Origin of the sequence: Sulfitobacter sp. AS59 (assembly GCF_038899995.1) — a bacterium.
In the GTDB taxonomy this organism is placed as follows: Bacteria; Pseudomonadota; Alphaproteobacteria; order Rhodobacterales; family Rhodobacteraceae; genus Sulfitobacter.
Map to the genome: position 1 here is coordinate 57,672 of NZ_JBBMQK010000005.1, position 57,671 is coordinate 115,342.

At 55.6% G+C, this 57,671-nt stretch carries 46 protein-coding genes, 2 tRNA genes and 1 pseudogene (2 of these 49 cut by a window edge); 38 read left to right on the forward strand and 11 right to left on the reverse strand.

The annotated features are described in order from the left end of the window. The 6 genes in view from WNY39_RS12750 to iolB are tightly spaced (at most 45 nt apart) and all read left to right on the forward strand, a layout consistent with a single transcriptional unit that may run on beyond the window. On the forward strand, positions 1 to 387 hold the end of the coding sequence (locus WNY39_RS12750) for an ABC transporter permease (RefSeq protein ID WP_342845960.1). Its footprint begins 720 nt before the window's first position; the window shows 387 of its 1,107 coding nt (coding positions 721-1,107); its start codon lies beyond the left edge, outside the window; its stop codon occupies positions 385 to 387. Position 388: 1 nt separating this feature from the next. Then, the gene (locus tag WNY39_RS12755) at positions 389 to 1,168 is read left to right on the forward strand and encodes an ATP-binding cassette domain-containing protein (RefSeq protein ID WP_342845962.1); all 780 of its coding nucleotides are present in this window, start codon (positions 389 to 391) and stop codon (positions 1,166 to 1,168) included. After that, entirely contained in the window at positions 1,168 to 3,081 is a 1,914-nt protein-coding gene (gene iolC, locus WNY39_RS12760; protein WP_342845964.1) for a 5-dehydro-2-deoxygluconokinase, read from the forward strand. Before WNY39_RS12755 ends, iolC begins: the two co-directional genes overlap by 1 nt. Further along, positions 3,078 to 4,910 carry a 3D-(3,5/4)-trihydroxycyclohexane-1,2-dione acylhydrolase (decyclizing) gene (iolD, locus tag WNY39_RS12765; RefSeq protein ID WP_342845966.1) on the forward strand — a complete coding sequence of 611 codons (1,833 nt, stop codon included), beginning with the start codon at positions 3,078 to 3,080 and terminating at the stop codon, positions 4,908 to 4,910. Before iolC ends, iolD begins: the two co-directional genes overlap by 4 nt. A 45-nt stretch (positions 4,911 to 4,955) precedes the next feature. Next, positions 4,956 to 5,858, forward strand: coding sequence for a myo-inosose-2 dehydratase (iolE, locus tag WNY39_RS12770; RefSeq protein ID WP_342845968.1), 903 nt, complete (start codon positions 4,956 to 4,958; stop codon positions 5,856 to 5,858). Positions 5,859 to 5,889: 31 nt separating this feature from the next. After that, positions 5,890 to 6,714 (forward strand): 5-deoxy-glucuronate isomerase, encoded by an 825-nt coding sequence (gene iolB, locus WNY39_RS12775; RefSeq protein WP_342845970.1) that lies wholly within the window; start codon positions 5,890 to 5,892, stop codon positions 6,712 to 6,714. Positions 6,715 to 7,581: 867 nt separating this feature from the next. Here iolB and WNY39_RS12780 read toward each other — a convergent pair. Continuing rightward, positions 7,582 to 7,833, reverse strand: a complete 252-nt coding sequence (locus WNY39_RS12780; RefSeq protein ID WP_342845972.1) for a helix-turn-helix transcriptional regulator — start codon at positions 7,831 to 7,833, stop codon at positions 7,582 to 7,584. Between the two features lie 616 nt (positions 7,834 to 8,449). Here WNY39_RS12780 and WNY39_RS12785 point away from each other — a divergent pair. Then, positions 8,450 to 8,815: a hypothetical protein gene (locus tag WNY39_RS12785; RefSeq protein WP_342845974.1), complete on the forward strand. Its 366-nt coding sequence runs from the start codon at positions 8,450 to 8,452 to the stop codon at positions 8,813 to 8,815. 543 nt (positions 8,816 to 9,358) lie between these two features. Here WNY39_RS12785 and WNY39_RS12790 read toward each other — a convergent pair. Beyond that, positions 9,359 to 10,189 (reverse strand): annotated as a pseudogene (locus WNY39_RS12790) (transposase). 682 nt (positions 10,190 to 10,871) lie between these two features. Between WNY39_RS12790 and WNY39_RS12795 the strand changes: the two are divergent. The 18 genes from WNY39_RS12795 (at position 10,872) to WNY39_RS12880 (ending at position 30,292) form a co-directional block, all read left to right on the forward strand. Further along, on the forward strand, positions 10,872 to 11,054 hold the full coding sequence (locus WNY39_RS12795; protein ID WP_342846221.1) for a helix-turn-helix transcriptional regulator: 183 nt from the start codon (positions 10,872 to 10,874) through the stop codon (positions 11,052 to 11,054). 772 nt (positions 11,055 to 11,826) lie between these two features. Continuing rightward, a complete protein-coding gene (locus WNY39_RS12800; protein WP_342845976.1) occupies positions 11,827 to 12,198 on the forward strand; it encodes a helix-turn-helix domain-containing protein in 372 nt (123 codons plus the stop codon). 259 nt (positions 12,199 to 12,457) lie between these two features. Beyond that, complete coding sequence (locus WNY39_RS12805; protein ID WP_342845978.1) at positions 12,458 to 14,380, forward strand: site-specific integrase; 1,923 nt, start codon at positions 12,458 to 12,460, stop codon at positions 14,378 to 14,380. Then, positions 14,380 to 15,720 carry a hypothetical protein gene (locus tag WNY39_RS12810; protein WP_342845980.1) on the forward strand — a complete coding sequence of 447 codons (1,341 nt, stop codon included), beginning with the start codon at positions 14,380 to 14,382 and terminating at the stop codon, positions 15,718 to 15,720. The genes WNY39_RS12805 and WNY39_RS12810 overlap by 1 nt, the downstream gene beginning before the upstream one ends. A 109-nt stretch (positions 15,721 to 15,829) precedes the next feature. After that, positions 15,830 to 16,090 (forward strand): hypothetical protein, encoded by a 261-nt coding sequence (locus tag WNY39_RS12815; protein ID WP_245764272.1) that lies wholly within the window; start codon positions 15,830 to 15,832, stop codon positions 16,088 to 16,090. A gap of 9 nt (positions 16,091 to 16,099) precedes the next feature. Continuing rightward, positions 16,100 to 17,149 carry a tyrosine-type recombinase/integrase gene (locus WNY39_RS12820; protein ID WP_342845982.1) on the forward strand — a complete coding sequence of 350 codons (1,050 nt, stop codon included), beginning with the start codon at positions 16,100 to 16,102 and terminating at the stop codon, positions 17,147 to 17,149. Positions 17,150 to 17,396: 247 nt separating this feature from the next. Further along, complete coding sequence (locus WNY39_RS12825; protein ID WP_342845984.1) at positions 17,397 to 18,593, forward strand: integrase arm-type DNA-binding domain-containing protein; 1,197 nt, start codon at positions 17,397 to 17,399, stop codon at positions 18,591 to 18,593. Then, entirely contained in the window at positions 18,590 to 19,450 is an 861-nt protein-coding gene (locus tag WNY39_RS12830) for a hypothetical protein (protein WP_342845986.1), read from the forward strand. The genes WNY39_RS12825 and WNY39_RS12830 overlap by 4 nt, the downstream gene beginning before the upstream one ends. Before the next feature lie 76 nt (positions 19,451 to 19,526). After that, positions 19,527 to 19,709: an AlpA family phage regulatory protein gene (locus tag WNY39_RS12835; protein ID WP_342845988.1), complete on the forward strand. Its 183-nt coding sequence runs from the start codon at positions 19,527 to 19,529 to the stop codon at positions 19,707 to 19,709. Then, entirely contained in the window at positions 19,710 to 20,024 is a 315-nt protein-coding gene (locus tag WNY39_RS12840; RefSeq protein WP_342845990.1) for a hypothetical protein, read from the forward strand. It abuts the gene before it with no gap. Continuing rightward, complete coding sequence (locus tag WNY39_RS12845) at positions 20,017 to 20,406, forward strand: hypothetical protein (RefSeq protein ID WP_342845992.1); 390 nt, start codon at positions 20,017 to 20,019, stop codon at positions 20,404 to 20,406. The genes WNY39_RS12840 and WNY39_RS12845 overlap by 8 nt, the downstream gene beginning before the upstream one ends. Beyond that, a complete protein-coding gene (locus WNY39_RS12850) occupies positions 20,399 to 21,286 on the forward strand; it encodes a toprim domain-containing protein (RefSeq protein WP_342845994.1) in 888 nt (295 codons plus the stop codon). The genes WNY39_RS12845 and WNY39_RS12850 overlap by 8 nt, the downstream gene beginning before the upstream one ends. Continuing rightward, entirely contained in the window at positions 21,283 to 22,785 is a 1,503-nt protein-coding gene (locus tag WNY39_RS12855; RefSeq protein ID WP_342845996.1) for a DUF3987 domain-containing protein, read from the forward strand. The genes WNY39_RS12850 and WNY39_RS12855 overlap by 4 nt, the downstream gene beginning before the upstream one ends. 323 nt (positions 22,786 to 23,108) lie before the next feature. Further along, the gene (locus WNY39_RS12860) at positions 23,109 to 23,303 is read left to right on the forward strand and encodes a helix-turn-helix domain-containing protein (protein WP_342845998.1); all 195 of its coding nucleotides are present in this window, start codon (positions 23,109 to 23,111) and stop codon (positions 23,301 to 23,303) included. A gap of 23 nt (positions 23,304 to 23,326) precedes the next feature. Beyond that, on the forward strand, positions 23,327 to 24,844 hold the full coding sequence (locus WNY39_RS12865) for a type I restriction-modification system subunit M (RefSeq protein ID WP_342846000.1): 1,518 nt from the start codon (positions 23,327 to 23,329) through the stop codon (positions 24,842 to 24,844). Beyond that, entirely contained in the window at positions 24,841 to 25,992 is a 1,152-nt protein-coding gene (locus WNY39_RS12870; RefSeq protein WP_342846001.1) for a restriction endonuclease subunit S, read from the forward strand. Before WNY39_RS12865 ends, WNY39_RS12870 begins: the two co-directional genes overlap by 4 nt. Next, positions 25,993 to 27,198: an AAA family ATPase gene (locus WNY39_RS12875; protein ID WP_342846003.1), complete on the forward strand. Its 1,206-nt coding sequence runs from the start codon at positions 25,993 to 25,995 to the stop codon at positions 27,196 to 27,198. Next, entirely contained in the window at positions 27,191 to 30,292 is a 3,102-nt protein-coding gene (locus tag WNY39_RS12880; protein ID WP_342846005.1) for a type I restriction endonuclease subunit R, read from the forward strand. The genes WNY39_RS12875 and WNY39_RS12880 overlap by 8 nt, the downstream gene beginning before the upstream one ends. 383 nt (positions 30,293 to 30,675) lie before the next feature. On the opposite strand, the gene WNY39_RS12885 is transcribed toward WNY39_RS12880, so the two are convergent. Further along, entirely contained in the window at positions 30,676 to 36,174 is a 5,499-nt protein-coding gene (locus WNY39_RS12885; RefSeq protein ID WP_342846007.1) for a DUF3883 domain-containing protein, read from the reverse strand. A gap of 1,502 nt (positions 36,175 to 37,676) precedes the next feature. Next, a tRNA-Phe gene (locus WNY39_RS12890) sits at positions 37,677 to 37,751 on the reverse strand. A 451-nt stretch (positions 37,752 to 38,202) separates the two neighbouring features. Between WNY39_RS12890 and WNY39_RS12895 the strand changes: the two genes are divergently transcribed. From WNY39_RS12895 to urtE, 6 genes are all read left to right on the forward strand, one after another. Next, positions 38,203 to 39,009: a crotonase/enoyl-CoA hydratase family protein gene (locus tag WNY39_RS12895; protein ID WP_342846223.1), complete on the forward strand. Its 807-nt coding sequence runs from the start codon at positions 38,203 to 38,205 to the stop codon at positions 39,007 to 39,009. Positions 39,010 to 39,481: 472 nt separating this feature from the next. Next, positions 39,482 to 40,768: an urea ABC transporter substrate-binding protein gene (gene urtA / locus WNY39_RS12900; RefSeq protein ID WP_342846009.1), complete on the forward strand. Its 1,287-nt coding sequence runs from the start codon at positions 39,482 to 39,484 to the stop codon at positions 40,766 to 40,768. A 62-nt stretch (positions 40,769 to 40,830) separates the two neighbouring features. Continuing rightward, a complete protein-coding gene (urtB, locus tag WNY39_RS12905; RefSeq protein ID WP_342846012.1) occupies positions 40,831 to 42,765 on the forward strand; it encodes an urea ABC transporter permease subunit UrtB in 1,935 nt (644 codons plus the stop codon). A 3-nt stretch (positions 42,766 to 42,768) separates the two neighbouring features. Beyond that, positions 42,769 to 43,935 carry an urea ABC transporter permease subunit UrtC gene (urtC, locus tag WNY39_RS12910; protein WP_342846013.1) on the forward strand — a complete coding sequence of 389 codons (1,167 nt, stop codon included), beginning with the start codon at positions 42,769 to 42,771 and terminating at the stop codon, positions 43,933 to 43,935. Next, entirely contained in the window at positions 43,932 to 44,684 is a 753-nt protein-coding gene (gene urtD / locus WNY39_RS12915; RefSeq protein ID WP_342846015.1) for an urea ABC transporter ATP-binding protein UrtD, read from the forward strand. Before urtC ends, urtD begins: the two co-directional genes overlap by 4 nt. Next, a complete protein-coding gene (urtE, locus tag WNY39_RS12920; RefSeq protein WP_342846017.1) occupies positions 44,677 to 45,372 on the forward strand; it encodes an urea ABC transporter ATP-binding subunit UrtE in 696 nt (231 codons plus the stop codon). The genes urtD and urtE overlap by 8 nt, the downstream gene beginning before the upstream one ends. A 10-nt stretch (positions 45,373 to 45,382) precedes the next feature. Here urtE and WNY39_RS12925 read toward each other — a convergent pair whose 3' ends face one another. From WNY39_RS12925 to WNY39_RS12945, 5 genes are all read right to left on the reverse strand, one after another. Next, positions 45,383 to 45,997, reverse strand: coding sequence for a DUF3726 domain-containing protein (locus WNY39_RS12925; protein WP_342846019.1), 615 nt, complete (start codon positions 45,995 to 45,997; stop codon positions 45,383 to 45,385). 26 nt (positions 45,998 to 46,023) lie between these two features. Beyond that, entirely contained in the window at positions 46,024 to 47,703 is a 1,680-nt protein-coding gene (locus WNY39_RS12930; RefSeq protein WP_342846021.1) for a hypothetical protein, read from the reverse strand. Continuing rightward, the gene (locus WNY39_RS12935; protein WP_342846023.1) at positions 47,700 to 48,680 is read right to left on the reverse strand and encodes a membrane dipeptidase; all 981 of its coding nucleotides are present in this window, start codon (positions 48,678 to 48,680) and stop codon (positions 47,700 to 47,702) included. The genes WNY39_RS12930 and WNY39_RS12935 overlap by 4 nt, the downstream gene beginning before the upstream one ends. Further along, entirely contained in the window at positions 48,677 to 49,690 is a 1,014-nt protein-coding gene (locus tag WNY39_RS12940) for an Ldh family oxidoreductase (RefSeq protein ID WP_342846025.1), read from the reverse strand. The genes WNY39_RS12935 and WNY39_RS12940 overlap by 4 nt, the downstream gene beginning before the upstream one ends. Positions 49,691 to 49,959: 269 nt before the next feature. Further along, positions 49,960 to 50,034 (reverse strand) — tRNA-Thr (locus WNY39_RS12945). A gap of 84 nt (positions 50,035 to 50,118) precedes the next feature. On the opposite strand from WNY39_RS12945, the gene WNY39_RS12950 reads away from it, so the two are divergent. From WNY39_RS12950 to WNY39_RS12975, 6 genes are all read left to right on the forward strand, one after another. Then, positions 50,119 to 50,289 carry a hypothetical protein gene (locus WNY39_RS12950; protein ID WP_341233537.1) on the forward strand — a complete coding sequence of 57 codons (171 nt, stop codon included), beginning with the start codon at positions 50,119 to 50,121 and terminating at the stop codon, positions 50,287 to 50,289. Positions 50,290 to 50,292: 3 nt separating this feature from the next. Continuing rightward, positions 50,293 to 51,561 (forward strand): UDP-N-acetylglucosamine 1-carboxyvinyltransferase, encoded by a 1,269-nt coding sequence (gene murA / locus WNY39_RS12955; RefSeq protein ID WP_342846028.1) that lies wholly within the window; start codon positions 50,293 to 50,295, stop codon positions 51,559 to 51,561. Next, positions 51,561 to 52,031: a DUF2948 family protein gene (locus tag WNY39_RS12960; protein ID WP_341233539.1), complete on the forward strand. Its 471-nt coding sequence runs from the start codon at positions 51,561 to 51,563 to the stop codon at positions 52,029 to 52,031. Before murA ends, WNY39_RS12960 begins: the two co-directional genes overlap by 1 nt. Positions 52,032 to 52,120: 89 nt before the next feature. Next, positions 52,121 to 53,422, forward strand: coding sequence for a histidinol dehydrogenase (gene hisD, locus WNY39_RS12965; protein WP_342846030.1), 1,302 nt, complete (start codon positions 52,121 to 52,123; stop codon positions 53,420 to 53,422). A gap of 74 nt (positions 53,423 to 53,496) precedes the next feature. Continuing rightward, on the forward strand, positions 53,497 to 53,976 hold the full coding sequence (locus WNY39_RS12970; RefSeq protein ID WP_342846032.1) for a UPF0262 family protein: 480 nt from the start codon (positions 53,497 to 53,499) through the stop codon (positions 53,974 to 53,976). Further along, on the forward strand, positions 53,977 to 54,441 hold the full coding sequence (locus WNY39_RS12975) for a low molecular weight phosphatase family protein (protein ID WP_341233542.1): 465 nt from the start codon (positions 53,977 to 53,979) through the stop codon (positions 54,439 to 54,441). A gap of 17 nt (positions 54,442 to 54,458) precedes the next feature. Here the strand turns inward: WNY39_RS12975 and WNY39_RS12980 are convergent, their stop codons facing one another. Both WNY39_RS12980 and WNY39_RS12985 read right to left on the reverse strand, forming a co-directional pair. Further along, on the reverse strand, positions 54,459 to 54,818 hold the full coding sequence (locus tag WNY39_RS12980; protein ID WP_342846034.1) for a hypothetical protein: 360 nt from the start codon (positions 54,816 to 54,818) through the stop codon (positions 54,459 to 54,461). A gap of 158 nt (positions 54,819 to 54,976) precedes the next feature. Then, positions 54,977 to 56,074 carry a porin gene (locus WNY39_RS12985; protein WP_342846037.1) on the reverse strand — a complete coding sequence of 366 codons (1,098 nt, stop codon included), beginning with the start codon at positions 56,072 to 56,074 and terminating at the stop codon, positions 54,977 to 54,979. 356 nt (positions 56,075 to 56,430) lie between these two features. On the opposite strand from WNY39_RS12985, the gene lepA reads away from it, so the two are divergent. Beyond that, a protein-coding gene (lepA, locus tag WNY39_RS12990) for a translation elongation factor 4 (RefSeq protein ID WP_341233545.1) crosses the window boundary here: on the forward strand, positions 56,431 to 57,671 show its 5' portion. It continues 559 nt past the right edge of the window; only the first 1,241 of its 1,800 coding nucleotides appear in the window; its start codon is at positions 56,431 to 56,433; its stop codon lies off the right edge, out of view.

Genomic DNA, 57,671 nt, shown 5'->3' on the forward strand with positions numbered 1-57,671 from the left:
GCTGCTGGTGGAGATCGCGATGCTGCGTCGAATTCGGGTGTGCCTGTGCGCCGCGTTAAAATCTCGCTCTTCATGCTTACCGCATGCTGTGCCGCCCTTGTAGCCATTATCACCGTGATGGACTCGGGGTCCACTGACGCCCGCCGCGGCTTCATGAAGGAATTCGAGGCGATCATCGCAGCTGTCATCGGCGGATGCCTTCTGACCGGCGGATACGGATCGGCCATCGGTGCCTTCTTCGGGGCTATCATCTTTGGCATGGTTGTCATCGGCCTCAGCTACACCAACTTCGACCAGGACTGGTTCCAGGTCTTCCTGGGCGGCATGCTTCTGATCGCGGTACTGTTCAACAACTACATCCGCAAGCGCGTGACGGGGGAGCGTTGATATGACCAAACCTATCATCCACATGGAAAACATCGAAAAGCATTTCGGCAATATCATCGCACTGGCCGGCGTAAGCTTTGACGTGGTACCCGGCGAATGCCACTGCCTTCTGGGCGACAACGGCGCAGGCAAGTCGACCTTCATCAAGACGATGTCGGGCGTGCACAAGCCCACCAAGGGCTCAATCACGCTGGACGGCGAACCGATGAACTTCGACAGCCCGCGAGATGCCATGGAAGCCGGGATTGCCACGGTGTTTCAGGATCTTGCCATGATCCCGCTGATGTCGGTCACACGCAACTTCTTCATGGGGCGCGAACCGACGACCGGACGCGGACTGTTCAAGCGAATGGACATCAAGACCGCCAACGAAATCTGCGTAGAATCGATGCGCGAGATGGGCATCAACCTGCGCGGTCCCGATCAGGCTGTCGGTACCCTTTCGGGTGGTGAACGTCAAACCGTCGCCATCGCCCGCGCTGTGCATTTCGGTGCCAAAGTGCTGATCCTTGACGAGCCGACCTCGGCGCTTGGAGTGCGGCAGACCTCGAACGTGCTGGCGACGATCGACCGGGTGCGTAAGCAGGGCGTCGGGGTGGTGTTCATCACCCACAACGTGCGCCACTCGATGGCAGTGGGGGATCGTTTCACGGTGCTGAACCGGGGCAAGACCCTTGGCACAGCGGCGCGTGGAGAGATTACGGCAGAAGAGTTACAGGATCTGATGGCCGGTGGTCAGGAACTGGCGTCTCTGGAAGGCTCGCTCGGGGGGACCATCTGATGGCCAAGTCGCTTGATCTGATTACAATCGGCCGCTCTTCCGTCGACCTCTACGGTGCGCAGATCGGCGGCCGACTTGAGGATATGGGTTGCTTTCAGAAATATATTGGCGGTTCGCCCACCAATATCGCCGCCGGAACTGCTCGTCTGGGTCTTAAATCGGCTCTTATCACCCGCGTTGGGGACGAGCATATGGGCCGCTTTATCCGTGAGGAACTGGTGCGCGAAGGTGTCGATCCCGGCGGGATCGTCACTGACCCCGAACGCCTGACCGCGCTGGTCCTGCTGGGTATCCGTGATCAGGAACAGTTTCCGTTGATATTCTACCGCGAAAACTGTGCCGACATGGCACTATGCGAAGACGATATCGTCGAGGATTTCATCGCTGGTGCGCGGTCCATCGTGGTGACCGGCACCCATCTGAGCAACCCGCGAACCGAAGCCGCCGTCCTGAAGGCGCTGGATCTGGCGCGCAAACATGGCGCGCGCACGGCGCTGGACATCGACTACCGGCCCAACCTGTGGGGCCTTTCGGGACACGGTGACGGCGAAAACCGTTTCATCGCTTCCGAAGCGGTCACGGATAAGTTGCAAGCCACCCTGCACCATTTCGACCTCATCGTCGGCACCGAGGAAGAATTTCATATCGCAGGCGGCACCACCGACACCATCGCGGCCCTGCGCGCAGTGCGGGCCGTTTCGGATGCCACATTGGTCTGCAAACGCGGCGCTGCCGGGGCCGTGGCCTTCGAAAATGCGATCCCCGACAGTCTGGACGACGGCATCGCCGGTCAAGGTTTCCCGATCGAGGTGTTTAACGTGCTCGGTGCGGGCGACGGGTTCATGTCTGGTCTTCTCAAGGGCTGGCTGGACGATGAAGATTGGCCGACCGCCCTGAAATACGCCAACGCCTGCGGGGCCTTCGCCGTGTCACGCCACGGCTGCACACCAGCCTATCCGTCCTGGACCGAACTTCAGTTCTTTCTGGACCGTGGGGTAAAGGACAAGGCCCTGCGAAAGGACGGCGAATTGGAGCAGATCCACTGGGCGACCAACCGCAAGGGTGACTGGTCGACGATGCGGGTCTTTGCCTTCGACCACCGGATGCAGCTTGAGGGTCTGGAGGGCGCAACGCCCGCCAAGATCGGAGCGTTCAAGGAACTGTGCCTTGAGGCCTGCAATCAGGTGGCAGACGGCCGCCCCGGTTATGGCCTGCTGTGTGACAGCCGATTGGGGCGCGATGCGCTTTATAAGGCGGCGGGGCAAGGACTGTGGATCGGCCGCCCGGTCGAGTGGCCTGGCTCGCGCCCGCTGACGCTTGAGCCCGAAATCGGGCCCGATTTCGGCGGACTGTCGGAATGGCCGCTCGATCACGTGGTCAAATGCCTGTGCTTCTATCACCCCGATGATACGTCCGAGATGAAGTCAGACCAGGAAGCCGTTGTGATACGTTTGTTCCACGCGGCGCGGCGCAACCGGCTGGAATTCCTGCTTGAAGTGATCCCGTCCAAAGTCAAGGCGATTGATGATGACACCACCGCGACGATCATCCAGCGGTTCTACGATCTTGGTGTCTATCCCGACTGGTGGAAGCTGGAACCGATGACGACCGATGCCGCCTGGGCCAACGCTTGCGATGCCATCACCAGAAATGACCCCCACACTCGGGGCATCGTCGTTCTGGGGCTGGCGGCCGATGAGGAAACGTTGGCGGCCAGCTTCAAAGTCGCGGCGCGCCATCCGCTGGCCAAAGGCTTTGCCGTCGGGCGCACGATCTTTGGCGCAGCGGCAGAGCGGTATATGGCCGGTACCACGCCGGACGCCGAGATTGTGCGCGACATGGCCGACAAATACACGCGGCTGTGCAGGCTTTGGGACGACGCTCGCGCAGATGTAAAAAGGAACGCCGCATGACCAAAACCATCAGGCTAACCGCCGCCCAGGCGCTGGTCAAATATCTCTGCGTGCAGATGAACGAGGATGGTGTGCCCTTCCTCGGCGGTGTCTGGGCAATCTTCGGTCACGGCAACGTGGCTGGTATTGGCGAGGCGCTTTACGCCGAGAGGGACGCGATCCAGACCTATCGGGGACACAACGAGCAGACGATGTGTCACGCTGCCATCGCCTATTCCAAACAACAGGGGCGCCGCCGTGCCATGGCGGTGACCTCTTCGATCGGGCCGGGTGCCACGAACATGGTGACAGCCGCTGCGCTGGCACATGTGAACCGTTTGCCGCTTCTCCTTCTTCCGGGAGATGTGTTTGCAAATCGTGGGCCCGACCCGGTCCTTCAGCAGATTGAGGATTTCAACGACGGCACGATCAGCGCGAATGACTGCTTCAAGCCCGTCGTGCGCTATTTCGACCGGATTACCCGGCCAGAACAGATCCTGACAGCGCTGCCGCGTGCCTTTGCGACCATGACAGACCCGGCCGACTGCGGCCCGGTGTGCCTGTCGTTCTGTCAGGATGTGCAGGCAGAGGCTTACGATTATCCGGCAGCCTTCTTCGAGCCGCGCATCTGGCACCAGCGCCGGATCGGTGCGGACGAGGGCGAACTTGGGCGGGTGACCGCGGCGATCGGGGCGGCAAAGGCTCCTGTGATCGTTGCAGGAGGTGGCGTGCATTACGCAGGGGCCACAGACGCTCTGCGAACCTTTGCCGAGACACACGGGATCCCGGTTGTTGAAAGCCAGGCAGGCAAGTCGGCGCTGGCCTGGGATCATCCGCTGAACTTTGGCCCGGTCGGCGTCACCGGATCGTCAAGCGCCAATGCGATCTGCGAGGCGGCGGATCTGGTTCTCGGTGTCGGCACCCGGTTTCAGGATTTCACGACCGGTTCGTGGAACTTGTTCCGGAACCCTGCGCGCAAACTGGTGAGCCTGAACGTCGCGGCCTATGACGCCATGAAGCACGGAGCGATGCCTCTGCAATGCGATGCCTTGCGTGGCCTGAAAGAGTTGTCCCAGGCACTGGGCGACTTCACCGCGACGGCCCCGGACGGCACGTTCAAGACTGCCTGGTTCGCGGCGGTCGATCCACTGACTGATGCGCCCACGGACGGCAATGCGCTGCCGACTGATCAGCAGGTCATCGGCGCGGTCCAGCGCGGCTCTGGTCCTGATACGGTGGTGATGTGCGCTGCCGGAACCATGCCAGGAGAGTTGCACAAGCTATGGAAAGCGCCGCGTGCCGGCGGCTATCATATGGAATACGGGTTCAGCTGCATGGGCTACGAGGTCGCCGGTGCCATGGGCATCAAGATGGCCCAGCCGGACCGCGATGTCGTCTGCATGGTTGGCGACGGCAGCTATATGATGGCGAATTCCGAATTGGCCACTGCTGCCATGCTGGGCATCAACTTCACCATCGTGCTGACCGACAACCAGGGCTACGGCTGCATCAACCGGTTGCAAATGGGCACCGGTGGGGCCGAGTTCAACAACATGCTCGCGCATTCGCACCATGTCACCGCGTCGTCCATCGACTTTGCCGCCCATGCGGCGTCGCTGGGGGCCCAAAGCGTGCATGTGCAAAGCATCGCCGAACTTGAAGAGGCGCTGGTCACCGCGAAGAGCGCTAATGGCCCCTTTGTCGTGGTGATCGATACGGATCCCTATCCCAGCACGCCGGATGGCGGATACTGGTGGGACGTGGCCGTGCCTGAAGTCTCCGAGCGCGACGAGGTGCGACAGAAACGCAAAGCCTATGAGGCGCAGCTTCGCGCCCGCGTGATGGGCTGAGGCCCGTCACATTCCCATATACACCCCTATCACAGGACATGTTCCATGATCCGCTTCGGAACCAACCCCATCGCCTGGTCCAATGACGACGACCAGACCCTCGGCGCCCATATCACTCTGGAGCAGTGCCTGTCAGAGGCAGGCAAGATCGGCTTTGACGGCATCGAGAACGGCCACAAGATGCCGTGGAAAGCAGATGATCTGAAAGCCGTGCTTGCGCCCCACGGGCTGCAATTCATCTCGGCGTGGTATTCGCTCAACCTGCTGGCCCGGTCGGTCGACGAGGAGATCGCGATGATTCAGCCGCATCTCGACAGGCTCAAGGCGATGGGCTGTACCGTCTGCATCGCCTGCGAAACCTCGAACGCCATCCACGGCAACGACTCTGCCCCGCTACACGACAGCCCCTCGCTGTCGCCCGAGCAGTGGGAGGAGTTCGGCACCAAGGTCGAGGCGGTCGCGGCCCATTGCGCGGCAGAGGGACTGCTAATGGTCTACCACCACCACATGGGCACCGTGGTCGAAACACCGGCCGAGATCGACCGCTTCATGGAGGTGACGGGGCCGGACACGAAGTTGCTGTTCGACGCGGGCCACTTCTACTTCGGCTCCAATGGTGCTGATCCTGCACCCTACCTACGCAAATACATCGACCGCGTCGGACATTTCCACGCCAAGAATGTCCGTCGCCCGATCAAGGCCGAGGTCCGTTCGCAGCATCTGAGCTTTCTCGAAGGAGTGCGGCGCGGTGTCTTTACCGTGCCTGGCGATCCGGAGGGGGCTGTGGACTTTGCCGATTGCCTCAAGGTGCTGGCCGAGAATGGCTATAACGGCTGGATTGTGATCGAGGCAGAGCAGGATCCGGACGTGCGTAGCCCATTTGAGTATCAGTCACTTGGCCTGAAGACTCTGAAAGCCCTCGCCAAGGATGCCGGCCTGATCGGCTGACATTTTGACCGCCAAAGCAAGGAACGAACCCATGCCAGACCTACTCAGACACCCCAACGGCACCAGTGGCAAAGTCCACGACATCACCGTCGACAGCGCCAGGGGGCCGAAAAGTCCGGATTGGGGGTATGTCGGATTCGGCCTTTACCGTCTCGCTTCTGGTGAGACGGCGGCAGAGGCGACGGGTGACCGAGAGGTTATTCTGGTGCTGGTTGAAGGCAGGGCTGAACTGTCAGCCGGAGGTCGCGACTTCGGCGAAATGGGCGACCGGATGAGCGTGTTTGAGAAGACGCCACCGCATTGCCTCTATATTCCGAACGGCAGCGACTGGCGGGCGGTCGCCACCACCGATTGCACGCTGGCCGTCTGTACGGCACCGGGGCATTCGGGCCACGAGGCGAAAAAGCTTGGCCCGGATGGCATCACCCTGACCGAACGCGGAAAAGGCACGAACACGCGCTACATCAACAACATCGCAATGGAAGACCGCGATGTGGCCGACAGCCTTCTGGTCACCGAAGTCTTCACGCCTTCAGGGCATTGGTCGTCCTATCCGCCCCACCGGCATGACGAGGACGACTACCCCAACATGACCTACCTGGAAGAGACCTATTACCACCGGCTGAACCCTGATCAGGGCTATGGCCATCAGCGGGTCTGGACAGAAGACGGTGCGTTGGACGAAACCATGTCGGTCTCAAGTCACGATGTGACTCTGGTCCCCAAGGGGCACCATCCCTGCGGCGCGCCCTACGGCTACGAGATGTACTATCTCAACGTCATGGCCGGCCCGCGGAGGAACTGGCGCTTCAGGAACCACCCGGACCATGACTGGATCGCGAGGCGCGACGCATAGCGGTTGTCAGAAAGTTCAGTGGTGTTGTTTACGAAGTGATTTACAAAATTCAGGGCGTGGCAACGGTCGTGAACGAGAGGTCTGGTGTCAGGGCTTCGCAAGAACATACAGAGCAATTGATGTAGGCATATGCCGACAGCACCGCGCTTTCGCATGCTTGCAAGGACGCTGCTCATTTTCAGATATGTGTGCGGGGCAGCGATGGGCTCCAGCCTCCGGTAATGCGCTCTTCTCAGTCAAGGCATTTTGCTGAAGCTGATTGATCCGCCAGAGCGATGCCTTGGGTTCTGCTCCTGCCAGTCATGTCTCTTTGCGCAGCCTTTGGCGTGGGTTCTTGGGGTAAGCTTTGGTCCGTGGACAGCACGATCTCTGAAAAAAAGGCTGGTTCGCGGCAATTCTGTTGTGCCCATGGCATCGGCGCGTTTGCCCGATGTCAGCGACGCTCCTGGGCACGATATCACCGGCGCTTCGTCCCTGCAGAATCGGAGAGCCAGCGCTCCGGCAGGCAATGGTTTGCGGGTCGGGTCGTCGGCTCAGCCTCTATTTGGAATGTTGCACACAATGGCAGCTAAGCGAAAGCTGCAGCGCGGCATCGAAGAGGGGCGGGGAAGTCCGCAAAGGGCCGATAGAGTTCCAGACTATCGCGGCGCTCGAGATGGTGGGCAGATCCCAAGAGCCCTTACTCCGAACCGCACTCCCCAAAAGTAGTGAGTTGAGAAGCGTTCAAACCAATTGCACCAGAAGCGGCGCAAACAAGCTGGTCAGCAGAACGACTAGTGGCATGGCAATACCAGCGTAGGCGGAAGAGGCCCTAAAAGATGCCTGATCGGTAGTTGGGCTTTGAAAGTAACCTAAACTGGTGCAATTTTATAATTTATCTGGCGAGGCTTCGAATAGCTTCTCAAAGAACAGTTCAGGATCCGCCCTGACTTCTTTTAGAATAACGCAAAGTTCGACTGCATCGAGACGCCGCTCGCCCAGCTCGTACTTCGCAACAAAAGATGCTGGTTTGCCAAGTACTTCCGCAAGTTTGGCTTGCGACATTCCTGCCGCCAGCCGCAACCCGGCCAGTTCTTGCCGTAGCAACCTGTATGCATCTGTGTGAACTGCGCCTGCCAACGTGCTTGCCCCAAAAACTTCTCGACAAGGACCCTTAGCTCAGTCACTAAATACTCCCAAAATGGGAGTGATTCGTGTACAATTCAACTATTTTTCTGACGCGGAAAAGCTTGCGCCCGAGCGTCGTTCTGCCATTTCACCTTGTTTGGTTCGGCAGATTGTCAAAAAAACAGGGCACCATTGCGTTGGAGAAGGGGTTGATCGTCGCCCTTCGCTCGTCAAGCAAGTCCGAACGCTCCGGTCGGACGGTTCAGATGACGAAAAGAGGACGACGCGGCATAGAAGACATTTTGGGTTCAGAAGAGTCCAATATTCCACGCGTCTTTGCACATCTTCTGAGCAAATCAGGTCACGTCACTGAAGATCCATTCTACATCTACGCGAATGCTCCATTGCTAGAGTCTTGGAGGCACAAGAAGAACCAAGAGTGATCGTGCGGCGGGCAAAGTGGTATCATGAGCAAGTCAATGCCAAGACCTTTAACGACCGGTATCGGGTTGGTTATAAGTGCAGGCTTTTCGCAGTCAGAGGCTACTAATACAGTTCTCAAAATCACGCTTTGTTCCTAATGCAACAGAGCGTGATTTTGAGAACCTGAGGTGAGACGGTGGCGAATATGATGACTTCGGATGAAAAACAGGCAATTTTGTGCGCCATTCCCAAACTCTTTACCCGCTGGGAGCTCACCGAGCAGCAGTCGTTTGAGCTCCTCGGCGTCTCTCGCGAAAAGTGGAGTAGAATCCAAGCGGGACACTGTGAGGAGCCGCTAACTGAAGACCAAAGTATGCGAGCAGGTACGCTAATAGGGATCCACGTCGCACTCGGCACGATCTTCACCAAGCCACGTTGCTATAATTGGCTCCGGCTACCGAACCGCGCTGCGTTTTTTGCGGGTCAACCGGCAATAACGGTGATGATTGCAGGCGGACTACCTACGATCATCCGTGTCCGTCAATATCTCGAAGCTGAACTAGCAATGTGACATGGAGGGTCTCACACTGTCCCAGAACGTTTAGTTTACTGAACGGGTAGGGCGGGGCCATGAAAGGCGGACTGTCCGTCGCCAGGGCTTCTACATGCTCCAGCTGTCTGTTCATCTTCCACTACTCAGTGGTTAAGATATTCCAAGAACACTCTCTTATCATATATCGCTATTTGGACCCATAGAAGCTGACGTCAGACAATTTACAATAATGCTTTTTCGTTATTCAGTGCCAGCCCGATACCGACGAAAGGGTGCCCATAGAAGAAGTCGATGAAAACCAAGAGATGGTAGGAAGGGAGGGACTCGAACCCTCGCAGATACGCTAATCTGGCGCAAAAAAAGGTTTATAAGTCCCATCGCCACACCTGTGCCCTCCCACGCGATTTAACGAGGGAAATCCCGAATTCAGGATATTCGGTACGAGGTATGTGGGGTCAAAGTCATAGGCTAAAGATGGGACATTCTGAAGTAGCGGTCAAGAGTGAAGTGGTCCGGCAAATTCGGACAGCGTGCGAAGTGACCTGCTCCCCATTGAGTCCGCTAATTTGGGTTAGCTCTGTTCAGGTTTTGGTCTTTCTTTGACCGGTTAGCATATTCTGCCGGTGTCAAGCCAGGGAGGCTTGTGTGTGGGCGGTGGTCGTTGAAGTCGGTATGCCATGCGGCGATGAAGTCTACGGGCATGACGCAGGCTGTCAGACACAAAGTCTAAGCCCCGCCGTTGGTTCGGTCCCTGCGGGATCGCCATCGGCGTTCTGGTACCCACGGCACGCTTGCGCCCGCCGCGTTTACATACTGTTAACCCTTCTTCGCGGTAGATCCGATACAGTTTTTTTCACCCTCTCGTGCATTGCTGCGCGATACCCTGCCGGGCAATGGTTCATCTGCCGGCCTTCCCGCTTCAGCAATATGTGCAAACGACGATAGCCAAACCGCCGCGTTCAGACGACAGTTTCTTCAGCAGCCCTCGCAACTCGGTATCGGCTGGGCGGTTTGATACACGTCGGTAAACACGTGGATCGATGCCAGCCAAGGCGCAGGCTCGCTTTTGATTGTATCGTTTCTCAGTCATGGCCCAATCCACAGCGCGTCGCCTTGAACCGTGCCCCAAAAAAAATTTTCCAGCATTTCATTGAGGGTTGAGACATCCGTCATCTGTTCAGCCAATAGCTTCTTAGGTTTGGCATTCTCAGCCTCAAGCGCCTTCAACCTTTTCGCATCAGATACTTCCATGCCGCCATACTTGGACCGCTACTTATAAAACGTCGCATCACTGACCCCATGTTTGCGGCACAGCTCTTTCGTACCAAGCCCCGCCTGATGCTCTTTCAATATCCCAATGATCGGCTCTTCGCTAAAACGGCTTCTTTTCATCGTCTGTCTCCTCAGTTGGAGAACAGGCTAACCCCAAACGACGGTCAATTCAGGGTAGCAGGTCAAAGCCGCAAAACTGTCCTAAAAAGCAGGACCACTTCACAAACGTCCTAGACAAGCACGCTTAGCTCAGCCATCAAATACTCCCAAAATGGGAGTGATTCGTGCCCGTGCCTTAAATTTTACTAACTCGTAAGAGTACCCGTCCGAGCGTCTTGCTGCCGTTCCACCTTATGTGGTTCGGTAGGGTGTCGACGAGGCAGGGATTGATGGCGCTCTGCAAAAGGGATTGATAATTTCAAACTCGGAGAATGTTTCGACGCAATCAAATATCATAATGCGACCGTTCACTAGCAAAAGTTTCGGTCCGCTCGATAGATATAAAATGAGTGGAAGACTAAAAACAATTAATAAATATTTCGACCAGTTAATTTTTTTCCATAATGACATTTGCCATGCAGGGTGCAGTTCGAGCTTAACAACGAAATTCCATACTAATTTTAGTCTTATTAGCTACTCAAGATTCCTAAACAGAAAAGCTTAGTAACATGAGAACCACATCGGAGACAATATTATGCCCCGCCAAAAGACGGTACCAAAGGACATCATTCGCGAACGTCGAACGAAGTTGCACATAAGAGCTTGCGAAGGGGATCTATTCCTGCCGGATGCAGTCAAAGAGATGCGTAATGCAATTGCTATGACCCAGGTAGACTTCGCTTACCATTTTGGATTAACACGAAAACAAGTTATCGAGCTCGAGAACGGTAGGGCAAACCCAACATTAGAAACACTTGTAAAGGTCTGTCGACCATTTGGCTTTAAGGTAGGTTTTGTGTTCCCAGGAAAACCTCCTAGGTGGTAGATTGCGTAATGTTCATACACTATTCTGTCATTAAGGCATGAGATGGCCGTTGTTGATGACGTTTGTTGGAAAAGTGGCTACCCTCACAGGGACAAAGTAAATTCGTCAATACGGATCAAAGAATCCCGATGCGAAATAATAATATAGATGGCATAATATTCGAAATGGCGGCCAAAGTACTATCTCTTAGCCCGGTCAGACTTCGGAAGCGGCCTATTTAGGTGCTTATTCAGGGTGTGTGACGTCAGCGCTTATGGGTCCAAATAGGGTCATTTGCTAAGAGAGGGTTTGTTGCTCATCGTAGCCACCAAGGAGTGGACGATGAGAAAGATAACGAAGAGCCCTGGCGAGAAGATCGTCAAAGATATCAAACGCGCCACGTCCCAAGGCGCGCTAACAATTGGCCGACTTTTGCTCCGCCCCAGTGGTAGGACATCACGCTGCTGTTGAAAGGATATCCACGTACCGCGATCGCATACACAGCATCACGCTTGAAGCCTTTACTGAAATTTGGCTTCCCCATAATCGCCTTCTTGCCTTAATTTTATGGAAGAAAGCGTCTATAATACTAGGGGCACTTCACCTCATTTTTTCGAAAGGGTGTAAACTTTAAATTTATTGAAAACTTTATCTATTATTGGAGAGATCGCAGAACGCGGTTATTTCCAACCTGCCTTCTGCACAAGAAACAAATGCAGAGGGTATAAATGTTCTTCAAATACATATTAGGCATATCGCCGAAATTAACTACGGTCGATGGCACTGGAAGCCAATGCTGACGGTCGAACAGGTTTCAAAGCACTTTAATTTGAGTTGCGCGACAATTCGCAGGAAAGCCGCTGGGAAAGATATCAACGCCATTCGGATTGGAAGGGAATACCGATTTGAATGGGTCGACCTATGGTCTTGCGAAAGCGCCAAAATGCCGCGCGCCTCCAATAGCACACGCTACAAAGAAAATCTTCTTACAAAGTCTGAAATCGCCACTAACTTTCAGGTCAGTGTTCGAACTGTAGAGCGCTGGATCGTAAACGGCATGCCTACGCGTAACGTTTTCAGCAACGTGCGCTGCAACCCGCACGACGTTACTGAATGGCACCTCGGGCGCGGTGTGGCTGTTAGAGACAGTTGGTGGCTGCAATGATCGCCAAGCTTCGCACAACCAAAAAAGCCAAACCTCGACACGGGCCACCATCTTCCGACAGTCGCACAAACGGGACCAAATATCTATCGGCGTTATGTTTTGGACCGCTTGTGCGAAATTCGGAAGAATCCCGTCAGAATGTGCGAAACGCCGACAGCTTTCCGCCTCTCTCCAAACTTTTTTAATGCCACTTAATAGTGCTTCTCAGCCGTCGCCGCACAGCGCGGCGACGCCTAAGCAGCACCAAAAAGGAGAACAAATGCTTAACAAGACCTCTGAACTTAATACCAACAGCGCGACCATCGCAGATGTAGTCGTTTGGGCCACTGATGCTAACTTGCATCGCGACACCATCTACGAACTGCGAAAGATCGCAGCTCGTCTTGGGATTACCGAAGAAGACCTTTCAGCGATACCAGCGGATTTATTTTACTTTGAAACGAGCATCGCCCCTACTCCCTATGGAAGTGTGCCGAATGCGTCGAACATTGAAGCTGCGCGGAAACGCGGTAATTCTCGACTGCGGAGCTGCCTCAAAAAGTTCGGCGGATCGAAGCCGAATCTTTGCATCGACGTCTCAGAATCATTCCTGAAACTAATTGAAGCGGTCAAAGATCGCGAGGGTTTTTCAGCATGTGGTGCCGATCTGCCAACGTGCCAACATCTGCCCATCTATACATTGCGTCGCCTGTCCCGAGTGCCACTTGCTAACCTTGATCAGGCCGAGGTCAACCAGATGGTCGAGGGGAGCACTCCTGAAACCCGCAGATCATTGGTGAAGGGGATCAAGGCTCTGAACATGCTCCGTGATGGGCAAAGCAAGTGGCCGGAGATCGGGTGTCTTCTACCGCCTACCGAGTTGCAAGTCCCTTCTGGTCGCGAACGCGCATATCGCTTGAAGTGGAGCGAATTCACGCCCGAATTCCGCGAGAAAGTGGATGCGTTATTTGCAGAAACCCTGGTGACCCCAGAAAGTCTTGCACAAAGGGCGAAGCAGATGATGACCGACGGAGTATCATCTGAGGCAATCAACAAGTTCGTCACCGACCGCACTATGGGTCGCAAGCATATTTCGAAGAACCACGAAGCGGCGAAAGCAACCTATCGCGCAGCGATCACTTGGGTTGCCCGAGCCTATGCAACTCTCCACCCACTCACAGAACTTGTAGATCCACAGCAGCTATTTGATCGAGATATCATCCGGCGCGCGATTGACGACCAAATTACCCGGTCAAACACGTCGTTAAAACTTAAAGATGCTAACAAGAGCTGCACGTTGGCCAATCGCCTAGTCAGCCTTAAAACACTAGCTCTGTATGGCCTCCGCTCCGAAGCGGTGGTGCTTGACATCGAAGTCCTTTCTGCAGCCTACAAAGATTATATTATAAAACAACGCGAAATGACCGACAATGCCGATGCCATTTGCACAGCGCTTCAGCACAATCCACATTTGGCTGCGCGATTTGTTAACGCACCTACCGCACTTACTCACCTAGCCGGCGAAGTCTTAAGAGCGGCGCAAGAGACAAATAATAAGCTCCACGAACTTTACGCTCTGCGTCTTTATGCTGTCGCCGCGCTCTATGCGATCCAACTATCCCGCCCGTTGCGTACGCGCAATCTGATTACCTTGCGCCATCGTTTATCCCCGCACCTGGGCAAGAACCTCCGCTGGCTCAAGGACGGCGAACATGCCGAAATTCGTTTCAACTCTCTCGAAACGAAAAATGAACGGACGATTAGGGTCGCTGTAGTCGGAAAAGATGCCCAGATCTTGTGGAATTGGCAGAATATCTACCGCCCGCGACTTATCGAGCTGTCAGGCTGTAATGACAGCCCCTATCTGTTTCCCGGCGCGGCCACGCCGCGGCTTGTTAAGAACGGCCTCACTCTACCCGACGGAACTATGTCGCCGGCTTCTTTCGCCGAATTGTGGGCGAAGGGCGATCAGGTAATTGGGCTTGGACTTACACCTCATTCCTGCCGACATGCGATAGCCACTCTGGTGCTCGCCAAAGAGCCCGGAAACTTCGCCAAAGCTGCTGCGGTCCTTGCAGACTCCGAAGCAACTGTACGCAAACATTATGGCAAGGATAGCGGCGAGAGCGCTTCAAGTGCGGTCCGTAGTGTGCTGCTGGCGCAATACCCCAGTTTGTTCAAAAATACCGGAGGCCAGTATTGATGAAGAAATCTATCCTAGAAGCTCGCCTCTCATCGACGCCAGCTCCAATCCGCAAATCGCTTTTGGAAGCCCATGACAGCTTACCAGCTGGGGCCGCTACGGTTATCAACCGTTTCTTCGTTATTGCAGCATCTAGAGGGGAACCACTGGACGCACCATCTGCGAGCAGCTTCCGCTACGCATGCGCGTCAGAATCGACATTCAGGCTCCTGCTGCGCACTCTCGCAGCACATGCGCCACAGGTTTCGACAGCGGCGGCGCTTAGCGTGAAGGCCGACTGGGTATCCAAACGCCCTAAGGGCAGTGCAGCGCGCAATAACACTGCCAACAGACGGCCTCACGTAGAGTTCGACATCACGCACTGGCCAGCCTCCTGGCAAGTTTTTTTAATCGGTTTACGTAGTGCGGATATTACACCCAAAACGTTAAAGCGCTATGTCGCTTCGATTAGCCGATGCGCAGATGTCGTTTCTGAAAATGGGCTGTCGGATGATCTGTCGTTCCTTACCGGCTACGAAATCGCGAAAGTCCTGACTGCGCAGAAAAAGCGTCTTTCACCGATAACTATTGCAAATTACCTGAATGCTCTTGGTATGCTAGGACGGCATGGAGGCGCTGATCCCGCTGGTCTGACTGGCCTCGCGTTCGTCAGTCAGAACCAGCTCTGCCTTTCCAAAGGTCAAGAAAAGAAGAAGTTTTCCCGCATAGACGGTCTCATGGCGCGCGGCGCTTACACTCACATCGGTCGTGTGATCGCCCAACTGCGCGAAGTAGCAGTTCACGCGCCCGGTCATTCATTTGAGCGCACAAAAGCACTCCAATCCGCTGCCATTTGCGTTGTGGCATTGAATATGCCTGCACGTACAGGTGACATGTCACGGTGGGTCATCGGCAAAGAACTCACCAGATCAATTACTGGCGAATGGTCCCTGAATTGGTTTCAAGAAAAAACCAAGAAATCGACGGGAGCCGGAAAGCTTTGGCAAGAGGTCGCGGAATCCCTTGATGAGCACATTCTGGGTGGTCGACCGCAGCGCCTCACATCCCTGCGATACAATGAGTGCATTGGAACGAACTGGCTATCGCTAACCAACAAAGCATACCAGTCCAAGTGGCCTTCGCTGAGGTTCAAAGAGGCGGTTGGCATTCCACTACACGACCTTCGCACGCTGCTTGCTGACCACATGCGCCGGCATACCCCCGAGACCGCAGCAAACGTCATTCAAACAATGCTTGGTCACTCTTCAACAGGATCTGGAGAAGCTTACCGTAGCGATTGCGAGCAGGACTATGCATCTCATGCTTGGGCCAAAATCCGAAAGGAAGTTGGAAAATGCTGATTAATACATCTGACCTGTCCCATCGCATAGGGCAGAGCACGCACCAGTCTCATTCCGACGCGCGCAATTTTGCCGGCGCAATTCGTTCGCAAACCGACAGGTGTTCAGAATGAACGCTCAGACACTGCACCAGCATATTCACAATACACGACATGCGGTACCAACCCCGACCAAGCGCGGCCTCTCTCGCGAAGAGTCAGCCGGATACATCGGTGTCAGCACGTCAAAATTCGACCAGATGGTCCTGGATGGTCGCATGCCGCCCGCAAGGCGCATCGACGGTCGTCGAATCTGGGACATTCGTCAGCTCGATAGCTATTTTGATCGGCTCCCCGGTTGCAACACAATTTCTGACAACCCTTGGGACTGATCCGCGCTGATGACACGTCGCCTTAAATATCTTGCGATCGACACGGATCGTCATGGGAACGAGCGGATCTATTTCCGTCGTCATGGTGTGAGAACGCGCCTACGCGACCCTTACGGCTCGGATGAATTTCTTACAGACTATCAGAAAGCTTTGGCTGTCGATGGTCGAAAGCCTGTACAAAAGAAGGTTTGTAAGGAGCCGGAGAGAACGAGTATTCGCTGGCTTTGCGTACAATATTTCAAGAGTTCTATGTTCACCAGCCTAGATCCGCGAACACAGAAAGTTTGCCGCGCGATTTTGGAAAAATTTTGCCTGAACAACAAAGACGGCTCTAAGCCGTTTGCCATACTTCTACCCAAACATATACGCGCACGCCGAGACGATATGTCTGAATTTCCAGAAGCAGCAAATGGGATGATCAAAGCGGTCAGGCAGCTTTATCGCTTTGCGATCAACTATGATCATCACGACGGCAATCCCGCTGAAAAGGTCGAATACCTCAGAGGAAACCCTGAAGGATTTCACACATGGACCCTAGCTGAAGTGGCAAAATACGAAGCCACCCATCCGGTCGGTACGATGGCACGCCTCGCGCTTGGCCTCGCCCTCTACACTGGACAGCGCCGGTCCGATCTTGTCAATTTCGGTCCTAATCACGTCCAAGACGGCTGGCTGGTTTTTCGACAGTACAAGGGACGCAAAACAAAGCCAGTTCACCTCGAAATACCTATAATCCAAGAACTACAAAGATTGATCGACGTCACGCCCTCGGCCGGAACAACCTTCATTTCGACGGCCTTCGATAAGCCTTTCACATCTAACGGCTTTGGAAACCGTTTCCGCAAATGGTGTGATGAAGCTGGCTTGTTCCATTGCTCGGTCCACGGCCTGCGTAAAGCCGCAGCATCGCGCTTGGCCGAACTTGGCTGCACTGAACAAGAGATTATGGCGATTACAGGTCATCGCACGAGCAAAGAGGTTGTACGATATACGCGGGCGGCATCTCAAAAGCTGCGCGCCAAAAGCGCTTTGAGCCGTATGAGTAGTGAGTTAGAATAACAAAAGTGTCCCACCGACATTCAGAAGTCGAAAAAGTGGGACAAATTCAAGCACTATGTCTTTGGAATTAAATGGTTTTATAAATGAAATGGTGCCCAGGGGCGGCACTAACCACATGTTTTTAATTGTTTTTATCTGTACAGTCATAGTCATATCCCCCTTAAAATATAGCTATCTGTGTCTCGACTTGGCTTGTTCTGTCCGTACCCATCCATTACCTTAGGGTGGATAAATCGGGGGACATAAAATGCGGGCTACCAATAGACTTTCAGCTCAATTCGTGAAGGGTGCACCCGTTGGTAAACACTGCGATGGCGCTGGGCTTTGGTTGGTGAAGCGTGATGACGGTGGCGCGCAATGGGTGTTGCGCGTGACGGTTCATGGCAGGCGAAGGGAAATGGGCCTCGGTGGCTTCCCCGCCCTGTCATTGGCCCACGCCCGCAAGCTCAGTGACCGGTGGCGCATGTTGGCGGCAATGGGTCGAGACCCAATTAAAGAACGTGAGGCCGAAAGTCGCGCTGTGCGACGCGAAGAGATATCTTTATCGATTATTACTTCTGACGCGTTCGAAGCACGTAAGGCCGAACTGAAGGGTGATGGAACAGCAGGACGCTGGCTTTCACCTCTCAATATTCATGTTTTACCAAAGCTTGGAAAAGTACCCGTTACGGACCTTGACCAACGTGACATTCGAGACACTTTGGCCCCGATTTGGCACACGAAGGCAGACACGGCGCGCAAGGCACTAAACCGACTTTCAATTGTACTGCGCCATGCGGCAGCACTGGGCTTAGATGTTGATTTGCAAGCGCCCGAAAAAGCAAAAGCTCTTCTGGGAAAATCACGGCACGTAGCAAAGAACATTCCATCCATGGCTTGGATAGATATACCCAAATTCTATAACAGCCTGGAAGAACCGACGCTAACCCATCTTGCTTTGCGGTTACTGATCCTGAACCCAGGCGCGAGATCCAAACCAATACGTTTTCTGCGTTTGGACCAAGTTCAAGACGACGTTTGGACGGTCCCAGGTGAAGACATGAAGGGCCGCAAAGGTGCGACACCCGCTTTCCGTGTGCCGCTTTCAAGTGAAGCGAAACGCTTGATTGATCTTGCGCGACCACATGCCCGCAACGGATTTCTCTTCCCAAATACTAGGGGGGGAGTGATCAGTGATATGACGCTTTCGCGGCATATGGAAAGGCACGGTTTGGAGGCGCGTCCGCACGGTTTCCGCGCGTCGCTCCGTACTTGGTTGGCCGAAGCTACAGATGCCCCGCATGAAGTGGCCGAAGCGATGATCGCGCATTTCGTCGATTCCAGTGTAGTACGGGCTTATCGCAGAACCGATTTTCTCGAACAACGTAGGCAGCTGGCCGAACGTTGGTCGGATCATGTCACAGGCGGCCACGGACAACTCAGGCAGTTGGGGTCGCTGAAATGACAGGGCAAGAAAAGAGACCGGACGATCCAGACAAAACTGACAAAACGCTCCCTGCTTTAAATGACTGGGGCATTCCAGATTGGCGCAACGAAGAAGCCTATGGTGATGTAAAGGAATGGAGCCTAGATCGCTGGCGATGGGAGTTTTTCAGACGTCGAGAAGATCTCCGGGAGTTCTTTGATGATCATGCCGAAACACGATACCGGTCAAATCAAGCGATGAAGAATAACCCAAATATCACAAACTCTAGCTTCGAGGGGCTGCCTACGGAGCCTGGTTTTGGGGTATCCGCCCCAAACTGCGCCGACCTTTTCGGATATATCTCTGTTCCTAACCCCAGAGTTGGCAATCAGCCTTCAAGAATAATCAAACCTGTAGCCGAGTATCAAATCTTTAAGATTACAGACGGCAGCAGAATACCCGAAGTCGACATTTTCGACGAGGATGACAGCGACAAATGGTATTGCGTTCCTCAGAGAGCGGAAGTGTCGGCGATAGGGAAACCTTCCGTTTCGACTGAAAGAATAACAGCTTTGTCAGCCGCGCCTTTTAGGTACTTCCCAGTTGCGCTCAAAAAACATGAGCTGGCGATCAATTTTGACATTAATAAGCCGATCGACCAGCAGGTAAAAGTCGCTCGCGAGATACTCATTTCATTTCAGTTAGAACGCCATGGAAAAGCGTTACAAGTGCGTAGACATACCAAGAAATGGTTGTCTTATCTGCGATCGCTCGATGCCCGAGAAGCAGGCGCAAGCTGGTCAGAAATATCTAGTCTTCATCCGGAAACCCAGCAAACAGAACAAACGGGTCGCGACAAATGGAACCAAGCGCGCTCCTTGTGTTTTAATTTCTAAATTTATATCACAATTTTCAGTCTGCGCAAGAAACATCAGATTTGAGCTATCCAACACATATAAGGATAGCTGGAATATGAAATACATCACCTTTACCGAACTCCGCGCCAAACTGGGTGGGCGTTCGCGCTCAGCCATCTATCTTGATTTCGAAGCGGGCCGCCTCCCGCGGGGTGTGAAATTGGGTGGCAAGCTTTACTGGCTTGAAGCAGACATCGATACTCGCTTGCGCGAATTGCGCGATCCAGCGTCTAACTAAATGTTTCAACAGAAAAACCCCGGTGCGCTGGCGGGCGCGACCGGGGATGAAAAGCTTAGCCATGCGAATGCGGCGAGCTTTTCTATACTACAAAAAGCGGATCTGAAAAGCAATCCAACCCAGTACGTATCCAACACATTTTTCGGATCAGTTCCACAGTGTGCAATGGTGTTTGCGGTGAACCAAAGCCGTAGCGTTTTCTCCGGCTTCCAGGCATGGGGAAAAAATAGTGCACGATGGGGCTGGAGCGCGAAATGCTGCTCAATGCATGCAAAAAAACTATCCATAATCGCGGGAGGTGCAGGCAATGGCTAACCTTTCCCCCGAACTCAACGTACGGCTGCAGCGTCTTATTCCCAAGCTATCGTCTGAGGCTACCGGCGAAGTGATTGCGACCGTGGATGCGATTAAACGCACACTCGACAAAGCTGGACTGGACCTTCACGATTTAGCAGCACGCCTGTCCGAAGTGCCACGCCCTGTTCACCCGAACAACCAAAGCCTCCATGAACACCCTGATCTCTTGATGATGGCAAGTTGGCTACTGGCCAACTCCTTCTCACGGCTAACGTACCGAGAAATCAGTTTTGTGCAGAATGTGAAACAAACTTTGACGAAAGGACGTCCGCTGTCCCCGCGGCAAACAAGTTGGTTGCGGGACTTATTCATTGCACAAAAGGCAAACTACAATGACTAATGCACAGGAAATAACGTGGGCGTTGGGAGGGAAGTGGCATCAAACCTACGGAACTGCGCCTTGCCCTTGCTGCCAGCCTGAAATGCTCAAACGGCAAAATGCATTGACGCTGTCCACCGGTCGCGCTGGGCAGCTTCTTGCGCATTGCAAGCGCGCAGGCTGCGCCTTCACTGACATTCTTTCGGCGGCTGGTTTTCACGTAGGTTACAATTCAAAATCCTGCGCAGTTGAAATAGCCAAACGCGATGAAGACCTCCGCATGCAGACCCAGCGCAAGGCTGAACTGGCAAAGCGGCTGTGGAAGCAAGCCAAGCCGATATCAGGAACGTTGGCAGAAACATACCTACGTGAAGCTCGGGGCATTACTTGCCATTTACCAGAGGCGCTGCGCTTTCACCCAAATGTGTGGCACGGGCCCACTGCCCAGTGCTGGCCCGCAATGGTCGCTGCGGTGCAAGGTGTACCGTTTCCTGCAGTGCATCGGACCTTCTTGCTTCGTGATGGCTCAGGAAAAGCCGGGTTGGAAGGTGGTGACAAGCTAATGCTGGGTGGAACGCAAGGCGGAGCCGTACGGCTGGGTAAAGGCTCTACCCGCCTTGTTGTTGTAGAGGGTATAGAGACAGGCCTATCGCTCTCCTGTGGGCTTCTGAATGGGCCCGCAACCGTCTGGTCAGCGCTTTCCACGAGCGGGATCCGTGGACTAGGTCTTCCCCAAAAACCCGCCCAACTTACTATCGCTCAGGATGGAGATGTACCCGGCCGCAAGGCGGCAAATGGATTGGCAGAACGGGCGCACGCATTGGGTTGGAAAGTTTCAATTTTGGACCCAGGGACTGGCCGCGACTTCAACGATGTTTTGCTAGAAGGGACCGAGTTTTGAAGATTCACTCCATGAAAGAAAGCCCATTTGCTCCCTCATGGCCGGAGCCGAACCAACGTTTATTGCAAACTGAACTTTTACCAGCTCCAAAACTACCCCTCCGTGATGTATTGGGGCCACGACTAGCAAAATGGGTGCAAGACGCAGCTGAATCCAAGGGTGCCCCCGCCGACTATGTCTTCGCCGCTATGGTTGCAACTGCGGCCGCAACAATCGGCAACACACGCTGGGCGCAAATCTGGCCAGGATGGACTGAACCACCTATCATCTGGGCCATGTGTATCGGCTTGCCCAGCGCGGGAAAAAGTCCGGCAATTGATGCGGCGATTCAACCGCTTCGTAAGGCCGAGCGCACTTTACGCAATAACGCTAAGAAAGAGTTGGCCGAATGGTCAGAAAAATCCGAAGTCGCACGTCTGATAGAACAGACGTGGAAGGAAGCCGCAAGGGCAGCGATAAAAGCAGGGGATACGCCGCCAGAGAAGCCCAAAGGCTGCAACATCGGCGCTGCCCCTCATGCTCCGCGACTGATTGTAAATGATGGAACAATAGAACGGTTGGGAACCATATTAGAGCGCCAACCGCGGGGTACGCTGCAAATGCGCGATGAACTGGCGGGCTGGCTCGAGGGAATGCAGCGCTATGCGGGGGGTGGAACAGACCGACCGTTTTGGCTTGAGGCGTTCGGTGGCCGTGGTTTCACTGTTGAGCGGATCGGTCGCGAACCACTTACGATCGAACGGCTTTCAATTAGCGTGTTGGGCGGCATTCAACCCGCTCGACTAAAGTCACTCTTGTTCAAAACCGATGATGATGGGCTGCTGGGGCGCTTCCTGCCCATCTGGCCCGATCCCGCCCCTGTGCGACGTCCCGAAGTTTGGGTGGATGAAACGATGATGGAAGGCGTCCTAGAGAAACTTTTGACGCTCGACTTTGTAGTCGATGAACAAGCAGAAGCTCAGCCGATGCTCATTCCGTTTTCTCAAGAAGCCTGTGGTCATATGGATAAGCTTCGCCTGACGGTGCAGAAATTGGAATGCAAGGCAGATGGATTAATGTTGTCATTTATAGGCAAACTCCCGGGGCTGACCGCACGCATAGCGCTATTGCTTGCCCTTCTAGATTGGGCATCCGACGGGGGGGAACAACCGCGCTCAATCTTGGGACAACATTTTGGACGTGCTGCACATCTGATCGAGACCTATTTATTGCCTATGGCACAGCGGGCCTATGCAGACGCTACAATAACAAAGGTTGAGAGCGCCGCGCGACAGCTAGTAGGGCTCATACGCGAGCAGGGATGGGAGCGATTTACTTCTCGTGAAGTCATGAAAATTGGCCGCAAGAAACTAGGCACTAAGTCTGAGCTAGACCCGGCCTTGACGATGCTGGAGGAAGGCGACTGTATCCGTCCGGTTGACCCAATAGTGAAGGCGCAGGGAGGAAGGCCCTCACGTCTATTCTTAGTGAATCCGACGCTGCATTCGCAGTCAGCCTGATCCTAGGTGTTCGGTCCCAAGGTTTGATGGTGCGATCTGTTCTTTGGAATGGGAGAAAGCATTACATACGCCTCCGCATCACGTTTTCTCGCGCAGAGGTGGAAACCGGATATGCATCGCTTTCGGAAAGGCGTCAGGGCCATGTATTAAATGCGGGTATTGCTCCATGTCTTTGACAATGCCCGGGCAGGAGAACTACTCCAGCCCATCGTCGTTAGTTTACTCTTGGAAAAGTCTCCAGGCGGATCAGCGAGACACGATCCTTGCAGGCTCATCTCGCTTCTACTAGGTTCAATCGAGATGCCCTAGAAAGGACATTCGAAATGCCCAACAATGATATTTTGACGGTAAAAGAGCTCGCTGAATACCTAAAAATTGCGGAAAAGACAGCATATCGGTTTGCATCGGAGGGCAAGGTTCCCGGGTTCAAGGTGGGAAGCGCATGGCGGTTTCGTAAAAGCGAGATCGACCGCTGGATTGCCGAGCAGGAACAAAAACAAGAAGGGGAGCAAAAATGACGGGACAACAACAGGCAGAGGCATTGCGCCGCGAAATCTGGCAAATTGCAAACCGCGTGCGGGGTGCGGTTGACGGCTGGGACTTCAAGCAGTTCGTCCTAGGCGCGTTGTTCTATCGCTTTATCAGTGAGAACTTCACAAACTACATCGAAGGTGGTGACGACAGTGTCGATTATGCTGGCATGTCAGACGTTGACATCCCCGATGACGTCAAAGTCGATGCGATCAAGACCAAGGGATACTTCATCTATCCCAGTCAGCTCTTTCAAAATGTGGCCAAGACCGCGAGCAAAAACGACAGCCTGAACACCGACTTGGCAGAAGTCTTCTCGGCGATCGAGGCTTCAGCGAGTGGCTACCCGTCCGAAGACGACATCATTGGCCTCTTCGCCGACTTCGATACCACCAGCAACCGCCTTGGCAACACGGTTAAGCAAAAGAACGAGCGTCTGACGGAAGTCCTCAAAGGCGTCGCAGGCCTGCCGTTGAAATTCGACGAGAACGAGGGCGACCTCTTCGGTGATGCCTATGAGTTCCTGATTTCAAACTACGCCGCCAACGCGGGCAAGTCAGGCGGCGAGTTTTTCACACCGACCCACGTGTCCAAACTCATCGCCAAACTGGCGATGCACAACCAAACAAGCGTCAACAAGATCTATGATCCGGCGGCGGGGTCTGGGTCGCTGCTTTTGCAGGCCAAGGATGAGTTCGACAAACACATCATCGAAGACGGCTTCTTCGGGCAGGAGATCAACTACACCACCTACAACCTCGCCCGCATGAACATGTTTCTGCACAACATCAACTACGACAAGTTCAACATTCAGCACGGCAACACGTTGATGGAGCCGCACTTTGGCGATGACAAGCCTTTTGATGCCATCGTGTCGAACCCGCCTTATTCGGTAAACTGGAAGGGTTCGGACGATCCAACCCTGATCAATGATGAGCGTTTCGCCCCCGCAGGTGTGCTTGCCCCGAAGTCGAAGGCTGACTTTGCCTTTGTCCTTCATGCGCTGCACTACCTGTCGGCCAAGGGGCGGGCCGCGATCGTGTGCTTCCCGGGTATCTTTTACCGTGGCGGGGCAGAGCAGAAGATCCGCAAGTATCTGGTCGACAACAACTTCGTTGAAACGGTGATTGCCCTCGCACCGAACCTGTTCTTCGGCACGACCATTGCGGTGAACATCCTGGTGCTGGCCAAGAACAAGACGGACACGGCTGTTCAGTTTATCGATGCGACGGGGGAGGAGTTCTTCCGTAAAGGCACGAACAACAACTTCATGGAAGACCGGCACATTGCCGAGATCATGAAGATGTTCGACACCAAAGAGAACGTGCCTCATGTGGCCGAAACCGTCCCCTATGACACGATTGTCGAGAAAGACTACAACCTGTCGGTCAGTGCCTATGTTGAACCCAAGGACACCCGCGAAGTTGTCAATATCAAGGAGTTGAACGCGAAGCTGGTGACCACTGTCGCCAAGATCGATCAGCTGCGCGCAGACATCGACGCCATCGTCGCGGAGATCGAGGCATGAGCGATCGGGGCTTTCTGGAAAAGCTGCTGGATGGAGTTTCGGTAGAATGGAAGTTGCTGGGTGACGAAGATTTATTTGAGGTCGCGAACAGAGGTCGTAGTCCGGTCAAGGCGTCACTTAGGGTGGCTGGCCAAACCCCTTACTACGGGGCAAACAATATCCAGGACTATGTGGACGGGCACACGCACGAAGGTGAATATGTGCTGATTGCGGAAGATGGTTCGGCAAGCCTTGAAAACTATTCGATCCAGTACGCAACAGGAAAGTTCTGGGCCAACAACCACGTTCATGTGTTGCGGGGCCAGCAGAACGTCAACACAAGGTATCTTTTCCACTACCTTTGCATCGTCAACTTTGTGCCGTTCTTAACTGGCGGCGGAAGGGCAAAATTGACCAAGGGGCAGTTGGTTCAAATTCCAGCACCGATCCCATGCCCAGAAGACCCAGAAAAATCGCTGGCGATTCAAGCGGAGATTGTTCGGATTTTGGACAGTTTCACCGAGCTGACAGCCGAGCTGACAGCCGAGCTGACAGCCGAACTTAAGGTCCGCAAGCAACAATACAACCACTATCGCGATCAGCTTTTGAGTTTTGAAGATAGTGATGTGGAATGGAAGACATTGGTCGAAGTTGCTGACTTTCGCAGAGGCACTGCGATTACGAAGAAGCAAACGATCGAAGGCGATATTCCTGTCGTAGCAAACGGACCTGTCCCAACCTACACTCACGGAGAGCATAACCGAGAAGGCGAAACTGTGGTAATCGCGAGATCGGGCGCATACGCTGGCTACGTCAGCTACTGGAACGAACCAATATTCCTGACTGATGCCTTCAGCGTTCATCCTCATGACGGAGTTCTGAAGCCAAGGTTCGTCTACTACCTGCTTCAAAACAAGCAGGACCAAATCCATGCAATGAAGAAGGGTGCTGGCGTTCCGCACGTTAGGGTTAAAGAAGTCGAGCTCTATGATGTGCCCGTGCCGAGTATGAAAGAGCAGGACCGTATTGTGGCCATCCTCGACAAGTTCGACACGCTGACCACATCCCTCAGCGAGGGCCTGCCGCGTGAAATCAAGTTGCGTCAGCAGCAATACGAATACTACCGCGACCTGCTCTTGAGCTTCCCCAAACCCGAGGAGGCCGCGTAAATGAGCCAGACCCTCGAAGAGATCGCACAACAGCTGCATGCAGCCGATAAGAAGGTGCAGTTGATCTACGCCTTCAATGGCACCGGGAAAACCAGGTTATCCCGTGCCTTGAAGGACCTGATTGCTCCCAAGGCTGAAGACGGTCAGGAAGGCGAGCTCTCGCGCGAAAAAATTCTGTACTACAACGCCTTCACCGAGGACCTGTTTTATTGGAACAATGACCTGCAGGGTGACGGCGATGCCAAATTGGTGATCCAGCCGAATACGTTCACTGAATGGATCTTGGCCGAGCAAGGGCAAGAGCCAAATATCACCAGGAACTTTCAGCGATACGCCAATGACAAGCTGACGCCAACGTTCAATCAGGAATATACCGTTCAAACCAAGGACGAGCTTGGTCAAGACAAAGAGATCGTGATTAAGGCCTTCTCTGAAGTCACATTCTCGGTTGAAGCTGGTGGTGATGAAGAAACCGGCAACTTCAAGATCTCCAAGGGTGAAGAGAGCAATTTCATCTGGAGCATCTTCTTCACGCTGCTTGAAGAAGTGGTATCAGTTCTGAGCATTGCGGAGGTCGACGATCGACCAACGGATCAATTCAACGGACTGCAATATGTGTTTGTGGATGATCCGGTTAGCTCGCTCGATGAGAACCATTTGATCGAATTGGCTGTAAACTTGGCGATCCTGATCAAGGCCGCGATCAAAGTCGCGCACCAACTGAAATTCGTCATCACTACTCACAGTCCGCTCTTCTACAATGTGCTGCATAATGAGCTCGATCTAAAGAAGAAGCCCGCGAACGAAGGTTGTTACCTTCTCGAACGGCTCGAAGACGGCACGTTCAACCTGAATCGTAAATACGGGGACTCAAATCAGAGCTTTTCTTACCATTTGCACTTGCGGCGAATTTTGGAGGGGGCAATCGCAGAGGATAAGGTCGAACGCTATCATTTCACTTTGTTGCGCAACCTCTATGAGAAAACGGCTGGATTTTTGGGCTACGCGAGGTGGAGCGATCTACTGGATACCGCTCCAGGCAACAAAGACGCATATGTGCGCGCCATAAACACGTTTAGCCATTCAGCGCTTTCAAATGAGCAGGTGCGCGACCCAACGCCGCCAGAGAAGAACACGGTGAAGCTCTTGTTGGACAATTTGGTAAACAACTACGGCTTCTTGCAGCAGGACGAACAAAATGGTTGAGCAAACGAAAACCATCGCGGAAACGAAGAATTACATCGTCCTCGACAAGTACACCAAAGAGTGGGACGCCATCGATCGGTACCAGAGCGAAGATGATCTGGAACGTGAGTTGGTTCAGGACCTGGTCAATCAGGGCTATGAATTTATGCCTGCACTCACGACCCAAGAGGCCATGCTCGCCAACGTTCGGGTGCAATTAGAAGAACTGAACAACGTCAAGTTTTCGAATGAAGAATGGAAGCGTTTTGCCGAGACCTTCCTAGACAAACCCAGTGACAACCTCGTCGACAAAACTCGCAAGATCCACGACGACTACATCCATGATTTCGTCTTTGACGACGGGCGCATCCAGAACATCTACCTCGTCGACAAAAAGAATAAGGCGCGTAACAAACTGCAGGTGATCAAGCAGTTCGAGAAAGTTGGTGCCTATTCCAATCGCTATGACGTGACGATCTTGGTCAATGGTTTGCCCTTGGTGCAAATCGAGCTGAAAAGGCGCGGCGTGGCTATCCAGGAGGCGTTCAATCAAATCCACCGGTATAGCAAAGAGAGCTTCAACAGTGAGAATTCCCTGTTCAAGTTCCTGCAGCTCTTCGTGATTTCGAACGGCACCGACACCCGGTATTTTGCCAATACAACCAGGCGCAATAAGAACAGCTTCGATTTCACCATGAACTGGGCGAAGTCCGACAACAGCTTGATCAAAGATCTGAAGGACTTCACCGCGACCTTCCTTCAGAAGCGCACGCTGTTGAACGTCCTTTTGCAGTATTCGGTTTTCGATGTCAGTGACACGTTGCTGGTCATGCGCCCCTACCAGATTGCTGCGACAGAACGCATTCTGTGGAAGATCAAAAGTTCATTTGAGGCTAAAAACTGGAGAAAGCCAGAGAGTGGTGGCTTCATCTGGCACACGACTGGGTCTGGCAAAACGCTGACAAGCTTCAAGGCTGCGCGGTTAGCGACTGAGCTTGATTTTATCGACAAAGTCTTCTTCGTCGTGGATCGTAAGGATCTCGACTACCAGACCATGAAAGAATACCAGAGGTTTTCTCCTGACAGTGTCAACGGTTCGGACAGTACGGCAGGGTTGAAACGCAACTTGGGTAAAGACGACGACAAAATTATCGTCACCACGATCCAGAAGCTGAACAACCTGATGAAATCAGAAGGTGATCTGCCGGTGTATGATCAGCAGGTGGTTTTTATTTTCGACGAATGTCATCGCAGCCAGTTTGGCGAGGCGCAGAAGAATCTGAAGAAGAAATTCAAACGATTTTACCAGTTTGGCTTCACAGGAACGCCAATCTTTCCTGAGAATGGACTAGGGGCTGAAACGACTGCCAGCGTGTTTGGAGATCAGTTGCATTCCTATGTGATCACTGACGCCATACGCGACGAAAAAGTGCTAAAGTTCAAGATCGACTACAACGATGTGCGTCCCCGGTTCAAAGCCATCGAAACAGAGCAAGATGAAAAAAAGCTCAGCGCTGCTGAAAACAAGCAAGCGCTTCTGCATCCAGAACGTATTCGGGAGGTTTCGCAGTATATACTGAACAACTTCCGTCAAAAAACTCACCGAATGCAAGCAGGCAGCAGTGGGTTCAATGCAATGTTCGCTGTCAATAGTGTAGACGCCGCAAAGCTCTACTACGAAACCTTAAACGCTCTGCAAGCAGACAGTGAAAAGCCGCTGAAGATCGCGACGATCTTCTCGTTTGCAGCTAACGAAGAGCAAGATGCGATCGGGGACATCCAGGACGAGAGCTTCGATGTGTCAGCGATGAATAGCAGCGCCAAAGAGTTTCTGAGCGCCGCTGTCGAAGACTATAATGCTTTTTTCAAGACGAATTACAGTGTCGATAGCAGTGGTTTTCAGAACTACTACCGCGACCTTGCCAGCCGGGTTCGCTCGAAGGATATCGACCTGCTAATTGTCGTCGGCATGTTCCTTACCGGCTTTGATGCTCCGACGCTCAATACCTTGTTTGTTGACAAAAACCTCCGCTACCATGGCTTGATGCAGGCGTTCTCCAGGACCAACCGGATCTACGATGCAACGAAGACATTCGGCAATATCGTAGCGTTCAGGGACCTTGAGCAAGCGACAGTTGATGCGATCACGTTGTTCGGTGACAAGAACACAAAGAACGTCGTGCTGGAAAAGAGCTACGACGAGTACATGAATGGTTTCGTTGATCAGGAAACCGGTGCGGCGCGACGCGGGTTCATTGATGTTGTGAAGGAGTTAACCGAACGCTTTCCCAATCCGGACGAGATCGTCAAAGAAGAAGACAAGAAGGAGTTTGCAAAGCTCTTTGGTGAGTATCTGAGAGTCGAAAATGTGCTTCGAAACTACGATGAATTCTCAGCATTGAAGGCCTATCAGGGCCTAGACCTAAAAGACGCTGATGCCGTCGAAGAGTTCAAGCAAAAGCACTACTTGAACGATGATGACCTTCGTGACTTGGAGGCAATAGACCTACCCTCAGAGAGAGTGGTTCAAAATTATCGATCGTCGTACAATGATATTCGCGATTGGTTACGTCGAGAAAAGTCGTCGGCTGAGCAAGAACAGAACACTATCGAGTGGGATGACGTCGTTTTCGAGGTCGACCTTCTCAAATCGCAAGAGATCAACCTCGATTACATCCTCGAGCTGATCTTCGACAAGAACAAGAAGGTGAAGAGCAAGGGAGATCTTATTGAAGATGCTCGCCGTGTCATTCGCAGCAGTCTCGGGAATCGCGCGAAAGAGAGCCTAATGGTCGATTTTATCAATCAAACCGACCTCGATCAGATTGATGACAAGGCAAGTGTGATCGACGCGTTTTATTCCTTTGCCCAAGCGGAGCAGCGCCGAGAACTTGAAGAGCTTATCAATGCGGAAAACTTGAACTCAGAGGCGGCAAAACGCTATATTTTAGCGTCTATCAGACGTGAATTCGCGAGTGAGAATGGCTCTGACCTGAATGCCATTTTACCAAAAATGAGCCCACTGAACCCGCAGTTTCGTGCCAAGAAGACTACTGTCCTTCATAAGGTTTCATCGTTCGTTGAGAAGTTCAAAGGCGTGGGGGGGCAAGTCTAATCGTACTAGCGGACCTACTATTCAGCTAACATCCACTCGGGGCAGAGCCCTTTGGGTTGCACAGTTGCCCCCACTCGTGGACAATTGGTGCACTGCTCTCCAACCTTGGACTGGCCCTGTCGCGCTTTCATGCCGTCCCAAGTGCTACTTTAAGCCAACTTCCGTTCGAACGCGACAGGTCCAATACCTGTTGATCGTATTATGAGGCACACCTGTACGGCGTGTAATCTCGCGAATGGGTATTTTTTCTCGCAGCGCCCATTTCCGAATTATCCTCGAAAACCCCATGTCTAACACTCCTGTGGCCCCAGCTGAGTCAAGTAGGAGCAAGGTTGCACATGGGGCAATTCTCGATGACAATTTCTGCAGATGCCGGGTCAGTCTCAGTGACCACCAACAGGCTTGAACCCGAAGCGTACCCCTTCGCCGAGCAGGCGAAGGGTGCCATCTGCTTCATCGCTCATAGGGTTCGGCAAAATGTCGACCCGTGTTGCGCTCGAAGTTGCCGGGTTGGCTACGTAGATCACGACATAACGCTGACCGGAGCGAGGCTTGGCTGCCTCCCGCGCGGCGCGAACCTCGGACTCCCCCATCTCGAACTGGCACCTATCGCCTTGGCTGGATTTGACCTCGATTAGCCAGGCCCGCCGATCATAATGCAACTCGAAATCGTAACCTAGGTCATCGGACCAAGCCTTGCCGTTCTGCAGTGCGCCGAAGCGCGATACCCATGCCTTGTCGATGTCTTGGTTGCGGAAGCGGTCCTTTAGCCAGTGATAGACTACGAGTTCCCCCAATCGACCGATCATATCCTTCTTGGCTTGTGGGGTGCGATCTGGCCCAGGCGGGACATCGCGCGGACTACGGTTAGTCAGTGCCTTGTTGGGTCGCTTTTCGAGCTGATTCAGCTCGGTCAGCGTGGTGAGCCGCGCCGACTTGACCTGCTTAGAAAGGCGAGCGGCGATTTCGGCTGAGATTTCGGTCCAGTCAGCATGCTCGGGATCGACATCGCGGTCGTTCACGCGAACAGAACGCGCCTTTGCCGCGCGTTCCTCCGCCTCGCGTTGGGCTTCTTTCGCGGCCGCGTTGATCGCGTCTGTGCCGATGTCCAACGTGTCGTGATCGAGCGTAGGGTCCATGCCGTCGGGCCAGAGGCCGAGTTCGACGCACCAAGCAATCAGAACGGCTTCATCCATGGGCTTGAAATCGACAGCTCCCGTCGCGTCGAGCTTGGAACGAATATGCTGCTCGGCCGCTTTGGCCTCGCGCCAATGGTCGCGGATGCTCGAGGTCGGCCCCTTCCACCACGCCCGAACGATGGGAGTCGCCGCCGTGGCGAAGTGACCGATTGCTGAAAGGTTGGCAGATCGAACATCGGCAAGATTAAGAAGCCCGTGTGGGTTCTCGCCGATCGCAGGTGCCCCCGCGCCGTCCAGCCATTGTGCGACGTGCTCCTTCAGCTCGTCTTCCGGCACGAAATGGTAAAGCGTAAGCCAGGCCTGCTCCGCCTTCATCGATCTCAGGCCGTCGCGACGCTGCGCGTAGTCAGTAGTGGGAATGAAAGCTTCGAGGGTAGGCGCGGCCGCATTGCGAAGCGCCTCCAAGATGGATGCCTCATGCTCGACGATGTAGTTTAGAAGCTGAGAGGCGTGGACCGCGGGATATGTGAGAGCGTCGCTTCCTGTCGCCGCCAGGCTTTCGTTGAATCGCGCGAAATCGAGTTCGAGAAGGTCACGAAACTGCTCGGCGGATTGAGCCTGTCGACATCCCTTGAGCAATGCGCCGGCATCAGTCGAGGCGGCGGCGATCAGGGGCATTAGCTCAGCAAGCAAACGCGCGGGGTCTGCGCCGTACTCGGCCTCAAGCCGATCGCAGTCGTATATAGCTTCTGGCCCCAATCCATAGTGGATTGCGGCGCGGATCCAAGGCATTCGATGGTCGATGCGCTCGCCGAGGAGATGTTGGACCGTCGCCACGGAGCCTTCTTCGAGCTGAAAGGTGCGACAGAGGCGAGCAATCACGTCCTCATCGAGGACAAGCTCGTCGATCTCTTCAAAGGTAGCGGACAGCTCATAAGCCAGAAGACGCATACCATTGGCGACCGGAGAGAGATCTATCGCATCGCAGATCGCCGGGAGGCAAAATTGCAGGCCATCCCAAGTGAGTGGACCACCGACCCGGGTAACTACAAGAGTCGTTCGGTCCGAACGTCGAAACACATAGGCTGGCCGCTCACCGGGGTCAGTGATCCGCTGTCCATCGATTTCAAAAGCAACGTCTTCCGCAGGCACAAGGACAATATTGCTGAGGCGCTCGAGAACGAGGCCGCGATCTGAAGGAAGCTGGCCGGCGTCAGTGCCCCGCAGCCCCTCCATCGCCACCGCTAGCATCACGCGAAGCCACGGGCATTGCTCCAGCACTGTTTCGCAGGTCTCGATGTCGTCGATCGCTACGTCGTCGATCTTTACATCGTAGCGCATCGTCGACAAGCGGCTCACTTTCTCGCCGAACAGGGCTTCCGCTACCGCACCCACCCTGGCGCGATCAGCGCCCTTGATGTCGAATAGGAGGCCTTCGACCGACGCGACGAGGCTAGGCGCAAGGTCGTCGTCGCTATCACGAACGTAGAGCGGTGCAGCCTCCTTGTTAGGGATCGTGACCGTAAGATCGGCGCGCCGCCGAACTAGAATCGGCATATCGTTCTCCGCCTTGCCGGTCACTTGCGGATCCGTAGCGTGCCTATCCGCTATGACCTTCCAGGTCGCGTTGTAGAGGTTGACGAGCTGCTGCTCATAGTGCGGACGAACCGTTCCGGCGGCATATTGAGACGCAAGGAAACGGGCTTGTTCGATGGTTGTCGCGGGATCATTAAGGACACGAATGTGCCCGTAAACGCGTAACATATTGAGAGCGTCCGGCTGTCGGTGGTCGATGAGTTTGCCGATCGTGATCGCCACTTGCCGAAGGTAGAAGGGAAACCGTTCGTTACTGGAAACCCAAACATCCGATGGGCGGTAGAAGCGGCGAACAGGCCCCTCAGACGATGGCTCGTCCGCGGGCAGCCATGCGCTGCTGCGGATGAAGGCCCCCGCCGGGGTAGACCATGGATACTGGTCGTTAGAATAGTGCTCGTGACGGAGATCACTTTGGAGTAATTCCTTTCCGTTGCTTGCCAGCCATTCGATCACCAGACCGGCGTAAATCTCACGGCAATCGTCTGAGAGGCGCTCGTGATCGCTCTGACCTGGCAAGTGCCAAAGGGGGCTCGCAAACTTGTAGTTCGTGGAATAAACGTGGCTCAGGCTTTCCTTGCTGAAGGTGCTGACGTCCCGCTTCCAGTCAGCGATGGCCGCGTCGCTTAGGCATAGCTTCTTGGCGAACCCGAAGCTTGTTATCTCGAAGGACCGGGTCGGGGGCACCGAGGGCATGGGAAGCGCACGTAGACCGCTTCCGACGCCCAATCCGCGCAAAAACTCCGACCAAAGCGCCACCTGGCCCTTGAAGGCACGATGGCTCGTCGGCGCGAGGAGACGCTTTCGATACAGAGCAAAGTCGGCGACGTCGGGTGGCGCGGAGCTGAGGAGCGCATTCAGCCGCCTGCCTAGGAACTCTTCTGGCCAGGTTTCCGAGAAGACAGCCTCTGTCGCATGGATCATCCCATCCTCTGTGGGCACACGCAGCCGATAGGAGGAACCAACCTTGATTGGCCTGGTCGCCCGGGCGCGCCGCCAGATCGCAAATGCCCAGCGTAGACCTGCCAGGGCCTCCTTGACCGAGGCAGCCGCGTTAACCACATGAGAGATGCGGCTGAGGACTGCTTCACCCTCATACGCCGAGACTTGACCGCGCTGGAGGAATTCGCGCGCGGCCCGCAGTTCGCCGTGCCAAGGGAGCTTGTTCGATGCAAAAGCGAAGTGTTCCGCCAATGGCGCTGGCACGTGGAGCTGATCGAGCGGGATCTCCGCATCCTCGCCAGACGACCGGGGTGCGGGCGGAAAGAAGAGAGAGGGTTCGATTTGCTCGCCCTTGCGGTGCCGGCGGCGGTCGCGCGGAAGCTGACCGTCGGTCTGGAGGTCGTGGCGACCGGCACGGACCGTTCCATCATCGCATAGGATGACAGGCAAGCCGGCGAGCATCTCCGGCCCCTCCCACATAAAGGAGGGAAGATCCCGGTAGAAGGCGGTCCAGAGGCTCGTCGCGGGCCGCTTACCCGCGCGCAGGGTACCGGCGACCTCTGCGGCAATCAGCGCGCGCTCGAGTGGCGTGAGAAGGTCGTGGAACAAGTCTGGCGCGTATTGCCGAAGGAAAGGTGTTAACCGACCGATCCGCTCAGCCGTGAGCTCGGGCAGGAGCGGCGCAATTGGCGAGGACATATTCGCGCCGTGTCTCGCGACGGCCAAAAGATCGAAGGTCGGCGATGCTTCGAAGGAAGCGCGCACCTCCCGAGGGGAGCGCCAACCGATCGCGATGAAACCGCCCACCGTAACCGCGCATGGGATAACCCGGGCGGATCCGAACTCTTGCTTACCGAGGCGTGAGATTTCAGCGGCCGAGAGCGCGGGCAAATTCAGTTGCTCACTTGCGCTCTTCGCTGCGGTCAGGCTGGGTGGGCTGCGCCAGACCAAGAGATCAACAGATGCCCTCGCCCGAGCGACCGTTGTGAGGGCGGAATGGGCGCGGCTAACATCGCTTCCGGCCAGCCAGAGCACGCTCGCGGCGGCGAGTGTAACGGCCTGGGTGAGAAGCAGGCGATTCAGCGCGACGCCAGCATCAAGTGCCTTGCGGTTCGAGGACGGGAAGAAGCTGCCGTGAAGATGTCCTTGGAAGGGTGCGGCGGCCCCCTCTCCCATTGGCAGGAACGTGTAGAGACGAGGCGATGATATCTCGTGATCGAGGGGCACTGCCAGGCACACCTCGCCAACGCCCGACCAATCCTTCCAGCTGCTATGGAGCTGCTTGGCCCTGACGCCATCGTCGACGGCCCGCCGCATGAGCTCCTCGGGTGCATTGTCGCGGGCAAGTAGCCAATTCGCACCGCTCAACCTGACGATTGAAGCGGCAACCGGCGCGGATGCGATCGGCTCTTCATGCCGATCGAGTGTGAACGCCAAGGAGGTCTTGCTAGCGCGGTCTCGCACCTTGGCGTCAAGCTTGGCGAGACGATCGAGAAAGAGGAGCAACGGCGCGGACTCGTCGTTCAATGCTGTTATTTCAGCCCGCGCAGTCTGCAGCGAGTCATAATCCCGAAGTGGAAGCCGAATAACGGAAGAGAAGCCGCGTGCAGCAAAGTCAGCGACGATCGCTGGCTGCGCATGAAGAGCGATCGGCAGGAAAAATATCGGAAGGTCGGACTGTGCGAAAGCAAGGACAGTTGGATGGTCGATCCGGGACCTGAGATCCTCAGATCGTGCGAAGGTAAAGCAATATCCCTCAAACGAGGTAGCGGTGGTCAGTCCCGGCACCTGCGAATATATCTCGGGCGCATCGCAGACATGGCTCACGCTCCGAAAGCCGAGTCCCTTGTTGCCGATCGATTCCCCAGGCGGTTTGGTGGACATCCCGATGCGCGAAAGTGCGACCACATTGTCGTGACTGAAAGGCTTTCCGAAATTTGCAACGTAGAAAGTACCGAAATCTCCCTCGTCCTCGATCAGAAGGACCTCAATCCGTCCATTCTTCTGGCCGCGCTCATGGACGTCGTTGGCATTCTGAATGAGTTCGACAAGAAATCGACCGTGATAGTCGGCAGCTGTATGCTCAGCGACACTTTTGTTCTGGGCATACACATCATCGAGATACACACCCGCATCAATGTCGATCGTTCCTGCAAACGCCCGCAGCTTCCCATCCGCGATGCGATCGATCTGATCGGAGGGCTTCAAAGCCCCGCCTTGCTCCGCCAGCCCGACGGAAGGTTCAGAAACTACAGTGCTGCCCAAGCTGCCCTCAAATCATACTTTCCCGTCCAACTGGTAACGAAACCACGTTCCTAGGTATAGCATTGAATGGGCCTGTGCTCTCGTATCAAGTATAATGTCGTTCCAAACAGCTGGTTCGGTTGTGTTTCTCCGGCCAAGCTTAATGTATTTAGTCGCTTCTTGCCCAGTTCAGCTTCTGCCGCTTGCAGCATTTGCGAGATGAAGTGAACTTGATCGGGCATTCTTCGATCAAGTTATGAATGCTTTAGGCAGGGTACATGGTAAGTGCCCCGTCATCGCCATCAAGAGTTCTCTTCAACTGCCGTCGATAGCGGGCTTTCGGCAGCTACGAAGCACCAAGGTCAACGCGTTACCGACGGTTCTGTGTCAAGAGCATCAGGCGACGCGAGCACTCGCGCCGTAAGTGTCGCATCCAATTACTAAGCCTTACTGCAAGTGGCCCAGGTAATCCCCCCATTTCGACGGGGTTCAGCTGTAGAATTCACGCAGCTGTTTTCAGCTTCATTACGGGGGGCACACTGCCGATGCCCATGTTGGGTCGCTCGTTATTGTAGGTCCGGAGGCGAGAATAAAACCTGTCGCTCGCAGTTAGTACTTCTCATGCATTTTTCTCGAAATGTCAGGTTTTCTCCGCCTTTTAGGAAACTTTGAGGCTCCCTATTTGCTTTTAGTTGGCTGTGAAAATAGCATTTAAGTTGCTAGTATAGAACGAAAATGTTGAATACAAAGCGCTCTAGATGGTCTTATCAAGCCAGCAGATGCCAAAAAACCGGTACCATTGAGATTTCCGTATAATGATGGGCGTTCTACCTAGCTGCTCCGCTTGAAAAGTAACGGTGCCATACAGATCACTGGGTGCTTATTCCACGCATTTGATCGTTTCTGACATGGGGTTTTGTCAGTTTTGTCCTAGCGCAATATGTGTTTTATCACCTGTCTATCGTATCGCTCAGCGCCTATCCCGATGATTTGCGCCTCGGTGAGGCGGCTCTTTCGCATTCGTGTGCTCCTTCAGAGTTGGCGCAGGCTCTACATCACGGTGAGGGATTTCGCGGAGGGTACGTCATAGCTTGAGAAGCAGGCTAGGCTATGTTGCTTAGTGGGCCTTCTAGAGGTCGTGGTGATCAGCAATTAGCAGGATACAAATGACGGCTAATCTCGACGTCAACCTACTTTCGGAGCAATAAGATATTGAAGCTTTTCAACGTGTACATACACTAGTAGATTAGACCGTTTTCCGCCAGGCTAGGGGAGTACTGCTTCAGCGGTTCGACTTTGCCTGCTCAAACAATCGAAGTCACTCAATTATAGCATGCTCTGCACTGAGCTACGCAATTGCAGTATCAGCTGATATTCAACATCGATCTTTGGGGGGATATTAGGGTGGATAAAATTGGATATGTCGGCTAAAAGTCCATAAAAATCAACGTATTAAATAATATAAGTGGTGCCCAGGGGCGGAATCGAACCACCGACACGAGGATTTTCAATCCACTGCTCTACCCCTGAGCTACCCGGGCACGCCAATGAAACCAAAGGCTTCTAAGTTAAACTTAATGAAGTGACATTAGGCTATCTAGATAGCGTTGTGCCGCTGCATGTTGTGGTCGGGGTGTGACCATCAAACGTCATTTAACTCAGTCGCAGCTAATCTTACATACGACGGATAGTGTCAAGAGCACCCAGAGCAGTTTTTCCATGAAGCGGGAAACATTTAGGCACCCTGTGCTATCCACCCAGAGCGCGCGGGTCGAAAGGGGCGGTGCAGGGCGCTTCGATATCAACACAGGATTGGACTGGGGCATAAGCCGCAACAGTATTCTGACAGGTAAAACGGAGCTGGCGCGACCTGCCGTGCGGCGCTCGCATAAGACGGCCAGATATGCACTGGGCTTTGTCGATTTTGCTGAATACTGTGGCGAAAAATACGGTGGTGTTTCGACCGCCGCGACAATTGCTAAGGAATACAACATGTCTCTCTCTATTGATATCACCCGCTTTACCAATCTGGATGTTGAAGACCACGGGGATGGGGTTTGGGGCGTCACATTGAACCGGGCGGAGAAGCGCAATGCGCTGGATATCGCGACGATCGAGGAACTGGTTGATTTCTTTTCTGTTGCGCCGCGCGCGGGTGTACGGGCCGTGGTTCTGGCGGGGGCGGGGGATCACTTTTGTGCCGGCCTTGATCTGATCGAACACCATGACGAAGACCGCAGCCCAGCCGATTTCATGCATGTTTGTCTGCGCTGGCACGAGGCGTTCAATAAGATGGAATATGGTGGCGTGCCGATCATCGCCGCATTGCAAGGTGCCGTTGTGGGCGGCGGGCTGGAACTGGCCAGTTCGGCGCATGTGCGGGTGATGAATGAAACCACCTATTTTGCATTGCCAGAGGGGCAGCGCGGGCTGTTCACCGGTGGCGGGGCGACGATCCGGGTGACCGATCTGGTTGGCAAGTCGCGGATGATCGACATGATGCTAACGGGCCGTGTCTATCAGGGGGCCGAGGCGATGGATGTCGGGCTTGCGCAATATATCGTCGAAGGGTCCAGCTATGACGCAGCGGTTGAGCTGGCACGCAAAGCGGCACAGAACTTGCCGCTTTCCAACTTTGCGATCTGTTCGGCTGTTAGTCACATGCAGAATATGTCGGCGATGGATGCCGCCTATGCCGAGGCTGTGGTTGCAGGCGTCGTAAACACCCAGCCTGACGCCCGTGCGCGGCTTGCGGCCTTCGCCGACAAAACGGCGGCGCGTGTCAGACGCAATGACTAGGGGCATCGGCTAGGCGGCTTGCCCGGTTACTACACCGATTATTAGAATGCCGCGCGCTTAATGCCTAAGCGCGCGGCATTTTGCGATTCTGTTCCCATATAACCTGCGTAAAAATGCATCGCGCCCAGATGTGAATGCCTTTTGCCGGGGCAGGCAGCCTAGATACGGCAAAACGCTTCACCGAGCGGCGAAAAATGAGGCGATCACATTTGTGTATGCTAAAATAATAGGCGGCCTGGTCGGGCTGGGGCGAACAGCACCGCATTCTGACTGGCAACTTAGCAGATTACAGACCCATCTTATCGTCATGCCGAAACGGCTGCATCGACGCACAGAGGGCTATCCTGGCAGATACTTCCCCCCGTGCGACGACCACAACAATATTGCTGCGGCCCCTAGATATATTGTTCAGGGCTCTTGCGAAAGTGTGTTTTCCGCACCCAAGCGCGTAGCAAATAACAGGGGATATGATATGAAATACTCAACGAAACTAGCTGCTTGCGCAATGACGGCCCTGCTGGGCACCACGTCAATGGGCCTTGCCTGTACTGCACCGATCAAGATCGGCGTTCTGCATTCGCTGTCCGGTACAATGGCAATTTCCGAGACGACATTGAAAGACACCATGCTGATGCTGGTGGATGCGCAAAACAAAAAAGGCGGTGTTCTGGGCTGTGATCTTGAAGCGGTCGTTGTCGATCCGGCATCCGATTGGCCGTTGTTTGCTGAAAAAGGCCGCGAGCTTTTGACCGTGAACGAAGTCGACGTGATCTTTGGGTCATGGACGTCCGTGTCGCGTAAATCTGTGCTGCCCGTACTGGAAGAACTGAACGGCCTGATGTTCTACCCCGTGCAATACGAGGGCGAAGAATCCTCCAAAAACGTCTTCTACACCGGTGCTGCGCCTAACCAGCAGGCGATCCCGGCGGTTGACTATTACCTCGAAGAGCTTGGCGTCGAGAAATTCGCGCTGTTGGGCACTGACTATGTGTACCCGCGCACGACCAACAACATCCTGAAATCCTACCTCATGTCCAAAGGCATCGCCGAGGAAGATATCTTTGTGAACTACACGCCTTTTGGTCACTCTGACTGGGCGACGATTGTGGGCGATGTCGTCGCACTTGGCGAAGATGGCAAACAGGTTGGTGTCGTCTCGACCATCAACGGCGACGCAAACATCGGTTTCTACAAAGAACTGGCCGCTGCGGATGTATCTGCGGATGACATTCCTGTCGTCGCATTCTCGGTCGGCGAGGAAGAGCTGTCCGGTCTGGATACCACGAACCTTGTCGGTCATCTGGCCGCGTGGAACTATTTCATGTCCGCCGACACACCTGCCAACGCCGAGTTCATCAAAACATGGCAAGAGTTTATTGGCAGCACAGACCGTGTGACCAATGACCCGATGGAGGCGCATTACATCGGCTTTAACATGTGGGTGAATGCGGTCGAACAGGCCGGCACCACGGATGTCGATGCGGTACGTACCGCGATGTACGGCCAGACCTTCCCGAACCTGACCGGTGGCATGGCTGAAATGTTGCCAAACCACCACCTGACCAAACCGGTCCTGATCGGTGAAATCACAGCGGATGGCCAGTTTGACATCATCAGCCAAACCGAACCGGTTCCCGGCGACGCATGGACAGACTTCCTGCCCGAAAGCGCTGTTCTGACCTCTGATTGGAAAGAGTTGGGCTGCGGGATGTACAACACTGAAACGAAGACCTGCGTTCAGCTGACATCCAACTACTAAAAGCCAATGACGGGCGCGGGGGTTAACCTGCGCCCGTCTGTCTTCTTGCTTAAAGGTATCCCATGCTGCGCCAATTTTTGACGATCATTGTTTGGCTCGGGTTTTCGGGAATGTCCCTTGCTCAAGACCTGCAGCCGGTTCTGCAAACCCATGCTGATGAAATTGCCAAACCCTCGCGCAGCAGCGTGTCGGCAGTCTTGGACGATATCGTTGCGTCGGGTGCCCCGCAGGTTGGGGATTTCCTTGAACATTGGCAGGACAAAACGGTCTGGCAGCGCGACGCCGATGGCATGTTCTTTTTCGCCGTTGAAGACGGCGGTGATCTGACCCTGCGCGATATTGATACGCGTGCTGAAACCACCGCGCCCAAAGCGGGCTTTTCACAGATCAAACCAAACGGCGGGGTGCGCCGCCTGATTGGTACCGCTTTGGTGCAGTTCCAACTGACGGACCCGGATCTGTCGCGCCGTCAATCGGCAATTGAATCCATCGCACGCAGGCCGAATGCCAGCCAGTTGGAACCGTTGTTAAAATCCATTGATCCCGAAACCGATGCCACGCTGAAAGCGCGCAAAATCCAGTTGGCGAATTTTTTATCCGCCAGCTTTGCGCCTGATACTGCCGATAAGATTGCGGCGATCAATTCACTGTCCCGCGACACCTCGATCGAGGCGCGGGCGGTGTTGAACCAGCTCTTGTCGGTCAAGCAGGCGGTGTCGGCCGACGCCCCAACAGGCAATGTTGCCCGCGTTCTCAAAGTGGGTAGTGACCTGAGCCAAGACGATGCCTATGACCAGCTGGTTGCGGCAAAATTGGCACCGCCCAGAGTTTCACCAGCGGCCATTCGCGATGCGCTGGCGGCTAATATTGAGGGCGGTCGTGTCGGCGGCATTCCCACTGCGCAGCTTGACACCCAACCCATGCGCGAGGCCGCCTATGCAGTGCTGGCCGGCCAAGGGGTCGTGCCGCCACTTGTGACGCTGGACGAGCAGATCAGCGCGGTCGCAGCCCACTCGTTTTACGAAGTGTATGAGGAAAACGATCCCGCGATCACGGATGCCGCACGTGCGGCGCTGGATAGCATCGAAACCCGCGTTGGTGCCGCGCAGGCAGTTGACCTGACGCTGGATGCGCTGTCGCTGGCGTCGATCTATTTTCTGGCCGCGATTGGCCTTGCCATCACCTTTGGCGTGATGGGCGTCATCAACATGGCCCATGGCGAATTCATCATGATGGGGGCCTATACCGGCTATGTCGTGCAGCAATTCGTGCCCGATTATACCCTGTCGATCATTGTCGCGCTGCCGCTTGCCTTTGCCGTGACATTCGCCGCTGGCGTGGCGATGGAACGCTTGGTGATCCGCCATCTGTATCACCGCCCGCTTGAAACGCTGCTGGCGACGTTCGGTATCTCCGTCGCGCTGCAGCAACTGGCCAAGAATATCTTTGGCACCCAAGCCCGCCCCCTCACGTCACCCGGGTGGCTGGACGGCGCATGGGTTGTGTCGGACGTGATCCAGATCAGCTATATCCGCATCGCTATTTTCGTGATGGCCCTGATGTTTCTGGCGTTGATCCTGTTCGTTCTCAAACGCACCCGACTGGGGCTTGAGGTCCGTGCCGTGACGCAAAACCCCGGCATGGCGGCCAGCATGGGCATCAACCCCGACCGCATCAACATGATGACCTTTGGCCTTGGGTCCGGCATTGCGGGCATTGCCGGCGTGGCGATTGGTCTGTACGCCAAAGTGACATCCGAAATGGGGGCCGATTACATCGTACAATCCTTCATGACCGTGGTCGTGGGCGGGGTTGGCAATGTCTGGGGCACGCTTGCGGGCGCGTCGCTGATTGGTTTCCTACAAAAGGGCATCGAATGGTTCAACCCGTCCAACACGCTGGCCGCGCAAACCTATATGGTGTTGTTCATCATCCTGTTCATTCAATTCCGGCCCAAGGGTATCGTCGCCCAAAAAGGCCGGGCGGCGGCGGATTGACCCATGCATAAAACATTCATCTCACAAAACCCGTCTGTCCTTTGGTTCATCGCGCTGCTGGGGCTGTTCACCCTTGCCGTCACCGTCGGATCCGAAGCATTCGGCACGGGGCTGATCTCGACCTCGATGGTCAAGACCTTGGGCAAGACGCTTTGCCTGTGTCTGATCGCCATCGCGATGGATGTGGTCTGGGGCTATTGCGGTATCCTGTCGCTGGGGCATTTTGCGTTCTTTGGCATCGGCGGTTATGCCATCGGCATGTGGCTGATGTATGCCCGTACCGAGGGCATCGTTTTGGCCAGTCTTGCTGATCAGGCAATCCCGTCGACGGCCCAAGAGATTTCGGATGCCATCGGCAACCAGATATTCGGGGTGGTGGGCAGCTCTGACTTTCCATGGCTCTGGGCCTTTGCCGACAATCTGTTCCTGCAACTGTTGATGGTGGTCCTAGTGCCCGGTTTGTTGGCGCTGGTGTTCGGCTGGCTGGCATTCCGCAGCCGCGTGACGGGCGTTTACCTGTCCATCCTGACCCAAGCGATGACCCTCGCGCTGTCCCTATGGCTGTTCCAAAACGACAGCGGTCTGCGCGGCAACAACGGCCTGTCCGGCTTGCAGAATATACCGGGGTTCGAGGGATCCTCCCAAGCCGATATCAGCATTGCGTTCTTCCTTGGCTCGGCATTGGCCTTGGCGCTTGGCTATCTTTTGTTCGCGTGGGTCGTGTCGGGCAAGATGGGCAGCGTCGTCCAAGGCATCCGCGACAACGAGGCGCGCGTGCGTTTCTTGGGCTACCGTGTAGAGGGCTACAAACTCTTCATCTTTACGCTGACGGCTGTGATATCAGGCATCGCAGGCGCGCTGTATTATCCGCAGGCGGGCATCATTAACCCGGCCGAGCTTGCCCCCATCGCGTCGATCTATCTGGCGGTCTGGGTCGCCATCGGCGGGCGCGGACGGCTTTACGGTGCGGTCATTGGCGCGGCGTTCGTTTCGCTGCTGTCCAGCTGGTTCACCGGCGGCGGTGCGCCTGCCATTGATCTGGGCTTCTATACGATCCTGTGGACCGATTGGTGGTTGGTTCTGCTGGGCGTGTCATTTGTCTGCGTCACGCTGTTTTTCCCCAAGGGGATCGGGGGCCTGTTCGACTATCTGGTAAGGAAACCGTCATGAACAACACCTTGCTAGAAGTATCGGGCGTGTCGGTGTCCTTTGACGGGTTCAAGGCGATCAACAGCCTGTCGATCCAGATTGCAGAACCTGAACTGCGCGCCATCATCGGGCCGAATGGTGCGGGTAAAACCACATTTATGGACATCATCACCGGCAAGACCAAACCGGACGAAGGCGTGGTGATCTGGGGCGAACGTAATATTTCCCTGTTAGGGATGTCCGAAGCTGACATTGCCAATGCGGGCATCGGGCGCAAGTTTCAAAAGCCTACAGTGTTCGAGGCGCAAACCGTGCGGCAGAACCTCGCCATGGCGCTGAAAAACCCGCGCGGGCCGCTAGCGGTGTTGCTGCACCGCAAAACCCAAGCGAACGGCGCGCGGATTGAAGCGATTGCCGAAGAAATCGGCCTGTCCGACAGTTTGACCCGCATCGCGGGGGAGCTGAGCCACGGGCAAAAGCAATGGTTGGAAATCGGCATGTTGCTGGCGCAGGAACCGCGGCTTTTGCTGGTAGATGAACCTGCCGCCGGCATGACGGTTGAGGAACGCGAAAAGACCACCGACATCCTTAAACGCGCCGCACAAACCCGCGCGGTTGTTGTGGTTGAACATGACATGGAATTCGTGCGTCGTTTGAATTGCAAGGTAACGGTGCTGCACGAGGGGTCGGTATTGGCCGAAGGCAGCCTTGACCATGTCACATCCAACCCGACTGTGATCGAAGTTTATTTGGGGCGTGGGCATGCTTGAAGTCGAAAATCTTGACCTGCACTACGGCCAAAGCCGCATCCTCTACGAGGTGTCATTCACCGCACCGCAGGGCCAGGTCACCACGATGGTGGGCAACAACGGTGTGGGCAAAACCAGTACCCTCAAGGCGATTGCAGGGCGGCATGCCGCGTCCGGCGGGACGATCAAAATCGATGGTAAACCCGTGCGACTGAACACGGCGTTTCAGGCGGCCCAGGCGGGCATCGCCTATGTCCCGCAGGGGCGCGAAGTGTTCCCAATGATGACCGTGCATGAAAACCTTGAGACCGGATTTGCATGTTTGCCGAAATCCGAACATTTTATTCCAGACGAGGTGTTTGATCTGTTCCCCGTCCTGCGCGACATGCAATCGCGGCGTGGCGGTGATTTGTCGGGCGGTCAGCAACAACAGCTGGCAATTGCCCGTGCGCTGATCACCAAACCCCGCGTGCTTTTGCTGGACGAACCGACCGAAGGTATTCAGCCGAACGTGATTGAACAAATCGGCGACGCCTTGCGATTGTTGCGCAGCAAGGGCGAGATGGCGATCCTGCTGGTCGAGCAAAATGCGGATTTCGCCTATGCGCTTGGGGATAGCTTCATCGTGGTCGAGGGGGGGAGGACCAGCCCGCGTAAACTCAAAGCCGATTACTCAAAGGCCGATTTGATCGCTGACCTCGCGCTGTGAGATGCGCTGGTTAATCATCGTCAGCACCGGCCCCTTTGGCCGATATCGCCGAGGACGGCACCGTCATTTTCAACGCTAAACTGTCTAGCCGGTTCAGGTGTTGGTCCGAGATGATCGCGCTTTGTGATGCTGTTTGCATAGGTGGTTGGTGATCAGGAAGGGCAGGGAATACTGACACCTCAGCCACCCATATCGTTGATTTTTCAGTGACGTGGATTTGGACAGTATCGCCAGACACCCGCAACCATGGTGAACCGTCCAATGTGATCTCTAACGCGGAGCCAAGCAGCTTTGCGGCTCGCGCGACAAACGGCACCAGCATCAACGGCCCGCTCACTTGGCCTAAACAAACACCGTCCGGGCCCGGACCCTCTGGCAGGGTCGCAAAGTCTGACAGCGCCACGCCGACGTGCAAAGCACAAACGGGGGCATCGGCACCCCATCGGCCCACGCGGGGGGTAACCTGTCGCCCACTGGGTGTTTCGAGTTGATACAAAACGGCATCTGCCCAATCGAAATTACGTGCGGCCAGCCATGTCGCGGCATGGGCGCATTCCTCGGCCATGCCCCAGCCTAGCCCCGCACCGCGCGCTGCGCGCAGGCACAAGGCGCTGATCTCGGGCATCGTCAGCTGCGTTTGATCCGCCTTGATCAAAGGTCAGGCTCCGCATGCAGATCATCGGGGTAGGGGGTGTTTTGAAACAGGCTGATGCGCACCCAGCGGTCTGATCTGGGGTCAAAGCGCGACGCGCCAAAACAGGCCAATTTGCAGCGCAGCATATCGATGGGCAGCATGTCGGCGTCAATCAGGTTATCGCGGATTTCGGCGAAGGGCCGCGTCGCCGTCAACTGCGCCCGGCGCACCATTGACCGGTGTTCCGGATGTGCCAACAGAAGCCCGGCGATAGGGGCCGTATCGGGAAAACCTTCCAAAGCTTTATGCAGTGCCGCCGCTTGCCGCCCAATATCAAGCGGCAGCTCGCGGTCGCTGCCCGGTTCATCGAACCGCTCACCCAAGCGCGGTTCAAGCTTGTCTTCTGAGACATACCAAAACCGGCTGGAAGCCTTGCGATCCGCATAATCGACCCCAAGCGCCCAGTCATAGTTCTTCACCAACAACGTTTTCAACGCGCCAATCTGCTGGCCCCCGTTAATTGTAGACGCTGCTGTTTCATCCGCGCTGAGCCCCCCCTCCAGCTCGTCAATCAGATCGCCGTGCGGCTCCAGCATGAGCGACAAAAGCGCTTCCTGCGGCTCTGTTTCCAGATGGGTTTGGCCCCAATGCCAGAGCACGCCCCACGGATACTCTCCTCGTCGATCCCAGCCAGCCTCGACGTAGGCTGCGATCTGGTTAAGCCCCGCGCGCAGGGCAGTCAGACGGTCTTGTTGAAGCGGGTGCGCGCTGGTCCAGACGGCTGCGTTCTCTTGGGCGGCCTTAAGCGTCTGAACAAAGCGCTCAACCGTGTCGGATCCTGCCACCTTTTGCGCCCGCACACGGGAAAGGGCTTCTTCACGCGCCATCATCCAGTTGTTCAACAATATCGGGTGGCGCACCAGAAACGGTGCCATGCCCAGGCCCGTTGAATTCCCGACACCAAGGCTGCGCCGCAGGTTGTCAGCAAGCGGAACAGCCGCCGCCCCGCCCCGATTCCGCGCCATGTGGTTGACCATATCAACGGTAAAGGTGCGGATCAGCCAGACTGTGAGCATTTCTGTTTGGAACGGCGCGGCGGTTTCGGCTCGGGTCCTCAGGCTGTGATGGGTTGCGGCACCGAATTTTCCTGACCCGTAAACGGCCGTGGTGCGCATCAAATACCCGGTTGCCGCCAAGTCGTGTGCATCAGGCTGACGGCCCTCGGACAGACATTGGACTACGTGATCGAACAGCCGCACCGACCGGTTTGCCCGGCTTAGGGTCAGCTCTTTTTGGGTCACGCGTCCGGCTTCTTGCAGCGGTACATTTTCTGCCAACCGGTCAAGGTCGGCAGCATCGGGCGTTCCGTCATGCAAGGCAAACGTCGCGTCCCACGCCGTTGCAATCACCCGGTCTGAGCGTTGATCAGCAGGCAGATCATGGGCAAAGGCCACCAGACTGTAGGTGCGTTCCGGCCCTATGGCGCGGTAAACGGCGCGGCCCACGCCATTGGCATCAATATCAAACACAGGCCGGTCAAAGCGCCAGTTTTCGCGCTGCATCCGGCGCAATAAAATACGCAGAAATGACAGCCGCGTCGGATGCGCAAGACCAAGGCGCGGCAACTGCATGACCTGCGCCGGATCGCGGCGGAACGGTGCCGCCGTCCGGGCAGGGGACAGCGGCGCGCGGGTCATACGGTCCCGCCAAAGCTATCGCGAAAGAACCGCGCCCAGTTGCCACCCATCAGTGCTGCGGTGTCATCGTCGGAGAAACCGATATCACGCAGTCCCGCGGTCAGATTGGGCATATCGGCGTTACCCCCGAACCAGTCCGGCATGGGCGGAAACCCCGGCGCATCCGCGCTGCCCTCGCCATAGTCGATGCGTTTGGTCCAGCGCCCCGTGCGCATCCATTCAACGATGCTGTCGGGTTGATCCTGACACAGGTCCGACCCGATCCCCAGATTTTCGACGCCATAGCTATCGGCGGCGCGCGCAATCATTTCGCAGAATTCGTTCAGCGTGCAGGCACCGCCGTTTTTCAGGTGATGGGGGTAGATAGAAAAACCCAACATGCCCCCCGTGCCTGACAAGGCCCGTAAGACGTTATCAGACTTGTTGCGTAACGCGGCGTGCCACGCGGCTGGGTTGGCGTGGGTGATGGCGATGGGGCGGGTGGAATACTCAATCGCCTCGAGGGTCGAGCGTTCGCCGGAATGGCTCATGTCGACGACCAGCCCGACGCGGTTCATTTCCGCAACGACCTCGCGGCCCATACGGGTCAGCCCGGTATCGTCATCCTCATAACAACCGGTCGCCAGTAGGGATTGGTTGTTATACGTTAACTGCATAAAGCGCAGTCCCAGACGGTGTAGCACCTCAACCAGTCCAATGTCGTCTTCGATACAGGACGGATTTTGCGACCCAAAGAATATCGCCGTGCGCCCCGTTTCACGCGCCAAGGTGATGTCGTCAGCGGTGAAGCCCTGAAAGATCAGATCGGGATGGCGTTCAAAATGCCGGTTCCACGCCTCGATGTTCAGCACCGTTTCGCGGAAGTTTTCGTGATAGGTGATTGTGGCATGCACAGCATCAACACCGCCCGCGCGCATCTCGCGGAATATCTTTTCCGACCAGTTCGCATATTGCAGCCCGTCGATCACCGGGCTCATGTGGCGGGGGTTCCCGCGGCTTTGATCCGCGCCAGCAGCGCGTCATCCACAGTTACCCCTTCGGCCTCGATCCGGGCGCGGTTATAGGCGCGGCGCTGGCCGGGCAGGCGGGCACCATCCTGATCGGTGATCGACGTGGCAAGGCGCAGCATTGCGGCGTGAAAACCGTCCCCACCAAAACTGGCAGGATCAATCGCGATAAAGAACTGTCCGGTGCCGGGCGGCCCGCCCTTGGTACCGGAAAAGGGGCTGGCCTCGGCGCTTAGGTTCGCACCTGATAATGCTGCGGCCAGAATTTCGACCAACAGACCAACGCCGAAACCCTTGTACCCGCCCGAGGGCACCATGGAACCGGCAAGGGCGGCGTCCGCGTCCAGCGTTTCATTGCCATCAGCATCCAGCGCCCAACCGGGTTCAATCGCTTTGCCTTCGCGGCTGCGCAGCAGGATTTCGGATTTGGCGATGGCGCTGGCCGATTGGTCAATCACCAGCATCGCCCCGCCAAGGCCATCTGGCACCGCGATGGAAAACGGATTTGTACCCACAACAGGTTTGCTGCCGCCGGGTGGTGCAATCGACGCAGGCGCATGGGTAAAGCAAAGCCCGACCAACCCGTCTTGGGCAAGGCGTTCCGCATGGTGGCCAAGGACGCCGCAATTATACGAATTATGGATGCTCATCGCCGCGATGCCGTTTGTGGTCGCGGCTTTTGTAAAACTGTCCCAACCCGTATCAATCGCCGCATGGGCAAACCCGTGATCTGCATCCACCCGAACGGTGCCGGGGCGCGGTGTGGTCACGCTGGGGGCGGCGGTCGTTGATACCTTACCGCAGCGCAGATGTTCGGCATAGATCGGCAGATATAGCAACCCGTGGCTGCGTATGCCGTCACGCTCGGCAAGGCGGGTGGACCGCGCGACCGAACTGGCAGCGGCATCCGTTGCCCCCGCTGCGATCAGCGTGTCGCGGGCCAAATCTTCTACGGCGTCGAGCGTCAGTTTATGGGGCATGGTCTCTCCTCGTTAAAAGGATAATGACGGCATATCGGTATGGATCAATAAAATTATGTGCGGGGCCTGCGGGTGCCGCCTGCACGGGGCACCAAATTCATCGGCGACGGCAGGTTAATGCATCCCTGAAATCCGCGCGCTTGCGCAGATTCGCTTTGCCTGCAATGACGAAATGCGGCCCACCCAACGATGGCTAAAACGGCCCTAAATCACCTGGGATACCCATAAATTCAGAGGTATAAGAGGATAAATAGCAGATGTTGGGGAAATGGTGCTGAAGGGGAGGATTGAACTCCCGACCTCGTCATTACCAATGACGCGCTCTACCACTGAGCTACTCCAGCACGAATGGCGGCTGATTAGACGCATTCGCAATATGGTGCAAGGGCTATCTGGACCCTGACTGCCCGCTGCGCTAGACAATCGACATGTCACAAGGTACCGCCCCTCAAAAGCCCAAGACCGCCAAAGCCATCCGTGAAGATCGGCTCAAGGCGGCGCTGAAGGCAAATATGGGCCGGCGCAAGGCGCAAGCCCGCGCGCGCAAGGCAGAGACCAAGACAGACAACGGCCAATCAGGCCAAGACACGGAAGGCTGAACGATGGATTCGATTGTGGTCAAAGGCGGCGGTGCGCTGTCGGGACAAATTCCAATCGCAGGGGCCAAAAATGCTTGCCTGACCCTGATGCCTGCCTGCCTTTTGTCAGAAGAACCCCTGACGCTGACCAATGCGCCCCGCCTGTCCGACATTCGCACCATGACCGAATTGTTGCGCTCGCTTGGGGCCGAAGTCACGTCAATGCAGGATGGCCGCGTGCTGGCGATGTCGTGCCACGGCGAAATCAACACCCGGGCTGAATATGACATCGTTCGTAAAATGCGCGCGTCTAACCTTGTGCTGGGTCCGCTGCTTGCCCGTGAAGGCCATGCAGAGGTGTCGTTGCCCGGCGGCTGCGCCATTGGTGCGCGGCCAATGGACATCCACACCGACAGCTTGGTGCTTATGGGCGCGCAGATCGACCTGCGTGACGGCTATCTGCATGCCAAGGCCGAGGGCGGCAAACTCAAAGGTGCCGTGATCGATTTCCCGTTCGCCTCGGTGGGTGCGACAGAAAACATCATGATGGCCGCGACATTGGCCAAGGGCACGACCGTGATCAACAACGCCGCCCGCGAACCCGAGATTGTCGATCTTGCGGATTGCCTGCGTGCCATGGGCGCAGAAATCGAAGGTGACGGCACCAGCCGCATTGAAATTCAGGGCGTTGATCGCTTGCACGCTGCGACACACCGCGTCGTGACCGACCGGATTGAACTGGGCACCTATATGCTGGCCCCCGCCATTTGCGGCGGCGAGGTCGAATTGCTGGGCGGTCGGATCAATCTGCTGCAAGCGTTCTGCGAAAAGCTTGATGCCGCAGGTATCGACGTGACAGAAACCGACAAGGGGCTCAAAGTAGCCCGCCGCAATGGCATGATCCAAGCGGTGGATGTGACAACCGAACCTTTCCCCGGCTTTCCCACCGATCTGCAGGCGCAGATGATGGCGTTGCTTTGCACCGCCGAAGGCACCTCGGTGCTGGAGGAAAAGATTTTCGAGAACCGCTTTATGCACGCGCCCGAATTGATCCGCATGGGGGCCGATATCGAGGTCCACGGCGGCACAGCGACTGTGAAGGGCGTCAAGAAACTGAAAGGCGCACCCGTCATGGCGACGGATCTGCGCGCCTCTGTCTCGTTGATCCTTGCGGCGATGGCTGCCGAGGGCGAAACCAAAGTCAGCCGCGTCTATCATCTGGATCGCGGATACGAGCATGTGGTGGCCAAACTGCGCGGCGTGGGCGCAAACATTGAACGGATCAAAGAATAATGACCCAGGACGCACGTTTCGAAGATGGCCGTGAGGCCCCGTTGAACCTTGGCGCTTTGGATGCCGATGACCTCAAGGTGATCTCGTCCTTGACCCAAGACGCGGTTTTCCCCGCTTCCGAGATGCGCTGGCATCAAAAAGGCGCACGGTTCGCGCTGCTTTTGAACCGGGTCCGCTGGGAAGACGAAGGCAAAACGCGCCATGCACCTGAACGTGTTCAATCGGTCTTGATGTTCAACAATGTTCAGCGCGTATCGACCCAAGGCGTGACCAAAGGCGACAGCGATATGATCCTGTCACTGCTCGATATCGAATTCAATGAAACCGATGCGCCATCGGGCGACGTGCTTTTGACCCTTGCTGGCGATGGCGCGATCCGCCTCAGCGTCGAAGCGCTTGAGGTCACCCTAAAAGACGTGACCAAGCCCTATGTCGCGCCTTCACGTAAGTTGCCGGAACATCCGGTCTGATCCGCTTCTCTGGCTCTTAAATATCCAAATTCAACATCACCTTGCATCGCCCCGTCCATAATCGGGCACATGGCTGAAAGGGATCTTAAATGCCCCAGTTCCTAGATTACTCACAGCCTGATTTTGAGGCGGCCTTCACAGCTTTGCTGTCTGCCAAGCGCGAAGAAAGCACGGATGTCGATGATACCGTTGCCGACATCATCGCGCAGGTGCGCGAAACAGGTGATGCTGCGGTAATCGCGTTGACCCAGAAATTCGACCGTATCGCACTGACACCTGAAACCCTGCGCATCACCGCTGCCGAAGTCGACGCTGCCGTGGCCGAAGTCACGGCCGAGGATCGCGCCGCGTTGGAACTGGCCGCCACCCGCATCCGTGATTATCACGCCCGCCAATTGCCCGAAGATGCGGAATGGACAGATGATGCTGGCGCGACCTTGGGCTGGCGCTGGACAGCGGTTTCCGCTGCGGGTCTTTATGTGCCGGGCGGGCTTGCCAGCTATCCGTCGTCCGTTTTGATGAATGCGATTCCGGCCAAAGTCGCTGGTGTTGAGCGTCTGGCGATGGTGGTGCCGACACCTGACGGCGTCCTTAATCCGCTGGTGCTGCTGGCCGCCCGTATCGCTGGTGTCGATGAAATCTACCGCATTGGTGGCGCGCAGGCTGTCGCCGCCTTGGCCTACGGTACCGATACGATCCCACCGGTTGATAAAATCACCGGTCCGGGCAACGCATTTGTCGCCGCGGCCAAGCGCCGCGTGTTCGGCAAGGTCGGCATCGATATGATCGCAGGCCCGTCCGAGATTTTAGTGATTGCGGATGCGGATAATGACCCAGACTGGATCGCGCTTGATCTGCTGTCGCAGGCCGAACATGACGAAAGCGCGCAATCCATTCTCATCACCACAGACGCGGCCTTTGGTCAGGCCGTTGCCGCCGCTGTCGAAAAACGTCTTGAAACGTTGGAACGGCGCAAGATCGCCGGGGCAAGTTGGCGTGATAACGGTGCTATCATCACCGTGCCCGATGTTGCCATCGCCGCAGCCCTTAGCAACCGGATCGCGCCTGAGCACCTTGAGCTGTGCGTCGCAGATGTTGACGCCCTTAGCGCGCAGATTACACATGCCGGGGCCATCTTCCTCGGCCAATGGACGCCGGAAGCCATCGGCGACTATATCGGCGGTCCGAACCACGTGCTGCCAACGGCACGCTCCGCGCGTTTTTCCTCAGGCCTGTCCGTGCTTGATTTTATGAAGCGCACGACCCTTGCCCGCATGTCTCCCCAAGCGCTGCGCGCAATCGGGCCCTCAGCCGCGCGGCTTGCAAGGTCTGAGAGCCTTGAGGCACATGGATTGTCGGTCACAGCCCGATTGGGCAAGCTGAACGAGTGACGCGGCGACCTAGATTGAACAACCCGATTGCGCGGCCTATGGTCGTGCGACCCTAAGTATGAATTGAGAAGCCCATGTCTCGGATCACGCATATCGTGCTTGACGATGCAAACCTGCCGCCGCCCACGCCTGAAATCGAACAGGAACGCAAAGTCGCGTTATTTGACCTGCTCGAAGACAACGTGTTCACGCTGCCAGCCCGCGACGACCGACCCGTACCACAGGGCCCGTACCATCTGGGGCTGTCGATCCGCGACAAACGTTTGGTATTCGATGTGAATACGGAAAGCGATGAAAAGGCAGCGGAATTCCATTTGTCGCTGGGGCCGTTCCGTCAGGTCGTCAAAGATTACTTCCAGATTTGCGAATCCTACTTTGAGGCTGTTAAGAAATCGGCCCCCGCACAGATCGAGACGATTGATATGGCCCGCCGCGGTATCCACAACGAAGGGTCGCGGGTGCTGCAAGAGCGGCTTGAAGGCAAGGCCGAGATTGACACAGACACGGCGCGGCGTCTTTTCACCCTGATCTGCGTCTTGCATTACGGCGGATAAATGGACGAAAACCTGCCCCAATCGGTGCTGTTTTGCTGCGATCACAACGCTGTGCGGTCCCCCATGGCCGAAGGGTTGATGAAAAAGTTTTACGGCACGGGCACCTATGTCCAGTCCGTTGGTGTCATGAATGATCTTGAGATTGACGGCTTTTCCATCGCGGTCTGCCAAGAGCTGGATGTTGAGCTGTCGCGCCACCGGTCGCGCAGCTTTGACGAGATGGAAAACTGGGGCGACGACCTTAGCTCGTTCGATCTGATTATCGCCCTAAGCCCGGCCAGCCAGCGCCGCGCGTTGGAACTGACACGGTTTTATCACCTGACCGTCGAATACTGGCCTATCCTTGACCCCACGGGGCTGGGGGAAACCCGCGACGCCAAGATGGTGCAATACCGTGCCGCACGCGATCAGATCAAAGACCGGCTGATCGAGCGTTTTGGCGAACCAACCCGCCCGCAGATTTGATCACTGCCGTCTAGGTATCAGGCCGCGCTGCACAAGGTTTGCGCGGTGTTGGCATAGGCTTTCCATGTGCTCCAGAACGCGTTGTCACTGGAACGGTCGGATTGGCGGGCTTCTTGCAGGGTGTGGGGGTCTTTGAACACCTCGACACCGCGCCGCTGCTCTGACGCGGAAAGCGAACGATCTGCGACGGCTTGGATGCAGCCACAGCGTGACCGACTTGCCTGCTTGCGCCCTGCCGCCATGCACGCCGAATGGATTGGTCCCGTCGCGAACAGTACGGGCGCGCTGCGGTATCCGCCACTGGGGTTATAGCCGCGTCCGCTGCCACAAGCGGCCAATGCTGACAGCGCGCAAATCATCGTAAAAATTCGTAACATTTATTGCCTCGTCTTCGGCGCGCCGGGTTGATCCCGTTTGCTGCACCTTCTGCCCGGGCAACTATGCCGCATAATCTGCGGTTGGGCAATTCACGATAATGCAAATTGACGTGCCTTTGCCCAAAGTTATCGGGCAAAGGCGTTGGTATGGCAGTGGTTTAGAACTTCCAGCGGGCACCGACGAATGTGACGTCCATGTCTTGGTAAGACGCCGACGCACTGTCGAATTCATAGGTGCGGTAGGTCGCGTAAAGCTCGGTGTTGTACTGGTCAAGACGCTGAACAACCGCAACGCCCACGGACGAGGTGTTGGACCCTGCGACGGTAAAGTCGTTGCCGTCGTAGTAATCGATCGACAACGATGTCGAACCGATGGCCCAGTAATCGCGTGTCAGACCCGCTTTGATATAGGCATAATCAGCGTCACCGGCGACTTGACGACCTGCCGAAACAGCAAGGTTCAGACCGGTTGGCGCGTGCAGAACAGCGGCCGAACCCATGACCAGATCGTTCGTGCTGTCGCGGAAGGAATAGCCCAGACGCGTGTCGATTTTGTAATCGCCATAGTCAGTCGCATAGCGTGTGCCAACATCGTAGTAATCGTTGTCGTCACCCGATTTCAGAACTTCTTGGCCTGCCGAAACCGATGCCGAGAAACCGCTATAGACTGGCGTATCATACCGGACACGCAGGCGACGGCCGCCATCGAACGAGCTGTTTGTGCCGCCGATGTTCACCGTCGAAAGCGTACCATCCGCAAAGCGCAAGGATTGGCCACCGGCGATGTCGCTGATGCCAACATAAGCAGCAACGCCCGTGCCCGAGAAATCAGCCTCGGCGGAGCCGTCAGTCGACGTGCTGCCCTGACCCAAGGAGAACGTCCCCATGGTCGGTGTCTTGTATGCCAGGTCGAATTTGCGCAGTTCAGTCCGGTGGTATTCTGCGTCAAAGTCGTTGTCGGACCCGTTCAGGCTGGACGACCCGGTCAGACCCAAGCCGGTCTCAAAGGTCAGCTTAAGCTCGGATCCGTTTTGCATGGCCTGCGTCATGGATAGGCCGATGCGGCTGTTGGAGTTGTCATTGTCAGTGAAGGCGGAATTACTGTCGACACCGTCATCAACGCTGACGACGCCCAAGTTCAATTGTCCGTAAAAGTCCCAAACTGGCCCGGCGGATTGGGCCTGTGCCAATACGGGTACAAACGCTAGGCCAAGGGCAGCGGCCGCTACAGGTGCAAGCTGTTGTTTGATCTTCATCTCTGAGTTCCTTTTTCACCCGGCCCACGCCGTCGCAGGCCATTAGAGACCTCAAACCTATGAAGGCTCAGTAGCGCTTAAAACCGTAAGGCAGGCGAACTAAATTCGAGTGTTGCAGGAAGGCTCTACTCAAGCAAAAGTGAGAACGCATGACGGCCATATTTTCAAAGCATTTTCCGCTGATATGCAGATTTTGCATAGGAGTTCCCCGTTCCGTACTCTTGTATTCAGACGGGGGCAACCAAGGATCTAGCGCGGCAAAACGTCGATACCCCTTGTGCTATGGTGCAATCATCAATGCCGACAGGCAATCCGACCCATTGACCAGCGCTTAAAACCGCACCATATCCCTATCCATGACAGCTCTTTCACACATCCGCAATTTCTCCATCGTCGCGCATATCGACCATGGTAAATCCACGCTCGCTGATCGTCTTATCCAAGAGACGAACACAGTCGCCCTGCGCGATATGAAAGAGCAAATGCTAGACAGCATGGACATCGAACGCGAACGCGGCATCACGATCAAAGCGCAGACCGTGCGGATCGATTACACCGCGCTCAATGGCGAGAATTACGTTCTCAACCTGATCGACACTCCTGGCCACGTGGATTTCGCCTATGAGGTGTCCCGGTCCATGCGCGCGGTTGAGGGATCGCTGTTGGTTGTCGACAGCACCCAAGGCGTTGAAGCGCAGACATTGGCCAACGTGTATCACGCGCTGGACGCGGATCACGAGATCGTGCCGGTCCTGAACAAGATCGACCTGCCCGCCACCGATTGCGACCGCGTCGCCGAACAGATCGAAGACGTGATCGGCATCGACGCGTCCGAGGCAATCCGCGTATCCGCCAAAACTGGTGAAGGGATCATCGAAACCCTCGAAGCTGTGGTGCATCGTTTGCCCGCGCCCAAGGGTACGCTGGATGCGCCGCTTAAGGCGATGCTGGTGGACAGTTGGTACGACAGCTATCTGGGCGTGATCGTTCTGGTCCGCATTATGGACGGCCAGCTGAAAAAGGGCGACCGCATCCGTATGATGCAAAACGGGTCCGTGCATCACGTTGACCGCATCGGCGTATTCCGCCCCGCGATGACCGAAATTGACGTGCTGGGGCCGGGCGACATCGGCTTTCTCACCGCGTCGATCAAACAGGTCCGCGACACCCGTGTTGGTGATACCATCACGCACGAGAAAAAGGGCTGCGACAAGGCTTTGCCGGGCTTTAAGCCTGCACAGCCCGTGGTCTTTTGTGGTCTGTTCCCCGTGGACGCCGCCGAATTCGAAGACCTGCGCGACAGCATCGAAAAGCTGGCGCTGAATGACGCGTCTTTCAGCTTCGAGATGGAAACCTCAGCCGCGCTTGGTTTCGGCTTTCGTTGTGGCTTCTTGGGCCTGCTGCACCTCGAGGTGATCCGCGACCGGATCGAGCGCGAATATGACATTGATCTGATCACCACGGCCCCGTCGGTGATCTATGACATCCACATGAAAGACGGCACCGTCACGCAGTTGCACAACCCTGCTGACATGGTCGACCTAACATTCGTGGACCACATCGAAGAGCCGCGCATCAAGGCGACGATCCTTGTACC

Excerpts from the sequence above, each read along its gene's own strand:
- WNY39_RS12755 (WP_342845962.1), top strand. The coding sequence starts at position 389 with ATGACCAAACCTATCATCCACATGGAAAACATCGAAAAGCATTTCGGC.
- iolC (WP_342845964.1), top strand. The coding sequence starts at position 1,168 with ATGGCCAAGTCGCTTGATCTGATTACAATCGGCCGCTCTTCCGTCGAC.
- iolD (WP_342845966.1), top strand. The coding sequence starts at position 3,078 with ATGACCAAAACCATCAGGCTAACCGCCGCCCAGGCGCTGGTCAAATAT.
- iolE (WP_342845968.1), top strand. The coding sequence starts at position 4,956 with ATGATCCGCTTCGGAACCAACCCCATCGCCTGGTCCAATGACGACGAC.
- iolB (WP_342845970.1), top strand. The coding sequence starts at position 5,890 with ATGCCAGACCTACTCAGACACCCCAACGGCACCAGTGGCAAAGTCCAC.
- WNY39_RS12785 (WP_342845974.1), top strand. The coding sequence starts at position 8,450 with ATGATGACTTCGGATGAAAAACAGGCAATTTTGTGCGCCATTCCCAAA.
- WNY39_RS12795 (WP_342846221.1), top strand. The coding sequence starts at position 10,872 with ATGCGTAATGCAATTGCTATGACCCAGGTAGACTTCGCTTACCATTTT.
- WNY39_RS12800 (WP_342845976.1), top strand. The coding sequence starts at position 11,827 with ATGCTGACGGTCGAACAGGTTTCAAAGCACTTTAATTTGAGTTGCGCG.
- WNY39_RS12805 (WP_342845978.1), top strand. The coding sequence starts at position 12,458 with ATGCTTAACAAGACCTCTGAACTTAATACCAACAGCGCGACCATCGCA.
- WNY39_RS12810 (WP_342845980.1), top strand. The coding sequence starts at position 14,380 with ATGAAGAAATCTATCCTAGAAGCTCGCCTCTCATCGACGCCAGCTCCA.
- WNY39_RS12815 (WP_245764272.1), top strand. The coding sequence starts at position 15,830 with ATGAACGCTCAGACACTGCACCAGCATATTCACAATACACGACATGCG.
- WNY39_RS12820 (WP_342845982.1), top strand. The coding sequence starts at position 16,100 with ATGACACGTCGCCTTAAATATCTTGCGATCGACACGGATCGTCATGGG.
- WNY39_RS12825 (WP_342845984.1), top strand. The coding sequence starts at position 17,397 with ATGCGGGCTACCAATAGACTTTCAGCTCAATTCGTGAAGGGTGCACCC.
- WNY39_RS12830 (WP_342845986.1), top strand. The coding sequence starts at position 18,590 with ATGACAGGGCAAGAAAAGAGACCGGACGATCCAGACAAAACTGACAAA.
- WNY39_RS12835 (WP_342845988.1), top strand. The coding sequence starts at position 19,527 with ATGAAATACATCACCTTTACCGAACTCCGCGCCAAACTGGGTGGGCGT.
- WNY39_RS12840 (WP_342845990.1), top strand. The coding sequence starts at position 19,710 with ATGTTTCAACAGAAAAACCCCGGTGCGCTGGCGGGCGCGACCGGGGAT.
- WNY39_RS12845 (WP_342845992.1), top strand. The coding sequence starts at position 20,017 with ATGGCTAACCTTTCCCCCGAACTCAACGTACGGCTGCAGCGTCTTATT.
- WNY39_RS12850 (WP_342845994.1), top strand. The coding sequence starts at position 20,399 with ATGACTAATGCACAGGAAATAACGTGGGCGTTGGGAGGGAAGTGGCAT.
- WNY39_RS12860 (WP_342845998.1), top strand. The coding sequence starts at position 23,109 with ATGCCCAACAATGATATTTTGACGGTAAAAGAGCTCGCTGAATACCTA.
- WNY39_RS12870 (WP_342846001.1), top strand. The coding sequence starts at position 24,841 with ATGAGCGATCGGGGCTTTCTGGAAAAGCTGCTGGATGGAGTTTCGGTA.
- WNY39_RS12875 (WP_342846003.1), top strand. The coding sequence starts at position 25,993 with ATGAGCCAGACCCTCGAAGAGATCGCACAACAGCTGCATGCAGCCGAT.
- WNY39_RS12880 (WP_342846005.1), top strand. The coding sequence starts at position 27,191 with ATGGTTGAGCAAACGAAAACCATCGCGGAAACGAAGAATTACATCGTC.
- WNY39_RS12895 (WP_342846223.1), top strand. The coding sequence starts at position 38,203 with ATGTCTCTCTCTATTGATATCACCCGCTTTACCAATCTGGATGTTGAA.
- urtA (WP_342846009.1), top strand. The coding sequence starts at position 39,482 with ATGAAATACTCAACGAAACTAGCTGCTTGCGCAATGACGGCCCTGCTG.
- urtB (WP_342846012.1), top strand. The coding sequence starts at position 40,831 with ATGCTGCGCCAATTTTTGACGATCATTGTTTGGCTCGGGTTTTCGGGA.
- urtC (WP_342846013.1), top strand. The coding sequence starts at position 42,769 with ATGCATAAAACATTCATCTCACAAAACCCGTCTGTCCTTTGGTTCATC.
- urtD (WP_342846015.1), top strand. The coding sequence starts at position 43,932 with ATGAACAACACCTTGCTAGAAGTATCGGGCGTGTCGGTGTCCTTTGAC.
- urtE (WP_342846017.1), top strand. The coding sequence starts at position 44,677 with ATGCTTGAAGTCGAAAATCTTGACCTGCACTACGGCCAAAGCCGCATC.
- WNY39_RS12925 (WP_342846019.1), bottom strand. The coding sequence starts at position 45,997 with ATGCCCGAGATCAGCGCCTTGTGCCTGCGCGCAGCGCGCGGTGCGGGG.
- WNY39_RS12930 (WP_342846021.1), bottom strand. The coding sequence starts at position 47,703 with ATGACCCGCGCGCCGCTGTCCCCTGCCCGGACGGCGGCACCGTTCCGC.
- WNY39_RS12935 (WP_342846023.1), bottom strand. The coding sequence starts at position 48,680 with ATGAGCCCGGTGATCGACGGGCTGCAATATGCGAACTGGTCGGAAAAG.
- WNY39_RS12940 (WP_342846025.1), bottom strand. The coding sequence starts at position 49,690 with ATGCCCCATAAACTGACGCTCGACGCCGTAGAAGATTTGGCCCGCGAC.
- WNY39_RS12950 (WP_341233537.1), top strand. The coding sequence starts at position 50,119 with ATGTCACAAGGTACCGCCCCTCAAAAGCCCAAGACCGCCAAAGCCATC.
- murA (WP_342846028.1), top strand. The coding sequence starts at position 50,293 with ATGGATTCGATTGTGGTCAAAGGCGGCGGTGCGCTGTCGGGACAAATT.
- WNY39_RS12960 (WP_341233539.1), top strand. The coding sequence starts at position 51,561 with ATGACCCAGGACGCACGTTTCGAAGATGGCCGTGAGGCCCCGTTGAAC.
- hisD (WP_342846030.1), top strand. The coding sequence starts at position 52,121 with ATGCCCCAGTTCCTAGATTACTCACAGCCTGATTTTGAGGCGGCCTTC.
- WNY39_RS12970 (WP_342846032.1), top strand. The coding sequence starts at position 53,497 with ATGTCTCGGATCACGCATATCGTGCTTGACGATGCAAACCTGCCGCCG.
- WNY39_RS12975 (WP_341233542.1), top strand. The coding sequence starts at position 53,977 with ATGGACGAAAACCTGCCCCAATCGGTGCTGTTTTGCTGCGATCACAAC.
- WNY39_RS12980 (WP_342846034.1), bottom strand. The coding sequence starts at position 54,818 with ATGTTACGAATTTTTACGATGATTTGCGCGCTGTCAGCATTGGCCGCT.
- WNY39_RS12985 (WP_342846037.1), bottom strand. The coding sequence starts at position 56,074 with ATGAAGATCAAACAACAGCTTGCACCTGTAGCGGCCGCTGCCCTTGGC.